Here is a 52,986-nt window from a genome sequence, read left to right as displayed (position 1 = left end):
GGCGGGGGGCCGGCCCGGGGGGGGCGGCCCCCCGGCCCCCCGCGCCCCGCGCCCCCCCCCCCGCGGGCGCTCCGGGCTGGGGGCCCGCGGGGGGGCGGGGGGCGCCCCCGGGGGCGCGCCGGCCGGCCCGCACGGCCCACCGAGGTGGACCTCGGCGCACGCCGGATCCGCGGTGGTGGCGGGCGTCCGGGGCGGCGGCACCGAGCCTCAGGGCACCGGCCGGGCCCGCAGCACGCGGGCCGGATCCTGGCCCCCGCCGGTCACCAGGACCCGGACCTCGCCGCCGCTGCTGATCTCCGCCCGGACGATGCCGGTGGCGTCCTCGTAGACGGGGTGCCCGCCCGGTCCCGCCGCGTTGGTGCGGGTCATCCGGACGACGTCCTGCCCGACCCCGTCCGCGGCCGCGAAGACCACCTCGTAGGCATCCGCGTGCCCGTGCACCGTACTCATGGCCGACCCTCCTGCCGTGACGTCCGCGGTTCGCCGGCGGCGGCCGACTTCCCACCTGCCACGCTAAGCCCGCCCGGCCGCCCTGTCCTGGCCGGGCCGCGGGCGGCCGTCCCACCGGGCTCAGCCGGCGGGGCGCACCACGAACGCCACGGCGTCCACCGGGCCGCTGCGCCGGAAGTGCAGGACGAACGGGACGAGCTCGCCCACCTCGCGGCGGGTCTTCACCGCGACCGTCAGGTCCAGGGTGGCCGGAGTCATGTGCACGACGGTGCCCGCCGGGATGTCCGCCGAGGCGACCGCGCGCGTCGCGTCGCCGGTCCCGCCGAGCTCGTGCCGGTTGAGCACGATCTGGTAGGCGGTCGGCGAGGACACCGAGACCAGCTGGTCGTCGGATCCACCGGTGTTGGCGATCCGGAAGACGGCCGTGGTGCGCTCCTCGCCGGCGTGCGGGAGGAAGACCTGTCCGACACCGACGTCGATCCGGGCCGGGCTGCCGGCTGCTCCCGTCCTGGTCCAGGCCGTCAGCGCCACCAGCATCACCAGACACGCCGTCACGGGAACCAGGGCGGCGAACAGCCTGTCGCGTATACCCCGGCGGCCGGAGCCGCCGCGTTCCGCGACCGCCTTCACCGCGCGGGCCGCGGCCCGGCGCACCGTCCGCCTCACCGTCCCGTTCACCGTCCCGTTCACCTTCCGCAGCAGGTCGTTGATCAACGGGAAACCCTTCCGACGGGGGCGCCCGGCCGGCGCGGCGCGGGCTGCCAGGTGCGCAGGCGCAGGCTGTTGGCCACGACGAGGACCGAGCTGGCGGACATGGCGGCGGCGGCCGGCATCGGGGCCAGCAGCCCCACCGCCGCCAAGGGGACGGTCACCGCGTTGTAGCCGAACGCCCAGACGAGGTTGAGGCGGATCGTCGCCAGCGTGCGGCGGGCGAGGCGGACCGCGTCGGCGACCGCCTCGACGTCGCCCCGTACGAGGGTCACGTCGGCGGCCCCGATGGCCACGTCCGTGCCGCTGCCCATCGCGATGCCGAGATCCGCCTCCGCCAGGGCCGCGGCGTCGTTGACCCCGTCCCCGATCACGGCTACCCGGCGGCCCCCGCTCCGCAACTCCCGCACCAGCGCCGCCTTGCCCTCCGGAGTGCAGTGGGCGTGCACCCGTGCAATGCCGAGATCGCGAGCGACGGCCCGGGCGGTGGCCTCCCGGTCGCCGGTGGCCAGGACCGGCTCCACGCCGAGGTGCCGCAGCCGGTCCACCGCCCGGTAGCTGCCGGGCCGCAGGACGTCGCCCAGCGCGATAAGCGCCTCGTCGAAGCCGTCCACCCGGACCAGGACCGGGGTGAGCGCGGCAGCCTCCGCATCGGCCAGTGCCTGCGCCAGCGAGGCGGGCAGGCCGCCGCCCGGAGTGCGCACCTCCACCCGGCGGCCCTCCACGATCCCCGTCACGCCGCTGCCGGGCACGGCCAGGAAACCGACGACTTCCGGGAGCGGACCCCGGTCCGTGGCGCGCTGCGCGTAGCAGGCGATCGCGCGGCCCAGCGGGTGCTCGGAGCCCTGCTCCACCGCCCCGGCCAGCCGGAGGACCGCCTCCCTGCCGATCCCACCGGCGGTCTCCGTCACCCGTACGACGGACATGTGCCCCGTGGTCAGCGTGCCGGTCTTGTCCAGGACGATCACGTCGACGTGCCGCAGGGCCTCCAGGGACCGCGGCCCCTTGACCAGGATGCCGAGCCGGGCGCCCCGGCCGGTGGCGGCCATCAGGGCCGTCGGGGTGGCCAGGCCGAGGGCGCACGGGCAGGCCACGACGAGGATCGCGACGGCCGCGGTGACGGCCGCCTGGGGATCTGCTCCGGCGCCGAGCCAGAAGCCCAGCACGGTCACCGCCAGGGACAGCACCGCCGGGACGAAGACGCCCGCCACCCGGTCGGCCAGGCGCTGTGCCCGGGCCTTGCCCGCCTGTGCCTCGGTGACCAGGCGCGTGATCCGGGCCAGCCGGGTGTCGGCGCCGACCGCCGTGGCCTCGACGAGGAGCAGTCCGCCCATGTTGACGGCGCCACCCACCACCGGACGTCCCGGGCCGACCTCTACCGGGTCGCTCTCCCCGGTGATCAGTGACAGGTCCAGGGCCGAACGGCCGGACACCACGACGCCGTCGGTGGCGACCCGCTCCCCGGGCCGGACGACGAAGCCCTGCCCCGGCACCAGCTCCGCTATGGGCAGCAGGCGCTCCCCGCCCTCCTCGCGCACGGTGACGTCCTTGGCGGCCAGCCCGGCGAGGGAGCGCAGCGCCGCACCCGTGCCGCGCCGGGCACGCGCCTCCAGATGGCGGCCGGTCAGTACGAAGAGGGGAACGGCCACGGCCGCTTCGAGGTAGAGGTGCGCGACCTCCGCTCCGGCCGACGGGAGCAGGCTGAACGGCATGCGCATGCCCGGATCGCCCGCCCCGCCGAGGAACAGCGCGTACAGGGACCAGGCGAAGGAGGCGATGACGCCGAGCGAGACGAGGGTGTCCATGGTGGCCGCCGCGTGCCGCAGTCCGCGGGCCGCCCTCAGGTGGAACGGCCAGGCGCTCCAGACGGCCACGGGGGCGGCCAGTACGAGGCACAGCCACTGCCAGTTGCGGAACTGCAAGGCGGGCACCATCGACAGCACGAGGACGGGCAGGCAGAGCAAGGCGGTGATCAGCAGGCGTTCGCGGTCCTTGCGGGCCTCCTCGCGCGTTGGACCTGCCGGATCGTCCGGATCTTCCGGGCCGGCCGCACCGGCGGAGCCCGAGGGGCGGGCCGTACCGCCCGGGGCGCCTGGGCCGGTCCCGGCCCGGGGCACGGGCGGCGGTATCCACTCCGGCTCGTAGCCCGCCTTCTCGACCGCGGCCATGAGATCCTCGGCCGTGACGCCCGCCGGGTGGTGGACGCGGGCCCGGCCGGTGGCCAGGTTCACCGAGGCCGTCACCCCCTCGATGCGGGACAGGCGCTTCTCCACCCGGTTCACGCACGCCGCGCAGGTCATGCCGCGGATGACCAGGTCGGTGGTCACCCCGGCGACCGTGCCGCCTTCCGCCGTCATCGCCCGCCGCCGTGCACGCCGGCCGCGCCGCCGCTCATGCCGTCCATGCCGCCCGGCGCGGCGGGGTCGGCGTCGCCGACGGTGCTGCGCATGCCGGGCGCCACCGGACCGGCCGCCGCCCCGATCCCGTACGCGAGGGCGAACAGCGCGAGGAGCAGCACCGCGAAGCCGGTCAGCGCCGGGGGAGGGCCCCACCGCTGCGTGGACGCGGGCGCCTGCACTGCGGACTGCTGTTCTTCGGTCATCGACATTCCCTGATCCGAGGATTCGCTCTCGGGGACGACGCCCCGCCGGTTCCGGTCAGGTGGTCGGTTGCGGCCCCCGCCCGGTTCCGGCGGATCTCCCATCGGTCGCCCACCCCCTCCGTCGGATCAGTCCTTCTCGCGGATCACGGGGTAGGGGATGAAGGTGCTGCTGTTCTCGTCGACCGCCAGGGCGCGGCCGAGCGGAGGGACGGCCCGCTGGGGGCAGTCGAGCCGTTCGCACAGGCGGCAGCCCATGCCGATGGGCGTGGCGGCGGAGACGTTGCCGAGGTCGAGGCCGTCGGAGTACACCAGCCGGGAGGCGTGCCGGATCTCGCAGCCGAGGCCGATCGCGAAGGTCTTGCCGGGTTCGCCCCAGCCGCCGCGGTGGCGGGTCACGGAACGCGCGGTCCACAGGTACCGCTGCCCGTCCGGCATGGCGGCGATCTGGACGTGGATGCGACCGGGCGCGGCGAAGGCCTCGTAGACGTTCCACAGTGGGCAGGTACCGCCCGCACGGGAGAAGTGGAATCCGGTGGCGGACTGCCGCTTGGACATGTTCCCGGCCCGGTCGACCCGTACGAACGAGAAGGGCACCCCGCGCAGCCTGGGGCGTTGCAGGGTGCTGAGGCGGTGGCAGACAGTCTCGTAGCCGAGGCCGAAGTGGTCGGTGAGCCGGTCGATGTCGTACCGGAACTCCTCGGCTGCCGCGTGGAAGGCGCCGTACGGGAGGATCAGCGCGGCTGCGAAGTAGTTCGCGATGCCGATCCGGGCCAGGCCGTGCGCGGGGGAGCCGGGCGGGAAGTCCTCGGCAGCCAGCCGGTCCAGCTCGGCTCCCTGCTCCACCAGCGCGAGCTGGGTGGCCATCCGGAACGCCTGCTGGCCAGGCCGCAGTCGGCCGGACAGGCGCAGGACCCGCGCGCCCGCGTCGAAGTGGTGGAGGCGGTCGGAGCCGGCCGTCAGCCGGATCCCGTGCCGGCCGGAGAGCCGGTCCGCCAGCACGCGCAGCACGTCCCCGCGCTCGATGCCGATCTCCTGCGCCAGCGCTTCGGCGGCCGTGTCGGTGTCGTGCAGGTAGTTCTGCCGCCGGTAGAAGAAATCGCGGATCTCCTCGTGGGGCGAGCGTGGCGCGACGCCCCCCGCCCCGTCCCTGCCGTCCGCCGTCTCCGAGAGCCGTTCCGCGAGCAGCTGGCTGCGCCGGCCCAGGTCCACCAGCACGGACGCGACGGCCGGCATCCGCTGGGCCAGCTCGGCCAGGTCGGACGGGGACACCCGGGCCTGCGCGACCTCTCCGGCGAGCGCCTCGCGCAGGTCGGCCACGAGCCGGCTGGTGTCACGCTCGGAGAAGAAGCCGGGATCGACGCCGAATGCCTCGGTCAGCCGGAGCAGTACCGGGACGGTCAGCGGGCGGGAGTCGTGCTCCATCTGGTTGAGGTAGCTGGGCGAGATGCCGAGGACCCGGGCCAGTTCCGCCTGGCTCATCCGGCGTTCCTCGCGCAGCCGCCGCAGGCGCGCCCCCGCGTAGGTCTTGCTCACCCACACCCCCTCCTCGGGCCCTTCGGCCGGGCTCCGGGGCATGCGCGACCACGCCTCCCCCGAACCTTCGCAAGCATGGCAGAAACCGGCGGGAAGATGCGCAGAACTTGGCAGACAGCACTCCTTGTTGACACTCGGTGCCAGTGTCAGAGTCGTCCTGCGGACCGCCGGACCCCGGCGGCCGAGACGGGCGGTCGGGGCGTGAATCGCTCCCTGATGTCGGATATTCCGGCAGTCCGGCTCGGCCGCCCGGCGCATTGCTCAGCTCCGTCCATGGTGGGGTCCGGCGGCCGCGACCCAAGGTTCGGGCACACAGTGCCAATGCCTTGCCGCGCTCGGCGACAGCATTGGCAGCCCCAGCGACTCACGGAGACGGTGACGGTCATGGCAGAGGCGAACACGACCACGGCAGCGGCGCAGCGGCTGGCGCAGCGCTGGGCCACGGACCCGCGATGGGCGGGCATCGAGCGCACTTACACGGCCGAGGACGTGGTGCGGCTCTCCGGCAGCGTGCGGGAGGAACACACCCTGGCCCGGCGCGGCGCCGAGCGCCTGTGGAGGCAGCTTCACGAGCTGGACTACGTCCACGCCCTCGGTGCGCTGACCGGAGGGCAGGCCGTGCAGCAGGTCCGTGCGGGCCTCCGGGCGATCTACCTCTCCGGCTGGCAGGTGGCCGCCGACGCCAACCAGGCCGGCCACACCTACCCCGACCAGAGCCTGTACCCCGTCAACTCCGTCCCGCAGGTGGTGCGCCGCATCAACAACGCCCTCCTGCGCGCCGACCAGATCGCCACCGCCGAGGGAGGCGCCGACGCGACGGACTGGCTGGCGCCGATCGTCGCGGACGCCGAAGCCGGTTTCGGCGGCCCGCTCAACGCCTTCGAGCTGACCAGGGCGATGATCGCGGCGGGCGCGGCCGGCATCCACTACGAGGACCAGCTCGCCTCCGAGAAGAAGTGCGGCCACCTCGGTGGCAAGGTCCTCGTCCCGACCTCGCAGCACGTCCGCACCCTCAACGCGGCCCGGCTCGCCGCCGACATCGCGGACACTCCGACCTTGATCATCGCCCGTACGGACGCGCTGGCCGCGAATCTGCTGACGAGCGACGTCGACGAGCGGGACGCACGGTTCAGCACCGGCGAGCGCACCGCCGAGGGCTTCTACCGCATACGCAACGGCATGGCTCCCGTCATCGCACGCGGTCTCGCCTACGCCCCGTACGCCGACCTCATCTGGGTGGAGACCGGCACCCCGGACCTGGCCCAGGCCCGTGAGTTCGCCGAGGCCCTCCATGCGGAGTTCCCCGGGAAGATGCTGGCCTACAACTGCTCGCCCTCCTTCAACTGGAAGGCCACCCTCGACGACGACCAGATCGCCAAGTTCCAGCGCGAACTCGGCTCCATGGGCTACAAGTTCCAGTTCATCACCCTGGCCGGCTTCCACTCCCTCAACCACGGCATGTTCGACCTGGCCCGGGGCTACGCCGAGCACGGCATGACGGCCTACGTGGACCTCCAGGAGCGCGAGTTCGCCGCCCAGCGGCACGGGTTCACCGCGGTCAGGCACCAGCGCGAGGTCGGCACCGGCTATTTCGACCTGGTCTCCACCGCCGTCAACCCGGACTCCTCCACCACCGCGCTCGCCGGCTCGACCGAGGAGGAGCAGTTCCACTGATCCGTCTCCCCGGCTCCCCGGTCCTCTCCTCCACCTTCCCGCTCCGCCCACCCACTCCCGTCCCGCCTCCGTCAGGAGACCGCATGTCCACCACCGCGACCACGCCCCGGGACCCGGCCCGCGCGGCACCGGCCGAACGTCACGACGCGTTCCCCGCGCACGTCAGCGGCGTCCCGCCGCACTGCGATGCGAGCCCGCGCGGCCACCGGGCCGCGGCCCCGCAGGGGCCGGCCGAGGACGCCGCGGGCGCCGCCCCGATCCGCCGCGTCGGCATCGTCGGCGGCGGGCGGATGGGCGCCGGAATCGCCGAGGTCTGCGCCCGCGCGGGACTCGACACCGTCGTCTACGAGGTCGACGCCGGCGCGGCCCTGGCCGCGCGCGAACGGGTCGCCATGTCCCTCGAACGCGCCGTCCAGCGCGGAAAGCTGGACCGGATCTCCGCCGAAGACGCCCTCGCCGGGCTGGTCTTCGCCGGTAGCCTCGACGAACTCGCCGACCGGCAGCTGGTCGTCGAGGCCGTCACGGAGAACACCGCGATCAAGACGGAGACCTTCGCGGCCCTCGACAAGATCGTGGAGGATCCTGCGGCGATCCTCGCCACCAACACCTCCTCCCTGCCGGTCATGCGCCTGGGCATGGCCACGGGCCGCGCCGACCGGGTCGTGGGACTGCACTTCTTCAACCCCGTCCCCGTGCTCCCCCTCGTGGAGGTCGTCTCCTCGCTCCACACCTCCCGGGAGACCGTCGGGGCCGTGGAGGCCTTCGCCCGTGACGTCCTGGGCAGGACGGTCGTCCACTCCACCGACCGGGCCGGCTTCGTCGTCAACGCCCTCCTCGTCCCGTACCTGCTCTCGGCGATCCGCATGACCGAGTCCGGCTTCGCCACCGCGACCGATGTGGACACGGGCATGGAACTGGGCTGCGCCCACCCGATGGGGCCGCTCAGGCTCGCCGACCTGATCGGCCTGGACACCGTCGCCGCCATCGCCGAATCGCTCTACGACGAGTTCAAGGAACCCCTCTACGCCCCGCCCCCGCTCCTGTCGCGGATGGTGCAGGCGGGCCTCCTGGGCCGCAAGAGCGGCCGCGGGTTCCACACGTACGACCAGGGCCGATGAGGGACCCTGGTCCGCCGCCGGGCTGAGGGGCCCGGCGGCGCGCGGTGAGCGGGGTGCGGTGGAGTGGTGTCCGCCGCACCCCACGGCGCTGCTCTCGCCGTACGCGCGCGGCGGCCTTCCGGAACCCGGGCAGTGGTGCCGGGCGACGGCCTTCCACGGTGTCGCCGCGCCCCGGCCGGTGCGTCGGTGCGTCGGAGGAGCCGGTGCTCAGGGGCGCCCGGTCAGGTATCCGCCCATCGAGGTGAAGTACCGGCCGGCCGGCAGCTCGCGCCCGTCCTCGGTCCGCACCCGGGTGATGGCCAGCCCGTGGTTGCGGCCGGAGCGGGCGTCGGCGCCCGCGACGATCACCACGCCGTCGCCCTCGCGGTAGAAGACGCGGCCGGGCGTGCCGCCGTAGCGGCCCTGCGACACGAAGGCGGCCAGGACCTCGATTCGCCTGCCCCGGTGGAAGGTGAAGGCGCTCGGGTAGGGCTCGGACTGGGCCCGTACCAGACGGTCCAGTTCCTCCGCGGACCAGGTCCAGTCGATGCGGCTGTCCTCGACGGACCGCTTGTGGAAGAAGCTGGCCTGCGACCGGTCCTGGCGCACGAACTCCCGCTGCCCGGAGGCGATGAGGCCGAGGGCGCCGACCGTGACCGGCGCGATGAGGTCGACGGTCCGGTGGAAGAGGTCGGTGGCGGTGTCCTTCGGCCCCACCGGGACGGCCTCCTGCCGCACGATGTCGCCGGCGTCGAGTTCGTCGTTCATCATGTGCGCCGTGACGCCGACTTCGGTTTCACCGTTGATCAGCGCCCAGATCAGGGGCGAGAAGCCGGCGTACTTCGGCAGCAGCGAGTCGTGGACGTTCAGGGTGCCGTGGCGGGGGAGGCCGAAGACGCGCGGGGGCAGCCAGGTCCGCCAGTTGTTGGCCACGATGATGTCCGGGCTCGCCGCCTCCAGACGCGTGAACAGCTCGTCGTCGTCGGGGCGGTCGCGGAGCAGGACGGGGACGTGGTGCTCCGCGGCGAGGTCGGCGACGGAGTCGCTCCAGATCCTCTCGTAGGCGTGCTCGCTCCGGGGGTGCGTCACGGCCAGGACCACGTCGTGCTCGGAGTCCAGGAGGGCTTGCAGGGTGCGGTGCCCCCAGGTCTGGTAACCGAACATGACGACCCGCATGGTTCCTCCTCGGCGCAGGCGGTTGGCCACGTCGAGTAAAGCAAGGCTTGCCTAAGCGTGCAATGGCCCTAGTGCGCAAGGGAGTTGAAGGTCGCTCGGAAGGGTGACCGTCCGCTCCGCCTATCGACAGCGTCCCGGAAATGAGCTTAGCCTTGCCTAAGTCTCATGGTCGTGACGTCGTCGGCGTGCCCGAGTTCCGCGTCCGCCGGGGTCCGGCCCGCGGCCGCGCGTCCCCACGGCTCGGTGGCCGTCCTCGCAAGATGGGAGTGACATGGCACAGGTTCGTCCTGGCGAATCCCCGGTGGTCCACGACCTCGTTGGAATCGGCTTCGGGCCGTCCAACGTGGCCATGGCCATCGCGGTCAGCGAGCACAACGCACGCGTCGGCGGACGGGAGGCGGTCCACGCTCGCTTCTTCGAGCAGCAGCCACGCTTCGGCTGGCACCGCGGGATGCTCATCGACGACGCGACCATGCAGGTGAGCTTCCTCAAGGACCTGGTGACGCTGCGGAACCCGGCGAGCGAGTTCAGCTTCCTGTGCTACCTCAAGAGCAGGGGACGGTTGGTCGACTTCATCAACCACAAGAACCTCTTCCCGCTGCGTGTGGAGTTCCACGACTACTTCGAGTGGGCCGCGGACAAGGTCGACGGTCTGGTCTCCTACGGACATGAGGTCGTCGGCGTCACGCCCGTCGCCCGTGACGGAGCGGTGGAGCACCTCGACGTCACGGTCCGCTCCGGGGAGGGACTTGCCCTCCACCGGGCCCGCAACATCGTGCTGGGCACCGGTCTGCGCCCCTTCATGCCGGACGGTGTCGAACGCACCGAGCGCGTCTGGCACAACTCGGATCTGCTGACGAAGGTCGACGGCTTGGACGGCGGCGCCCCCTCCCGATTCATCGTCGTCGGCGCAGGGCAGAGTGCCGCCGAGAACGTCGCCTACCTGCACCGCCGTTTTCCGGAGGCCGAGGTCTGCGCCGTCTTCTCCCGCTACGGGTACAGCCCCGCCGACGACAGCGGCTTCGCCAACCGGATCTTCGACCCGGATGCCGTGGGCGAGTTCTTCGCCGCGCCGGAGGACGTCAAGCACCGGCTCATGGACTACCACGGCAACACCAACTACTCCGTGGTGGACATCGACCTGATCGACGACCTGTACCGGCGGATGTACCGGGAGAAGGTGCTGGGCACCGAGCGCCTCCGCTTCCTCAACGTCTCCCGGCTGGCGGCCCTCCGGGAGACCTCGGCGGGCGTTCGCGTGACCGTGCGGTCCCTCGTCACCGGTGAAGAGACCCCGCTGGACGCCGACGTCGTGGTCTTCGCGACCGGGTACCGTCCCGCAGACCCCCTCGGCCTGCTCGGTGAAGCCGCCGGGCGGTGCCTGCGTGACGGCGAGGGGCGCGTCCGGGTCCGGCGCGACTACCGCATCGCGACGGACCCCGCACTGCGCTGCGGGATCTACGTGCAGGGCGGGACGGAGCACACCCACGGCATCACCTCGTCCCTGCTGTCCAACACCGCCGTCCGGGTGGGCGAGATCCTCGACTCGCTCCTCGGGCGCGGTCCGCAATCCGCTTCCGGCCAGGCCCGTACGGTCTCCGGGGCGCCGGCGGTGCGGCTGCCCGCCGACCGGCGCCGATTCCACTGACTCCAGTCCACCGGCGGACGGAAGGGATGGGGTAGGGCGACATGGGCGTGATGGCACTGGAACGTCCCCTGTCCACGGGCACGACACAGGCGCGCAGGCGGAGGGTCGCCGGCTCGGTCACGCTCGCGGTGATCCTGCTGATCGCGATGGCCGTGTCACTGGGCGTCGGTGCGCGCGGGCTCAGTCCCTCCGAGGTCTGGTACGGACTGTCGGCCGGGCCGAGCGCCGACCACCGGCTGACCGAGATCCAGCTCATCGTGCGGACGGTACGGCTCCCGCGCACGGTGCTCGCCACCGCGGCCGGAGTGGCCCTGGGGGTGGGCGGGGCGCTCATCCAGGGCTACACGCGCAACCCGATCGCCGACACCGGCCTGCTGGGCGTGAACGCGGGTGCCTCGTTCGCCGTGGTCTCGGTGATCGCCGTCCTCGGCTTCGCGAACCCTTTCCAGTACGTCTGGTTCGCCTTCGCCGGGGCCGTGGTCGCGGGCGTCCTGGTGTTCGGGCTGGCCGGCATCGGCCGAGGGGCCGGCAACCCGCTGACCCTCGCACTGGCCGGACAGGGGGTCACCGTGTTCCTCGCCGCGATGACGACGGCGGTCGCGCTGTCCGACAAGGCGTCACTGAACGCGCTGCGCTTCTGGAACGCGGGCTCGGTGGCCGGCGTCGGATTCGGCGTCATCAGGCCGGTGACCGCCTTCATCGGGGCCGGGCTGGTGCTGGCAGCGGCCACGCTGCCCGCCCTCAACCTGCTCAACCTGGGCGACGACGTGGCGCGGGGCCTGGGCGTCAACACCGCCCTCCACCGGACCCTCGGCATCATCGCCATCACCCTGCTGGCGGGGGCCGCGACGGCGGCGTGCGGCTCCATCGCGTTCCTCGGGCTCATGGTGGCCCACCTGGCCCGCTACCTGACCGGGCCGGACTACCGCTGGCTCGTGCCGTACGCGGGTCTCCTCGGTGCCGTCGTCCTGCTGGTCTGCGACATGGCCGGACGACTGCTGGTGCGGCCGGGCGAGCTGGACGCCGGTGTCGTCGTGGCGCTCCTCGGCGCCCCCTTCTTCGCGGTCCTGGTGTGGCGCGGGAAGTTCACGGGCGCATGACCGGGCCCGGCATGGACGTCGCCGACCCGCACCGGCCGCGGGAGAAGCCTCCGCTGGCACCGGGTGTGCGGCTCGGCGGGATGTCGTTCGTCTGGCGGCCCTGGCTGGTCTGCGTCACACTCCTGCTGGCGGCGGCGACCTTCCTCGCCTGCTGCGTGTCCATCGGCGTCGGGGACTTCCCCATCGCGCTGCCCCGGGTGATCTCCACGGTCCTGGGCCGGGGCGAGCCGGTCGACGAATTCGTGATCATGGACCTTCGGATGCCCCGGGCCCTGGCCGGCTGCGTCGTGGGAGTCGCCCTGGGCGTGTCGGGGGCGATCACCCAGTCCATCGCGCGCAACCCGCTGGCCAGCCCCGACATCCTCGGGATCACCTGGGGCGCCGGCGCGGTCGCGGTGTTCCTGGTCACGGTGTCGGGCGGGAGCGCCACGGCCGTCGTCAACTCCGTGGGGCTGTCCGGTGCAGCTCTCGCGGGTGGTCTGGGCACGGGGCTCCTCGTGTACGTGCTGGCCTGGCGGCGCGGGATCGACGGCTTCCGGCTCGTCCTCATCGGCCTGTCCGTGAGCGCGGTGATGGAGGCCGTCACGACCTGGCTGCTGGTGACCGCCGACATCAGAGACGTGGCCCGGGCGCAGGCCTGGTTGATCGGTTCCCTGGACAGCCGTTCCTGGGATGACGTGCGGGTGGCGCTCTGGTGCACGCTCGCGCTGGTGGCCGTCGTGGCGTCGGCCTCGTTCCAGTTCAAGCCGCTGCATCTCGGCGACGACGTGGCCACGGGCCTGGGCGTCCGCCGTACGCTCGTGCGGGCCGTCCTGCTGCTGTGCGCGGTGCTGCTGGCCGGGGTCGCGGTGAGCGCGGCCGGGCCCGTCTCCTTCGTCGCGCTGGTGGCACCGCAGGTGGCGATGCGCCTGACGAGGTGTCCGACACCGCCGATGGCGGCCTCCGGGCTGACCGGGGCCCTGCTGCTGACCGGCGCGGACCTGGTCGCGCGTACGGCGCTGCCGATCACCCTGCCGGTCGGGGTGGTCACCGCCGCGATCGGCGGTCCCTTCCTCGTGTACCTCCTGGTACGGGCCAATCTTCGTTGATCGACACATGTTCGGGCAGGCACGGACCGAGGGGGAGGCGTGGCCGAGGAACACGGCGCCGGGGGCGCGGCCGGGAGCGCGGCCAGGGGTGCGGCCGAGGGCGCGGACACCGCGCGGCTGGTGGCCAGGGGAGTGACGGTCGGGTATGGGGGCCGGGTCGTCATCGACGACCTCGACGTGGCCGTCCCGCCCCGGGTGATCACCACGATCATCGGGGCCAACGGGTGCGGCAAATCGACCCTGTTGCGGACCCTGGCGCGGCTGCTCAGGCCTACCCGGGGGGTCGTCGTCCTGGACGGCGACGACATCGCGCGGCTCCGGACCAGGGACGTGGCCAGGAAGCTCGGCCTGCTGCCGCAGGCCCCGGTGGCGCCGGAGGGGCTCACCGTGGCCGACCTGGTCGCCAGGGGCCGGCATCCGCACCAGAGCTGGCTGCGGCAGTGGTCGTCGGACGACGCCGACGTGGTGGAGCGCGCGCTCGCCATGACGGGGGTGTCCGATCTGGCAGACCGCCCGGTCGATTCCCTGTCCGGAGGCCAGCGCCAGCGGGTGTGGATCTCCATGACGCTGGCCCAGGGCACCGACCTGCTGCTGCTCGACGAGCCGACCACCTACCTGGACCTGGCGCACGCCGTCGACGTGCTCGATCTGGTGGACGACCTCCACGAGTCCGGATGCACGGTCGTCCTGGTGCTGCACGACCTGAATCTGGCCGTCCGTTACAGCGACCACCTCGTCGTGATGAAGGCGGGAACGATCCTGGCGCAGGGCCACCCGCGTGAGGTGATCACCGCCGGTCTGCTCCGGGAGGCCTTCGGACTGCGGGCCAGGGTGATCGACGACCCGGTGGGGGGCGGGCCCCTCGTCGTGCCGATCGGCCGCACCCATGTGACGCCGGATCAGGCGGACAAAGATTCGGTTCAAGTAAGGCTAGGCTAGCCTCACTTGAGGGCGATATCGTGTGCCTGCCCTCGGGCCGGGGTGCCATGGACAGCACGAAAGCAAGGGATTGCGGATGCTTCTCCATCGAACGACTCGTACCAGTCCCCGGGCACGGGCCGCCGCGGCCGTGTCCGCCGCGGCGCTCGGAGCCGGCCTCCTGGCCGGCTGCGGATCCGGCCCGGCGGACCCGGCCGCACGGAGCGGCCCTGACACCCCGGCCACCGAAGCCGGCACCTTCCCGGTCACCGTGGAGCACGCCTTCGGATCCACGCGGATCGACAGGGCCCCGAAGCGCGTCGTCTCCGTCGGCTACACCGACGACCAGGCCGTCCTCGCCCTCGGGATCAAGCCGGTGGGCATGGTCGACCAGTACCCCAACCCGCCCGGCACGAGTCCCGACCTCAACACCCAGTGGCCCTGGACGAAGGCCAAGTGGGGCGACACCCGCCCCGATGTCGTCATGAACAACGGCGACGCCGGCCCGAACTACGAGAAGATCGCCGCACTGCGGCCGGATCTGATCATCGCCGTCTACTCCGAGATCGACCGGGCCTCCTACGAGAAGCTCACCAGGATCGCACCGACGGTGGGCCGGACCAGGGCCGAGAAGGAGCCCTTCAGCGCCCCCTGGCAGGACAACGCCGTCCACATCGCCAAGGCCCTCGGCCAGGAGGCCAGGGGAACCGAACTGGTCAAGGGCATCCAGGACAAGCTCGACGCGGCCAGGAAGGCGCACCCGGAGTTCGCGCACCAGACCGCCGTCGCACTGTCCTGGTACAAGGACTCGGTCGCCCCCTTCACCACCACCGACGTGCGCGGCCGACTCGTGACGGGCATCGGCTACCAGGGCCAGGCCGAGATCGACAAGATCGCCGACGGCAGGTTCTACACCACGCTCTCCCCGGAGCGCATGGACCTCGTCGACGTCGACCGGATCTTCGTCATCGCCGACCGGGCGGACCAGGAAGCGCTGAAGAAGTCCGAGCTCTTCACCCACCTGAACGCGGTCCGCAACGGCCGGGTCTCCTACCTCCTGGACAGCGAGGGCCCGGCCGTCGGCGCGGCCATGTCCCAGGGCACCCTGCTCTCCCTGCCCTACGCGATCGACGAACTCGTCACCTCGGCCGGCTGACGGTGAGCGCCCCGGACACCTTCGCCGCCCCGGTCGCCCTGCGCACCACGACCGGACGGGAGGCCGCCCGCTGGGTGGCCGCACACTGCCGCGAGGTGCCCTGGCTGACGGCCGCCACCGTCCTGACGACAGTGGCCGGGGCGGCGCTCCAGGTGCTCCCGCTGCTGCTGCTCGGCCGGGTCGTCGACGGGGTGGTCGCGGGCGGACCGCGCTCGGTCTTGGTCACCACGGGCGCGCTGATGGCAGCCGCCGCGCTCCTCGGCGCCGCCGCCACCGGCCTGTCCACCCACCTGGTCGGGCGGCTCGGCGCGGGTCTCCTCGCCCGCCTGCGGGAAGGCGCCGTCCGGGCGGTGCTGGGGATGCCGAGCGCCCGGATCGAACAGGTCGGCCGGGGCGACGTGCTGTCCCGCGTCGGCGACGACGTCGCCGTCCTGTCCCGGGGCATCCGCACGGCCGTCCCCACCGTGTTCTCGGCGGGCGTACTGGTCGTCATCGCCACGCTCGGCATGTTCGGCCTCGACTGGCGGCTCGGTCTGGCCGGAGCCGGGGCGCTGCCCGCGTACGCGCTGGCCCTGCGCTGGTACCTGCCCCGCTCCGCCCCGCTCTACCGGCGGCAGCGGGCGGTCCAGGCGGACCGCGCACAGGCGCTCATCAGCGGGCTGAACGGGATCGACACGGTCCGCGCCTACCGCCTGGAGGACGCCTTCCGGGAGAAGGTCACCACCGAGTCGTGGCGGGTCCGCGAGCTCGGCATCGAGGTCTTCCGGCTCTTCGGCCGGTTCGTCGGCCGGGAGAACCGTGCCGAGTACATCGGACTCGTCCTCATCATCGTGACCGGGTACGCCCTGCTGGAGGCCGGGGCCGCGACCCTCGGCGAGGTGTCGGCCGCCCCGCTGCTCTTCCACCGGCTCTTCACCCCGCTGGGATCCATCATGTTCACCTTCGACGAGGCGCAGAAGTCGGGCGCGAGCTTGACCCGGCTGGTCGGGGTGCTCGGGGAGGACGCCGAGGACCGGCTCGTCGGCGTCCCGGCCGACGCCCCGGCGGCCGACGCGGCGTATCCGGTCACCGTGAAGGGCCTGACCTTCGGCTACCCCGGCTCCGAGCAGCCCGTCCTGCGCGACGTCGACCTGGCCATCCCGGCCGGCGGTTCCCTCGCCCTCGTGGGGGCGACGGGCGCCGGCAAGTCGACCCTGGCCGCGCTGGTCGCCGGCATCGGGACCCCACAGGCCGGATCAGTGTGCATCGGCGGGACCGACCTCGCCGGCCTCGACGAGGCCGGCGCGCGCGCCCTGGTGAGCATCCTGACGCAGGAGACGCACGTGTTCTGCGGCCCGCTCGCCGACGACCTGCGGCTCGCCGCACCGGAGGCGACCGACCACGAACTGGCGGACGCCCTGCGCACGGTCGGCGCCGACGGCTGGGTGGACGCCCTGCCCGACGGCCCGAACACCCCGGTCGGGGAGGGCGGCGAACGCCTGGACGCCACCAAAGTCGCCCAGATCGCGCTCGCCCGGCTGGTCCTGGCCCGCTCGCCCGTGGTGGTGCTCGACGAGTCCACCGCCGAGGCCGGCAGCGAAGGAGCGGCCGGGTTGGAGCGGGCCGTGCTCGCCGCGTGCGCCGGCCGCACCACGCTGCTCGTCGCGCACCGGCTGACACAGGCCATGGCGGCGGACCGGATCGCCGTCCTCGACGCGGGCCGCGTCGTGGAGCACGGCACACACGAGGAACTGGTGGCCCTGGGCGGCCGGTACGCGCACCTGTGGCGTGCCTGGCGCGAGGGAAGCCGGAACACGGCCTGGGCCCGGCCCACCCGGTCCGGGTGGGCCGACCCGCGGACACCGAAGGAGCGTTGAGTCGTCGATGAAGGAACCGATCGCTCGTCTCGTACGGCTGTCCCCCACGCGCCTGGCCGCAGTACGCCGCAGAGCGGGCGACTACTGCGACCGGACCATCGCCTCGGCGTGCTCGGTCGGGCTGGCCTACTGGGCGACGGGCCGCAGCCCCGACGGCGTGGAACTCACGCCCTCCACCGCCTTCACCGACGTCCTCGGATGGGTCGACGGCGGCGGCCCCGGCGCGCCCGGCTGGGAGGTCGGCGCGGACGCCCGCAGCATCACCCTCCCGCAAGGCGTCCCGCCGGCCGAGGCACAGCTCGCCCTCGACGACCTGGCCGACTTCCCCGACCGGCCCCTCGGCACCATCGCCCCCTCCAGCGCGGCGGCGCGCATCGAGACCCTGGCCGAGTGGAACGACACCGGCGCGGACCGGACCCGCCCGACCGTCGTGCAACTGTTCCTGGAGCAGGCCCGCTCCCGCCCCGACGCCGTCGCCGTCGTCGACGAGCACCGGAGCCTGACGTACCGCCGGGTCGCCGAGCTCTCCGGACAGTTGGCCCATCACCTCCTCGACCGCGGCGTCACAGCCGAACAGGTCGTCGGCATCTCGCTGGCGCGCTCCGCGGACATGGTCGTCGGGCTCCTCGGCGTGCTCCGGGCGGGCGCCGCATTCGTACCGCTCGACCCGCAGTGGCCCGCCGCGCGCAGGGCCGCCGTCATCGAGGACGCGGGTGTCGTGCTCCAGCTCAACGGTTCGGGCGAGCACGATCCGGGCGAACCCGCCGTCGTGGCCGTGGGCCTCGGCGACTGGCGCCACGGGTGCCACCCCGTCGGGGATCCGGGCGTCACCACACCCGGGGACGCCCTCGCCTACGTGATCTTCACCTCCGGTTCCACCGGCCGGCCCAAGGGAGCGATGATCCGGCACGAGGCGATCAGCGAGCGCCTGCTGTGGCAGGCCGGGGAGGTCCTCGGCCTCGGCCGCGACGACGCGGCGCTGTTCAAGGCACCCCTGTCCTTCGACATCTCCATCAACGAGATCTTCCTGCCGCTGGTGTCCGGCGGCCGGCTGGTCGTCCTGCGGCCCGGCGGCGAACGCGACCCGCACCACCTGCTCGGTGTGGTCGCCGACCAGCGCGTGACCTTCACCTACCTGGTGCCGTCGATGCTGGACGTGCTGCTGGAGATCACGGGCGACTCCGGCCGGCTCGACAGCCTCCGGCACGTCTGGTGCGGCGGCGAGGTCCTGACCCCGGAACTGTACGAACGCTTCCGCACCCGACTCGACATACCCATGTACCACGGCTACGGCCCGGCCGAGACGACGATCGGTGTCTCCCACGTCATCTACCGGGGTGCCGCGGAACGCCTCTCCACGTCCATCGGCCGGGCCAACCCCAACACCCAGCTCTACGTCCTCGACGGCGAACTGCGCCCGGTCCCGGTCGGCGTCGGCGGCGAACTGTACGTCGGCGGCTTCCTCCTGGGCCGCGGATACGCCGGCGCCCCCGGCCTGACGGCCTCCCGGTTCGTCGCCAACCCCTTCGCCCGGGACGGCTCACGGCTGTACCGGACCGGTGACCTGGCCCGGTACGCGCCGGACGGATCGCTGGACTTCCTCGGCCGGGCCGACCACCAGATCAAGATCCGCGGCATGCGGCTGGAGATCGAGGACGTCGAGGCCGGCCTCGCGGAACATCCGCGGGTGCGCCATAGCTGCGTCGTCGCGCAGCGGAACGCCGCCGGCGGCACCCGCCTCGTCGGCTACGTGATCCCGGCCGCGGGCTGCGAGGACCTGCGGGCGGAGGAGGTCCGGGACTGGGCCACCGAGCACATGGTGGAGCACATGGTGCCCGCCCGCGTCGTCGTCATGGAGGAGTTCCCGCTCACCGCCAACGGCAAGCTCGACCGGGGCGCGCTGCCGGAGCCCGGCGAAGGCCCGGCCCCGCTCGCTCCGCCCGTCACCGAGAACGAGCGCCTGGTCTGCGCGGCGGTCGCGACGCTCCTGCGGCTCGACCGGGTCGGCGTCGACCAGGACTTCTTCCGGCTCGGCGGCGACAGCCTGCTCGCCATCTCGCTGCTCGGCACACTGCGCGGGGCGGGCCTGCACGTCACACCGCGGCAGATCTTCACCCACAGCGTGATCGGGGCGCTGGCCGCGGTGGCGAGCCCCGTCGAGGCTGCCGCCGAGGACCACGACGACGTCGCGACCGGCTCCGTGACGGGCTCGCCCATCGTGCGCTGGCTCGGCGAGACCACCGACGCGGTCGACGGCTTCGTGCAGTCCGTCGTGCTGAACACCCCCGCGGACCTGACCGCCCTCGCCCTCGACACGGTCCTCTCCGCCGTCGTGCAACGCCACGACATGCTGCGGGCCCGACTGGTCCGCGGCGACCGCTGGGGCTTCGACGTCCCGGCCCCCGCGAACCGGGACGCCGCGGGGTGGCAGGAGAGCGACCAGCCGCTCGACGCGTGCGTCGCGCTCGCCACCGGGGCGCTGGACCCGGCGGGCGGCGTCATGCTGCGCGCCGTGTGGCGCCGTGCCGCCCGGCAACTCGTCCTCGTCGCCCACCACGTCGTGGTCGACGGCGTGTCGTGGCGGATCCTGATGGAGGACCTCGCCACCGCGTGGCGGCAGTACGCGTCCGGCGAACCGATCGAACTGCTACCGGTGGGCACCTCGTTCCGGCGCTGGACCCAATTGTTGGAGCGCGCCGCCTTCGACGAGGACCGCGCCCACTTCGGGCGCGCCCTGCCGGGGCCGGACGCACCCGTGGGCCGGCGCGCGCTCCGCGCGGACGACACCGTCGCCCGGGAGCGCACGACGACCGTCTCGGTCGGCCCCGAGGCCACGGCCGCCCTGCTCGGCGACATCCCCGCGCGATTTCACACGGGCGTCAACGACGTGCTGCTGACCGCGCTCGCGATCACGCTCGCCCGGTGGCGCCGAGACCTGGGCCAGGACCAGACCTTCGCCCACGTCGAACTGGAGGGGCACGGCCGCGAGTCCCGGTTCGTCGCGGACGAAGCCGGCTTCGAACCGGAACTGGCCCGGACCGTGGGCTGGTTCACCACCCTCTACCCGGTCACCGTCGACCCGGGCACGGCGGCCGATCCCGGCGACCCCGGCTACCTGACGGCCGCCCTCAAGGCCGTCAAGGAAGACCTCGCCCGCGTCCCGCGCGGCGGCCTCTCCCACGGCGTCCTGCGCCATCTGTCCGGCGCCCGGTTCGACACACCGGCACCCCAGGTGCTCTTCAACTACCTCGGCCGCCTCGACTCAGGATCAGCAGGGGACTGGGAACCGTGCGGAGCCACCCGTCAGTTGGGGGAGACCCGGGACCCGGCGATGCGGCTCCCGCGCGCCCTGGAGTTCAACGCAGCCGCCGAACCGGGCCCGACCGGCGCCCACGAACTCGTCACCACCCTCTCCTGGCCGCAGGGACTGCTCACCGACGAGGACGGCGCGGCCATCGGCGGGTACTTCCAGCAGGCCCTGGCCGCGATCGCGGCGCTCGGCACGGGCGGCCACTCGCCCGGCGACTTCCCCCTGGCCGCCCTCACCCAGGCCGACGTCGACGAACTGGACGGCCCCGCCCTGCGCGACGTCCTGCCCCTGACGCCGCTCCAGGAAGGCCTGTACTTCCACTCCGTTTTCGACGACGACTCCGCGGGCCGCTACGTCGAGCAGCAACTGCTGACCCTGGAGGGCGAGGCGGACGCCGACCGGCTCGCTGCCGCGGCCACCCGCCTGCTCGCCCTCTTCCCCAACCTCGCCGCCCGCTTCACACCCCTCGCCGACGGCCGCGTGGTTTGCGTGCTCGACGGCGGCCTGCAGGCCCCGTTCACCGTCCTGGACCGGCCCGGCATCACCGACGGGGAGATCCGCGAACACGCCGAACGGGACCGCCGCGCCGGATTCGACCTCGCCACCGGCCCCCTCATGCGTTACACGCTGATCCGGGCCGGAGCCGGCCGGACCATCCTGGTCCAGACCGTGCACCACATCATTGCCGACGGCTGGTCGGTGCCGCCGATGCTCCGCGCGCTGCTCGCCGAATACCACGCACCGGGCACCGTGCACCCCGTCGGCGCCTTCACCGACTACCTGCGCCGGCTCGCCGCGCGCGACGACGGCGAGAGCGACCGGGTATGGCGCGAACAGCTCGCCGATCTGCCCGGCCCCTCGCTGGTCGCCGACGGACACCTGCCGTCGGACCGGTTCGCCGACACGGCCGTGGACGCGGACGACGGTCTCGACGAGGCGGTCCGCTCGGCCGGCGTGCCGCTGAGCGTTGCCGTGCACTGCGCCTGGGCGGTGACCCTCGGCGGCCTCCTGCACGGCCGGGACGTCGTCTTCGGGTCCACGGTGTCGGGGCGCGACGCGGACGTCCCCGGTATCGAGAACATGGTCGGCCTCTTCATCAACACCGTTCCCGTCCGCGCCCGATGGACCGCCGCCACCACCGCCCGCGAGCTGCTCGCCTCGGTCCGCGAGCACCAGGGCGCCGTCCTGCACCACCAGCACGTCTCACTCGCCCGCATCAGCCGCCACGTCGGTGCAGGCCCGCTGTTCGACACCCTGGTGGTCTTCGACATCGAGGCCGACACCGCCGCCCTACGGGTGCCCGGGTGCCCGCTGTCCATCACCGGCGTGGTGAACGAGGGCGCCCCGCACTATCCGCTGACCCTCGTGGTGGAGCGGGCGCCCGACGGCCGGACCCGCTTCAACCTGATCCACGACGGCGCGCTCCTGCGGGAGGAGGGCGCCCGCGCGATCCTGTCCGACTTCACCCACACCCTCACCGGCCTCCTCACCCGTCCGGACGCCCCGGTCGACGGCCCGGCACCCGGCCGCACCCGGCACCCGGCCCTCGTCGCGCGGGCCGCGGCGACCACACTGGACGCCCTCTTCGACGCCGCCGTCCGCCGGAACCCGGACGCCACGGCCGTCACCCAGTGCGCCCTCGACGGCGGCACCCGCTCGCTGACCTACGGCGCACTGTCCTCCGCACGCGACGCACTGGCCGCCACCCTGCGCGCCGCCGGCGTCGGACCGGGGGAGCGCGTCGCCGTCGCCGTCCCGCGCTCCGTGGAGCAGGTCGCCGCCTTGGTGGCCGTCGTCACCGCGGGCGGCGCCTACGTACCCCTGGACCTGGCCCACCCGGACGTCCGGCTGGAGTACGTCCTCGCCGACACCGCTCCACGGGTGGTCCTCGCCGCCCCGGGGCAACGGGACCGCCTGGCCCGGCTGGTGGCCCGGGCGGGACTCGCCGCCCGCGTGCTCGTCCAGGGGGAGCCGCTGCCGCAGGACCCCGCGGCACCCGCCGCACCGGCACCCCCTCCCGGCCCGCACGATCCCGCGTACGTCATCCACACCTCCGGCTCCACCGGCCGGCCCAAGGGCGTCGTGGTCCCGCACTCCAGCGTGGTGGCCCTGCTCGCCAACACCCGCCCCGCCATGGATTTCGGGCCTCGCGACGTGTGGGTGCAGTTCCACTCCTATTCCTTCGACTTCGCGGTCTGGGAGCTGTGGGGCGCCCTGGCGCACGGCGGTGAGCTGCTGGTGCCCGACTACGCGCTGACCCGCTCCCCGGTCGACTTCCACCGGCTGGTGCGCGAACGCGCCGTCACCGTGCTCAACCAGACCCCCTCCGCCTTCTACCAGTTCATCGAGGCCGACCGGCACTCCGGTGAGCCGCTGCCCGCACTGCGCCGCATCGTCCTCGGGGGCGAGGCGCTGGACCTCGGGCGGCTGCTGGGCTGGGTCGAACGGCACGGCACCGCCTCGCCCGAGCTGGTCAACATGTACGGCATCACCGAGACCACCGTGCACGTCACCCACCGGGCCCTGACCGACCGGGACTTCGAGCGCGGCGGCCGAGCCGTCCCGATCGGCTGCCCGATCCCCGGCCTGACCGTCCGTCTCCTCGACGACCGGCTCCGGCCGGTGCCGCCGGGCCGGGTCGGCGCCGTCTACGTCGCGGGCGGCCAGCTCTCGCTGGGCTATCTGGGCCGCCCCGGTCTCACCGCGGGCCGGTTCGTGGCCGACCCGTTCGCGGGCGACGGCTCCCGCATGTACCACACGGGCGATCTCGCCCGCCGCACCCTCGACGGGGACCTGGAGTTCACCGGCCGTGCCGACGACCAGGTCCAGCTCAAGGGCTTCCGGATCGAGCCGGCCGAGGTGGAGGCCGTGATCAGGGAACTCGACGGCGTCGTCGACGCGGTCGTCACCGTCGCCGACAGCGGTGACCATCTCGTCGCGCACGTTGTCGGCCGGCCGCCGGGCGACCTCCCCGGTCTGCTGGCCCCGAGGCTGCCCGCGCACATGGTGCCCGCGAGGGTGCTGCCCGTCGACGCCCTGCCGTTGACGGCCAACGGCAAGTTGGACCGCAGGGCCCTCACCGAGCGGGCGGCCCGGGCCGAACGGGCCCACGCCGCCCACGCCGCCGACGCGGCGCGCAAGGCGCCCGCGACGGGCGCCGACACCGCACTCGCGGTCCTCGTCGGCATCTTCACCGACACGCTGCCCGGCACCGCCGCGGACGCCGACTGCGACTTCTTCCGCGCCGGCGGTGACAGCATCCTCGCCATCACCGTCGTCAACCGGGCCCGGGCCCGCGGCCTCACGATCGCACCGCGGGACGTGTTCCTGCTCAGGACCCCGCGCGCTCTCGCCGCACACCTGGCGGCGGCCACCCCGCACGGCGCGGCACCGCTACCCCCCACCGGGCCCGCCGCTCCCGAGGACGGCCCGCTGACCGTGACCCCGATCGTCCTGCGCCAGCGTAGTCTGGGCGGCTCGCTCGCCCGTTTCGCCCAGGCCAGGGCGGTGACGGCCGCCGAGGGCGCCGGACTCACCGACGTCGAGCGCGCCGCGAACGCCGTCGTGGCCGCCCACCCGGCCCTGCGGCTGCGCCTGCGCGTCGAGCACGGCGTCTGGTCCCTGCGCATCGGACCACCCCGCCGGGTGACCGTCGTCCGCGCGGACACCACCGACCCGTCGGCCGCGGCCGACGAGGCCGCCGGACGTCTCGATCCCGAGACGGGGGAAGTCGTCGCGTTCGCTTGGCTGGAGGCGACCCGCACCCTCGTGGTCGCCGTGCACCACCTCGCCGTCGACACGGTGTCCTGGCTGATCCTGCTGGACGACCTGGACGCGGCCCTGCGCGGAGCCCCCGTGCCGCCGGCGACCACGTCGTACGCCGCGTACGCGCGAGCGCTGGCCGACCCGTCGGCCCACCCGGACCACGACGGCCTCGGGCACTGGATCGGCACGCTCCGGGCGCCCGCGCTGCTGCCCGCCGTCCGGGCGACGCGCGACACGACCGTCGTGCTCCCGCCCGGCATCGGCGACCTCGTCACCCGCACCGCGCCCGCTGCGCTCGGCGTGGGCCTCACCGAGCTGCTGTGCGGGGCGCTGCGCACCGCACTGACCCGCATCCAGCCCGTACCCACCGACCTCGCGGTCGACCTGGAGCGGCACGGCCGGGACCCGGTACTGCCCCATCACGACTACACCCGCACCGTCGGCTGGTTCACCTCCGTCGCACCCGTACGCCTCTCCGCGCACACCGATCCCGTGGCGGCGGCCCGCGAGATCGCCGCACGGCGCCCGGACGAGCGCGCCCACCGCGCCTACGGCCGGCTCCGCCACCTCGACCCGCAGACGGCCCCCCTGCTGGACACCCACCCACAGGTGCTGTTCAACTACCTCGGCCGGGGCGCCGAGTCACAGGCCCTGCACATCACCGGCGGCGACCGGAGCACCCCCTACGCCGTCGAGGTCAACGCCTGGACGGACGCGGCCACCGGGAGCCTGCACGCCGCCTTCACCCTCGCCGAGGGCGTCCCCGACGCAATCACCGGGTACTGGCGGGACGCACTGGAACGCATCGCGCAGGCCGCCACGACCGCAGAGCGCACCGCGCCGGTCACCCCGCTCCAGCGCGGCCTGTTCTTCCAGGCCCAGCTGGCCGGACCGGCCGGACAGTACGTCGCGCAGAGCTGGTTCACCTTCGACCGGCGCCTGGACACCGGCGCCCTGGCCGAGGCGATGGCCTGGGTGCTCGCACGCCACCCGGCGGTGGGCGCCGGTTTCGCCACCGACGAGGACGGCAGCGCCGTGCAGGTCCTTGCGGCCGGGCGCCGCCTCGGCGTCCGCACGGTGGACCTCACGACGGACGCCGAGGTCGAGGACCTGCTCACCCGCGACCGCGCCGCCGGATTCGACACGGGCCGGCCGCCGCTGATCCGGCTCACCGTGGTACGCCGCCCCGACGGTCGCGACGGCCTGCTGCTCAGCTACCACCTGTTGCTGTGGGACGGCTGGTCCCGGGAGATCGTGCTCCGCGACCTCTTCGCCGCCTACGAAGCCGCCGTCGGGGGCGGGCTGACGGCACCCGCCCCGGCCTCCCCGAGCTTCGAGGACCACGCCCGGGCGCTCGCCGCCCGGGACTCCGCGCCGGCGCAGCTGTTCTGGGCACGGCACCTGACCGGCCTGTCCGGCCCGACGCTGCTGGCCGGACCGGCCCCGGCCCCTGCAGACGGCCCGCCGCGTACCCTCGTGCACACGCTCGGCGCGGATCGCTCCCAGCTGCTGCGGGACGCGGCCCGCGGCCACGGGGTCACCCTGAACTCCCTGCTGACCGGCGCCTTCGGCCTCCTGCTGGGCGCCCGGACGGGCCGTGGCGACGCCGTGTTCGGCGTGACCGTCTCCGGCCGGGAGGGAGAGGGCCGGTCCGGCATCGTCGGCGTCCTGCTCAACACCGTGCCCCTGTGGACACGGCCGCGGCCGGACGACACCGTCGCCGCCTACCTCGCGGCCGTGCAGGCGTCCCGGGTCGAGGCGATGGAGCACGAGCACATCGGGCTGGGGGAGATCCAGCGGGCCGCCGGACACGACACGCTCTTCGACAACCTGTTCGTGCTCCAGAACTTCCTGGACCTGGAAGCCCTCGCCGAGATGAACGCCCGCCACGGCATCACCGCCGTACGCGCCGACGACTCCACGCACTACCCGTTCACCTGGGTGGTCACCCCCGGTGAACGCATCGCGGTCAAACTGGAGTACCGCCACCACGACACCCCGGCGGCCCGGCAGCTCCTGGACGACTACCTGCGCCTGCTCGACGACCTCGCCCGGAGCAGGGGACCGGTGGGCGCCCTGCGCGGCCCCGGGCCGTGGCCGGTGCCGGCGGAGCGCACCGACATCGGCACGGACACCGTCGTCGACCGGTTCGACCGGGCGGCGGACCGCGCCCCCGACCGGACCGCCCTCGTCGCCCGCGGACACGTCATGACCTTCGCCGACCTCCGCGACCGCAGCCGTGCCGTCGCGGGCGTACTCGCCGCCCGCGGCATCGGCCCCGAGGCGACCGTGGGCCTCGCCGTGCCGCGCTCCACCGACGCGATCGTGGCACTGTTCGCCGTATTGCGCACCGGCGCCGCGTACGTGCCGCTGGAGCTGGACCACCCGGACGAGCGGATCGCCGCGATCGTCGCGGACGCCCGCCCGGAGGTGATCCTCACCGTCGCCGCGGTGTCACCCCGGTTGGACCGGCTGTCCGGCGAACTGATCGAGCTGGACCGGCCCCTGCCCGAGACCGAGCCCTTCACGACCTTCACCCCCGACGACCCGCACCGGCTGCGGCACGCCGCCTACACCATCTACACCTCCGGATCGACCGGCAGGCCCAAGGGCGTGGTGACTGCATACGCGGGCCTGACCAACATGCTGATCAACCACCAGCGCCGCATCTTCGAGCCGGTGCTGGCGGAGCACGGCCACCGGGTCTTCCGGATCGCGCACACCGTGTCCTTCGCCTTCGACATGTCCTGGGAGGAACTGCTGTGGCTCGCTGACGGACACGAGGTGCACGTCTGCGACGAGGAACTGCGGCGCGACGCCCCCCGGCTGGCCGAGTACTGCGCCGACCACGGCATCGACGTCGTCAACGTGACCCCGACCTACGCCCTGCAACTGGTGGCCGAGGGAATGCTCGACGACCCCGACCGGCGGCCCGCCCTCGTCCTGCTGGGCGGCGAAGCCGTCACGCCCGCTCTGTGGCGCCGGCTCGCCGAGACCGAGGGCACCGCCGGCTACAACCTGTATGGCCCGACCGAGTACACCATCAACACCCTCGGCGTCGGCACCTTCGAGTGCGCGGACCCGGTGGTGGGCGTGGCTGTCGACAACACCGACGCGTACGTCCTGGACCCGTGGCTGCGCCCGCTGCCGGACGGGGTTCCCGGCGAGCTGTACGTGGCGGGCATCGGCATCGCGCGCGGCTACCTCGGGCAGGCCGCCCTGACCGCGCACCGGTTCGTCGCCTGCCCGTTCGGCGCGCCCGGCGAGCGCATGTACCGCACCGGAGACCTGGTGGTGCGCCGGTCCGACGGCAACCTGGCGTACCTGGGCCGCACCGACCGGCAGGTCAAGATCCGCGGGCACCGCGTCGAACCGGGTGAGGTGGAGGCCGCGTTCGCGGCGCACCCGCGGGTCCGGTTCGCCGCCGCGGTCGCCCAGTCCGATCCGCAGGTCGACGGCGCCCACCGGCTGGCGGCCTACCTCGTACTGGACGGCGACGCCGACCTCGCGACGGTGGCCGCCGAAGTGGCCCCCGCCCTGCCGGACTTCCTGCGCCCGACGCACTACGCCCAAGTCGACGCCATCCCGCTGACGGTGAACGGCAAGGCCGACACCGGGGCGCTGCCGGAGGCCAGTCCGCTGGGAACGCTGACCACGGCGGGCGAGCGCCGCCCCCGGACCGGGACGGAGACGGCCGTCTGCGCGCTCTTCGCCGAGGCGCTGGACCTGGAGGACGACGAGGTGAGCGCGGTCGGCGACTTCGTGGCCCTCGGCGGGCACTCGATGCTGGCGGTCCGGCTGATCGGGCTGCTCCGCCGGGAGTACGGTCCAGTGATCACGATCCGTGACCTGTTCACCCTGCGCACCCCGGAAGCGATTGCCCGCCACCTCGATGACGATTCCTGACCCGCAGCGGCCCCGCTCGGGGTCCGACATCCTGCGCATCGCGCTGCGCCGCAACGTCGGCGCCATGGCCCGGGGCACCGTCCTCATGGGCCTCTACCAGGCCGGCGAGACCGCCTTCCCCATCGCCCTCGGCCTGATCGTCGAGCACACGATGCGGGACCGCGGCCCCGGAGCACTGGTCCTGTCGATCGCCGCACTGGCGGTGATCATCACGACGGTGTCGCTGTCGTGGCGCTTCGGCATGCGCATCCTGCAGAAGGCCAACACCACGGAGGCGCACCGCTGGCGGGTGCGGGTCGCGGACTGCGGCCTCCAGCCCGTGGCCGGGGACGCCGGCCTCAGGTCCGGCGAGGTGCTCACGATCGCCACCGAGGACGCCGACCAGACCGCCGACATCATCGAGGTCGTGCCCCTGCTGATCAGCTCGCTGGTCGCGGTGCTCGTCGCCGCCGTCGCGTTGGGGCTCGCCGATCCCGGGCTCGGGCTCCTGGTGATCGTCGGCACCGTGACGATCCTGTCGGTCCTGTCGGTGATGTCCCGGCGGATCGGCTGCAGTACCCGCGAGCAGCAGGCCCGGGTGGCCCGGGCGGGGGCGAAGGTCGCCGACCTGATCACGGGCCTGCGCCCGCTGCACGGCTTCGGCGGCAACCATGCGGCCTTCCGCTCGTACCGGAAGGTCAGCGCCGAGGCGAAGCACCAGGCGGTCACGGTGGCCGGGGTGAACGGCGTGTACGCGGGCACGGCCGCGGCCCTCAACGCCGCCCTGGCCGTCGCCGTGACCCTGACGGCCGGCGGGCTGGCCTTCGACGGCCGCATCACCCTCGGCGAGCTCGTGATGGCAGTGGGGCTGGCACAGTTCATCATGGAGCCGCTCAGGATGTTCTCGGACATGCCCAAGTACGTGATGACGGCGCGGGCGTCGGCCGAACGCATGGCGCTGGTGCTGACCGCGCCCCCGGTTGCGGTACCGGGGGCGCGGCGCCCGGCCGCCGACGGCGGCCTGGAGGTCGACGGCATCCGTCACGGGGCCCTGCACGGCCTGACGTTCCGCGTCCCGGCGGGCGCGTTCGTGGCGATCGCCGCCTACCAGCCGCGCGCCGCCGCAGATCTCGCCGACGTCCTGGCCGTCAGGGTCCCGCCCCGTGCCTACGAGGGCACGGTGCGGCTCGGCGGCCAAGAGCTCGCCGGGCTGTCGGTGGAGGCGGTCCGCGAGCACCTGCTGGTGAACCCGTACGACGCGGAGATTTTCGCGGGGACGCTCCGGACGAACATCGACCCGTCCGGTCGCAGCCGGACGGTCCCGGAGGCCGTCGAGGCCTCGGTACTGACCGACGTCGTCGCCCTGCACCGCGAGGGGCTCGACCACGCCGTGCGTGACCGCGGCGCCAACCTCTCCGGCGGGCAGCGCCAGCGGCTGTCCTTGGCCCGGGCGCTGGCCGCCGACACCGACGTCCTCGTCCTCCATGACCCGACGACGGCGGTCGACGCGGTCACCGAGCAGCTCATCGCGCGCAACATCGCGCGGCTGCGCCGGGGCCGGACCACCCTCGTGATCACGAGCAGCCCGGCCCTCCTGGACGCCGCCGACCGGGTCCTGGTCCTGGACGACGGCCGCGTCACGGCCGAGGACACCCACCGCAACCTCCTCGCCACCGACCGGGACTACTGCCGGGCGGTGGCCCGATGACGGAGGGCCGGACGACCGGCGGGCCGCCGGGGCGCCGAGCCGTCAGACGGGCCGGACGGTCGGGGCGCGGATGCCGCCGGGTACCTCCGGGCACCTCTGGGCACTATGACCAACGGTCAGGTACGGCGCGGGCGAACGGAGTCGACGTCCGCCGGATCGTGGTGGTGACCCAGCGCCCACGCGACGTCCCGGACCAGGGCGTGCCGCCAGGAGGCGCGGTCATGGACCGAGGGGGACCGCGACACGCGCACGGTCGCACCGGCGCGGGCGGTCAGGCCCTCCACCAGTGCGCAGTGGGGAAGCATCCGCGTCTCGTGTTCCCCGACGTCGAAGGCGACGCGCAGTCCCGACAGGTCCACGCGCTCGCGCAGGCGCGCCGCTACCGCGCCGCCGAGCGGGCCGGACAGGGGGTCCGGCAGGGCCTCGGCGCCGGGCGCCCACCACAGCGACGGGGACTGGCAGGCGATCCGGGACACCAGGTCCGGGAACTCCAGCGCCGCGTACATCGCGCTCAGCCCGCCGAGGCTCTGTCCGGCGACCACCAGGCCGTCCGGGCGGACGGGCAGGCCCGTCTGCGCGACCAGCGGCAGCAACTCGTCCCGTACCGCCTCCCACAATGCCGGCCGACATCCGAACTCGGCCTCCCGGTCCCTGGTCGGCAGGAAGACGAGGGTGACGGGCGGCATCGCGCCGGCCGTGACCGCCGCGTCGAACGCCGCCATGGCGGGATGCAGGTAGAGCCAGTCGTCCCCGTCGAGCAGCAGCACCACCGGTCCGCCGCCGCCCGCCGGGTGGACCCGTACGGTGCGCCGCCCGCCCAGGCGGGTGCTCGTCCAGCGGACCCGGGTCCGCGGAAGCGGCAGCACCTGGCCGGCGCCGGGGCCGAGGACGGGCCAGTACGGCTGGGCCGGTGCGTCCGGGGTCGCGGCGATGGACCGCTCGCCGCCCGCCCCGATCGGGTTGAGCGGGTCGGCGAAAGCCGCGCCGTCCGAGAGGAACCGGTAGGTGACCCGCAGCCGCGCGGGCATGGGGACCTCCGCGTACCAGCAGTCCGTCTCGCCCCACCGGTCCAGCGCCACCGGCTCCGACCGGCTCTCGAAGCCGATGCTCGCCGGGCAGCCGCGCCACAGGAACAGGGTCGTCCATCCGCCGTCCCGCGCAGGGACGGACGCGGGGGCCCCCGCCGCGGCCCAGAACGCCTCGCAACCCGGTTCGCCCGGCAGTCCGTAGGCGGCGAAGACGTCCTCGGTCCGGCGCATGCGGGCCTCCTTGTGGGCGGCAAGGGGAGGGGCTAGGCTCCACGCAATGAGGTGAGCCTAACCTAATCTTGACGTTCCGGGGAGGCGATGGCCGTGAGCACCAATCCCTTCGACGACGCCGAGGGTCGATTCCTCGTCCTGGTCAACGACGAGGGCCAGCATTCGCTCTGGCCGTCCTTCGCCGACGTGCCCGGCGGGTGGACGGTCGCCCTCGGCGAGGACACCCGAGAGGCGTGCCTGGACTTCGTCGAGGCGAACTGGACCGATCTGCGCCCCCGTTCCCTCGCCCGCTCGATGGACGCCTGACCTCCCCCCGCCTCCGGCATGCCGGAGGCGCCGACCGACCACGTTCCGGGGGCACCACATCATGCTCTGCGCCAGGCTGACCAACGCCCGCTTTCTCACCATGGACCCGGACCGCCCGCTCGCCCGCGAGCTCGGCATCTGGCGGGGCCGCATCGTCGGCCTGGACGAGGCCGTGGCCTCCCTGCCCGCCCGCGAGGTGATCGACCTCCAAGGCGCCACGGTGCTCCCCGGGTTCATCGACTCCCACGTGCACCTGCCCTGGACCGGATTCCGGCAGAACGCCCCCGACATGACGGGCTGCACGCGGATCGATGACGCCCTCGCCGTCGTGGCCGGGGCGGTCGCGGCCAGGAACTCGCCCGGATCCTGGGTGAGCGTCGTCGGCTACGACCAGCGGGCCCTGGGCCGCCACCTGACCGCCGCCGAGCTCGACCAGGTCAGTCAGGGGCACAAGCTGTACGTGTTGCACGACTCGGGGCACGGCTGCGTCGTCAACACCGCCGTCCTGGACCTGCTCGCCGCGGACGTCCCGCACGAGAACGGATTCCTCGTGGAGGCCGCCATGGGGGCCGCCCGCGCGCTGCGGCTTCCGTACTCCCAGGAGGAGCTGGCCGAGTCCATCGGGCGCGCGGCCCGCACCTGTCTGGCCGAGGGCGTCACCGCCTGCGCCGAGGCGGGCATCGGCGGTGCCCTCTTCGGGCACACCCCGGTCGAACTGGGCGCCTACCAACTCGCCAGGGACAAGGGACTGTTGCCGCTGCGGGTTCAGCTGATGGTCTCCGCCGACGTGCTGCGGCCGGTCGGTGCGCACGAAGCCGACGGCATCCCCAGGGCCCTCGACCTCGGCCTGCGCACCGGCTTCGGCGACGACTGGCTGTCCGTGGGGGCCCTCAAGATCTTCACTGACGGCGGGATGATGGCCCGTACCGCCGCCCTGAGCGCCCCGTACGAGGGCATGGGGCACGCGGGCGGGCTGCAGGACGATCCCGAGGTCCTCGCACGGTCCATCGTCGACGGCCACCTCGCCGGCTGGCAGCTCGCCGTGCACGCCATCGGCGACCGCGCGGCCGACGTGGCGCTGGACGCCCTGGAGCACGCCCAGCGCCTGCGACCCAGGCCCGACGCCCGGCATCGCATCGAGCACGCCGGCCTGATCCGCCCCGACCAGCTCCCGCGCTTCGCCCGGCTGGGGCTCAGCGCGGTGGTCCAGCCCCACTTCCTGCGCTGCTTCGGCGACGACTACGCGGCGATCATGGGCGAGGAGCGGGCGCCGTGGCTGTACCGCGGCCGGGGCTTCCTCGACCACGGCATCCCGCTGGTCGGCAGCTCCGACCGCCCGGTGGCGGACGGCTCCCCGCTGCGCGGCGTCCAGTTCATGGTGGAGCGTGCCTCCGGGTCGGGACGTCTGATCGGCCCGGGCGAGGGCATCACCGTCGACGAGGCCCTGTACGCCTACACGGTCGCCGGAGCCCGCGCCTGCCGCTGGGAGGACAGTGCGGGCAGCCTCGCTCCTGGCAAGCGCGCCGACCTGGTGGTGCTGGGGGACGACCCGCGGCACGTCGACGTGTCGCGGATCGGAGGCATCGAGGTGGTGGCCACGTACGTCGACGGCCGGGAGGCCGGCGAGCCGAGGCCGTGACGGGGCCGTGACGGGGCCGGTGGGCCGAGGGCGCGTCAGCAGGGGCGGACCGGCTGGTGGTTGTGGACGAAGCGGGCCGAGACCCAGCCCTTGGAGCCCTGGAGGCGGTACCACACGGGGTTGCCGTCCACCCACCCGCCGCGCGTCTGGCAGTTGAGGAGCACGCGCTGACCCGGGCGCAGCGACTTGACGATGCCCGAGTACACCGTCGGCTTCTGGCGCACGTGGAGCGGTGCGTCCGAGACCACCTCGCCGACCGGATACGCGGCCCGGGGCGCGGCCGAGTCGGGCTCAGCGGCGGTCTGCTGCTGGGCGGCCCAGCTCACGCCGCCCAACGGGCCGAGCGCCAGGCCCGCCACCAGTGCGCACAACACTACGGACTTCTTCATCTCCGGCCCCGTTCTTCGGCGCTGTCGCTTGGGGCATGCCACAACGGACCGCGGCCGGCCGAGGGTGCCCGGTACGACTATCCGCGTGGGGCCGGGCCCGTCCGGGCCGACACGTCCGCCGTTCCCTCCAATGGCCCGCACTGCTGTTTCGGATGCGGGCGGGGGAGCAGACGAGCCATGGCAGCCGGTGTCGCCGGTGCCGTTCCGGCCGGACCGATCCTCTCCCGTCCCGGCCGCCCGCCGCCCCTTTGCAGAGACGAGTCGTCATGGACCACCGGCCCCGCCGCCCCGAGCAGGAACTGACCTGGACGACCGGGATCCACCAGGTCCGGAACCGGTTGCGGTTCCCCCTCCGCGCCACGTTCCACTGGTCCGCCCGTGCCCCGCTGGACGTCGAGCTCACCTTCCACCCGGTCGGCGCCGATCCCGTGGCCTGGGTGATCGGCCGTGACCTCCTGGCCAGGGGGCTGCGCACCCTGGCGGGGACGGGGGAGGTGCGGATCCGGCCGACCGCCGGGCCCGACCGCGGGGCACACGTCCTGCTGCGGCTGGGGACGGCGCCGCCGTACGCCCTCTTCGTGCTGAACCGGGCGGGGCTCGCGTCCTGGCTGGAGAGGACGTGGGCGGCCGTCCCGGCCGGCGCGGAGGCGGATCGCCTGGACTGGGAGTTCTTCGAGGGACTGCTCGCGGACCGTTAGACCGGGGTCACCGCTGGGGCAGGACCCCGTCGTGGTCGGGTGCGCCGTCCGCGGAGCCGGTGGCGGGCGGCGGGTCCGGCGGCCCCGCGAGGAAGGCCAGGAGGCCGGAGATCTCGCGGCCCGCCTCCGCCGGGTGGCGGAAGCGCGCACCGGGGGCGATGGCGTAGCGGTTGCGGCGGCCGTCCCGCGTGCGGGTGAGGTACCCGTCCGTCTCCAGATCGGTGACGATGGCCTGCACGGTCCGCTCGGTGAGGTCGCAGCCCGCCGCGATGTCGCGCAGCCGGACACCCGGGTCGCGCGCGATGGCGATCAGGACCCGGGCGTGGTTCGTCAGGAAGGTCCAGTGGTTCCGGCGGGACCCCGTGTGCTCGTTCTCCACCCCGACATTCTTGAGTGGAGACTCGCGAAAAGCAAATCCCGAAAAGTCTTTCCGGTATAACTTGACGTGTGTACGAGCGCCCGGCAGGGTGCAGGGGAGCGGAAGGGGACTTCCGCACCGACCGAGCAACGAGCGAGCAATCGCACAACGCGCCGCAAGCACCTGTGCCCAAGGAGCGAAGACGATGACCACCACGGCCACGACCGAGGCCACGACCGGGGCCACGGCCCCGACCACGCCCCCCACCGCGGCCGCCGCCCCCGACGGCGGCGCCGTGGCCGGACCCGCGCTCAGCGGGCTGCCCGACGTGCCCTGTCCGCGGGAGCTGTCGACCTGCGACGCCCGGCAGCTGACCCGGGTGTTCTTCGAGCGCCTGCGCAGCCTCGAAGAGGGCACCCGCGAGTACCAGTACGTGCGCGGCACGCTGATCGAGATGAACATCTCACTGGTGAACTTCGCCGCACGGCCGTTCCGCGACCGCCCCGGCGGCCCCGAGAACGAGGACATCGTCCAGGTGGGCATCATCGGCCTGATCAAGGCCATCGACCGGTACGACCCCGAGCGCAACATCCAGTTCACCACGCTCGCCATGCCGTACATCACAGGTGAGATCAAGCGCCATTTCCGCGACACCACCTGGGCCGTACGGGTCCCGCGCCGGCTCCAGGAGCAGCGCCTGGTGCTGGCCAGGGCCACCGAGGAACTGACCTCGGAGACGGACCGCGCCCCCACTCCCGGGGAACTCGCCACCCACCTGGGCCTCACCGAGGACGAGGTCCGGGAGGGCCTGCTCGCCGCCAACGGCTACTCCACCCAGTCCCTCGACGCGCCCCAGCAGTCCGACACCGGCCGCACCGGGGCCGCCGCGGGCGGACAGCCCGCCCGCTCCCTGGCCGAGACCGTCGGCGGCCCCGACCCCGCCCTGGAGGCCGTCGAGGACCGGCAGGCCCTGGCACCCCTGCTCGCCGGCCTGGACGAGCGCAGTACCCGCATCCTGGAGCTGCGCTTCGGCCAGGAGATGACCCAGGCGGAGATCGGCGAGGAGGTCGGCCTCTCCCAGATGCACGTCTCCCGTCTGCTCGCCCGCACGCTGGAGAGCCTGCGCGAGGAGATGCTGCACGACTGACCCGCGGTCCGAGGACCCGGGGGCCGGGCCGGATGTTGCGTCGAGCCCGGCCGCCCCCAACCGTTCCCGAAACCGGACACCGGGGAGTCATGAACAGTTTCCTGCGACTGCTGGCCGTCCTGGGCGGCTCCGTCGTGCTCACCCTCGTACTGAGCCGCCTCACCGACATGCTGTTGCGGCGGGCCGACGCCCGCCACCCCGAGACACCGCTGTGGAACATGCTGCGCCGCTGCGGGCCCTCGGTTCGCGTGCTGCTCTTCACGGCGGTGCTGCGCGGGTCCTACCGCCAGATCGCGTGGCAGCCGCTGCGGGACCACGAGACCGCCGTGGGGCGGACCCTGACGCTCGTCCTGATCGGTGCGGGCGCCTGGTGCGTCGTCGGTGTGGCCTCGGCCGTCGTCGAATCCTCCTACGCCCGCTACGCGTTGGGCACCCGCGACCCCTCGCGGGTGCGCCGGGTCCGTACCCAGGTGACGCTCATCAGAAGGATCGTCACCGCCGTCGTCGCCGTGGTCGCGGCGGCCGCGATGCTGCTCACCTTCCCCGCCTTCCGGGCCGTGGGCACGTCCGTACTGGCATCGGCCGGCCTCATCGGCATCGTCGCGGGCGTCGCGGCACAGTCCACCCTCGGCAACGTCTTCGCCGGATTCCAGATCGCGTTCGGCGACATGGTGCGGATCGGCGACACGGTCGTCGTCGACGGTGAATGGGGCGTGGTGGAGGAGGTGACACTCACCCTGATCGCCGTGCGGACCTGGGACGAGCGCCGCATCACCATGCCCGTCTCGTACTTCACCTCGCGGCCCTTCGAGAACTGGTCGCGCGGCGGCATCCAGATGACCGGCACGGTCTTCCTGCACTGCGACCACACCGCCCCCGTCGCCCTCATGCGCGAGCAGTTGAAGGAGATCCTGGACAGCTGCGAGGCGTGGGACGGCCGTGGCTGGGGCCTCTCCGTCACCGACACCACGCCCACCACCATCGTGGTACGGGCGATCGTCACCGCCAAGGACCCGGACCGGCTGTGGACCGCCCGCTGCGAGGTACGGGAGCGACTGGTCGCCTGGCTCGCCGAGAAGCACCCCTACGCCCTGCCCCGGGTCGTCACCGCCGCCGCCGTGCCGTCGCCGCGCACCGAGTCCGGCATGCGGGCCGGCGCGGCAGCGGCCGCCGACGTCAGGCCGCCAGCGGGGTGAACGGGTACAGCCCATCCTCACCCGTCCGCACTACGCCGTAACTGCTCTCCGGGACCTCGTTCCACGCGCCGGGCAGGTCGCCGAGCGGCTCGGACACCACCAGTCGGGTCTCGTCGGAGGCCTCCTGCAGGAAGAGGATGTCGGGGTGCAGCCTGCGCAGCGTGTCCACCCGGCTGCTGTAGAACAGCGACCGGGAGGCGCCCTGGCTGGAGTAGCGGAAGGCCCACACGGCCGTTCCGTCCGTGACGGCCACGGTCATCTGCATCGGGAACTCCACGCCGTGCTCGCGGCCGACGCGCTCGACCACGCCCACCATCCTGGCGACCGCGGCCGGAGGGTCCTCTTCCAGGCCGTGGGTGAGCGCCAGGTAGAACATCAGCTCGGAGTCCGTCGTGCCCTCGATCTCCCCGTACAGCGCCGGGTCGACGAGCATGGCCAGGTCCCGCCGCATGGCGTGGAAGCCGGCGATGGCCCCGTTGTGCATCCACATCCAGCGGCCGTACCGGAACGGGTGACAGTTCGTCTGCTGCACCGCCGTACCCGTCGAGGCCCGGATGTGGGCGAAGAACACGGGGGAGGTGACGTGGTCGGCGAGTTCCCGCAGATTGCGGTTGTTCCAGGCGGGACCGACGTCCTTCATGAGGGCGGGCGTTCCGTCGCCGCCGCCGTCCGGATACCAGCCGACACCGAAGCCGTCGCCGTTGGTCGTCTCCACACCCAGCTTCGAGTGGAGGCTCTGGTCGATCAGGGAGTGGGCGGGTTTGTACAGGATGGTGTCGAGCAGCACGGGGGTTCCCGAATACGCCAGCCACCGGCACATGTGCGATCACCTGACTCGTCCGCCCCGTCCGGTCGGCCCTGCCGCGGGCCGGCCGGGGCCGTAACCGCCCGCTGGGCGCCCCGCCGCCCAGGCCATTCTCCCGCCGCCCGGCGGGCGCCGCACGCGGGACGGCCGCCCGCCGGGCGGTGCGGCGGCTACCAGCCGAAGCGGCGGTCGACCACGGCCGCGAACTCCTCGAAGCTCAGCACCCGGTCGCCGTTCTGGTCCGCCGCGTCGAACAGCGCCGAGGACGCCTCGGTGTCGCCCACACCCCAGAAGGGGATCGCCCCCTGTGCGGCGAGGGTCGGTCCCTTGGAGCGCAGCGCACCGATCACCTCGGCCCGTGTCAGGGTGCCGTCCTGGTCGAGGTCGAGGGCGTCGAACAGCCGCCGGGCCTTCTCACTCATCAGATGTCCTCTCCGCAGTGCACGCGCCGTCCGGGCCGGCGGGTCCTGCAGGAGAGGACGTGGCGGGCGCCCGGGAGGTTGCCTCCGCCGCGGCTCCGGCCGGGAACCTTCCGCGGAATCACGTGGAGCTCGCAGACGACCGGGGCGCGGGTGATCAGCCGTCCAGCCGCAGCACCAACTCGTCGATCTCCGCTCCCCGGGCGTTCGCGAAACCCCGGTCCTCGCCGACGACCTTGAAACCGCACTTCTCCAGGACACGCACCGATCCGACGTTGTCCGCCGCAGCCCTGGCCAGGAGCGGGCGTTCGGGAACCTCGGTGAGCAGCGCCCGCAGCGCCGCGGTAGCGATGCCGCGCCCCCAGTGGGGGCGATCGATGAAGTACGTGACCTCCCGCTCGCCCGGATCGCCGTACACGGCCGCGTGCCCGACCACGGCGCCGTCCACCAGTACCGTGCGGCTGACGATCTGAGGCGAGGCGAGGACGCGCCTCCAGTGTGCGTCGAAGTGCGCCCGGTCCGTCGGGTCCTGCGCGGTGAAGGCCGCCATCCGATGCGACTCGGGATCGCTCATGTGCCGGAAGAACGCGGGCAGATCGCCGGGGCGCACAGGACGCAGGGAGACATCCGTCGAAGCCATGGGTCCGACCCTAGCGGCCTGGGGGCATGGGCGGGAGCGGGCCGTGTGGTCCCGCGCCGACGAACGGCGGTCGGGCCGCCCGGGCCACCGCCGGCGCCGTGCCGGGAGGCCCGGGATTCCCCGGGATTCCCCGCCCTGCGGGCGCTCCGGCGGCCGCGTGGCCACCCTGTGCCTCGGTGCCTCGGTGCCTCGGTGCCTCGGTGCCTCGGTGGCTCAGTAGCGCAGGGCCGCGCCAGTCTGCGCGGTCACCGTGCCGGACAGCTTGTGGGTGCTGCGGGCCGTGCCCTCCCCGGTGTCCTTGCCGGCCACGTCGGAGACCGTCACCACCACCGTGTCGACGAGGTTGCCGCTTGCGTCCTTGAACTCCACCTGCACGGCAAAGGACTTCGCGCCGTCGTCGGTGTTGCGCACGGTGACCGGCACCGTCGTGTATCCGTCCGCGTCGGTCGACACGGTGCCCAGGGACACCTGGTCCTTGGCGTCGGCCCCGTTCTTGACCTCGGCGAGCTTGTCCTTCGCGACGGCGGCCGCGGACTCGGCGGCCTTCGCCGCCTCCGAGGCGGCCGAGGAGACGGCCTCGCCCGCCGACCTCACCGCGGACGCGGCACTGGAGACGGCGCCGGACGGGCTGCCGTCGCCGCCCGAGCATCCCGCGGCGCCGAGCACCGCCGCAGCCAGCACCATCCCTGCCGCCCCACGCGCCCACACGACCGTCGCCACCACGCCTCCAAGAGTGTTCCGGGGCCTTCCAGTCAACGGCCCGGCGGCCCGGATGCCCACCTGACGGGGCATCCGGGTGAGGGTCGCGGGGGCCGAGCGGCGGGCCGCGGGGTGTCCCGAGGCCCGCCGGTGCTCGCGGACCTTCGGTGGCAGGGCGGCCGGTCCCGGCCGGGATCGGTTCCCCTTCCGGCGCCGACCGTCAGGATCCTCAGCCTCGGTTGCCTCCCGCGGGAGCGAGCGGAGCGCCGTCGACAGGGTCGAGGGAGGCGGCAGCCCTCCGCGGTGCGTACCGGGAGACCGCCACACCGGCCAGGCACAGTACGCCGCCGAGGAGCGTCAGCCAGGCCGGTACCTCGGCCAGCAGGGCCCAGCTGAGCAGGACGACGAGGGCCGGGACGGCGTACGTGGTCGCCCCCAGTCGGCCGGCGGGCATACGGGCCAGGGCATAGGTCCAGGTGGTGAAGGCGAGGGCGGTGGGGACCACACCCAAATAGATCATGTTCAGGGTGGCGGAGGCCGGCGCCCGGGGGAGTTCGTCGAGCAGCTGCCCGGTGAAGGGCAGACAGGCCGCCGTCCCCGTCATGCAGCCGTACGCGGTGATCTGGAGGGGTGTGCCGAAGGAGAGGGCCGGCTTCTGGGCGACGACCCCGCTGGCGTACGCCACCGCCGCGAGCAGGCAGAGGGCGACACCGAGGACCGAGGTGGAGCCGCCGCCGGACGACATGGACAGGCCCACGACGACCGCTCCGGCGAAGGACACGGCCATGCCCGCGAGCAGCCGCGGCGGCAGCGCCTCGCCGAGCAGGCGGGCCGCCAGCAGAGCCATGAGGATGGGCCCGGTGTTCACGAGCAGGGCGGCGGTCCCGGCATCGACCAGGCGCTCGCCCCAGTTCAGCGCGACGGTGTAGCCGCAGAACCACACGATGCCGGAGATCAGGATCCCGCGCCGGGCCTCGCGGGGCGGAAGGCCCTGGCGGCGGATCAGCAGCAGGGCGCCGAGCACCAGCGAGGCGGCCAGCAGTCGGCCGAGGGCGAGGGCGCCCGGGGAGTAGGCGGCGCCCGCGCTGCGGATGGAGACGAAGGCGGAGGCCCAGGCGAACACCGTGAAGGTGACGGCGCCAGCCGTGAGGACGCCGGGCGGGATCGGAGTCGAGCGGAAGGACATGCCGCCACTCTAGGGGCGCAACATTTCGGCGTCGACCGAAATGTAAGGGTCGAGGCGGGGCGAGGGTCGGTGTACCGGATCCGGTCTACGCCCATGCCTGCCGGGTGATCCCCAACAGGTCGCCGAACGCCCGCTCACCCGCCGCGGTGACCTCCAGCGCGCGCCCCCCGCCCGGCGGCCGCACCACCCAGCCCTCCTCCAGCGACCGTGCGCACAGCCGCGCTCCCGCCAGACCGCCCAGATGGCGGCGCCGCTCCGTCCAGTCCAGGCAGGAACTCGCCGTCCGCCTGCGTCCCTCGCCGGCCAGCCGGATCCCCGCCCCGGCGCACCACAGGCGGCCGGCCTCGGTCAGCTCGAACACGCCGTCCGTGCGCAGCAGTCCGCGCTCCTCCATCGCGTCGGTCACCGCCATGCCCAGCCGGCCGGCGAAGTGGTCGTAGCAGGTTCGGGCCCGGGCCAGCGGATCCGGTGCGCCCACCACCGGCGCGGCGTGCGCGGCGTCCCGGTCCGGGACCGCGTGGGCGGCCAGCCCGTCGAGCAACCGAGCGGTCGCGGAGTCGGCGACCCGTACGTAGATGTGGCGGCCCTGCCGCTCGGTCACGCAGATCCCGGCTTCCAACAGCCGGGCCAGGTGGCCGGAGACGGTGGAGGGCGCCACCCCCGTGATCCGGGCCAGCTCGCCGGCGGTCCAGGCGCGCCCCTCCAGCAGCGTCAGGCAGATGGCGGCGCGCGTCTCGTCGGCGAGGGCGGCGGCGAAGGCCGCCACGCGGGCCGCGGGGGCGGGCGCGTCCGGGGGGAACCCGGGATGCAGCTCGTTCATGCACCCAGGATGCCCCACGATTTCGGCAGCCAGCGAACACTTCGCCGCAGCACGCCTCAGTGGCCGGCCGCGGCCTTCACCAGGGCGACGGCCAGGCCGATCGTGGCGTCGAGCCCGCCGGCCAGCACAGCGAGCGGCGCGCTGCCGCCCATGCGGACGCCGCCGTACCAGCCCCAGCCGAAGAGGGAGGCGACGCTCACGCCTGCCGAGGCATACAGGGCGGTCTGCAGGGCCATCACCCCCAGGGCGGAGGCGGCGATCAGGATGAGCGGACCGACGGCGGACAGCAGGAGGGGGCTGCTGACCCAGAGCATGTGCCGCAACTCCCCGCCGGTGGCGAGCCGGCCGTGGACCACGCGGTGCGCCTGCTGGTCGGAGACGAGGGTCGCGAGCCACAGCCCGATGGCGGCGGTCAGCACCGTGGCCGCGGTCCCGGCGGTGTCGGCGTGCTCCGACACCGCCAGACCGATCACCACGGAGATCATGGTGATGGTCGCGTACAGCCGCTCCTTCAGCCGGGCGGCGGCGGCCGCCGCCGCCTCGGCGGGTGATCCGGCGGCTGCGGCATCGGCGTGGTCCATGGCGTCAGCCTAGGACGCCGGACCCGGGGGCGCGCGTGAGCGCCCGTGCCCGGGCGTGCCCCCTGCCGCGACGGGACTCCACGGGCCACACTGGAGGCCGCGGGGCGCAACGCCCCCGTCACGAGGAGGCGGTGACATGGTGTCGGAGGACCCGGTGGACCGGCCCGCACCGTCGGTACCGCCCGAGGTGTGGCAGACGTACGGACCGGCTGACCTCAGCGCCGTTCCGGTGTTCGCCGGCGGGTTCATCAACTTCGGCTACTGGCGGTCCGTCGACCTCGGAGGGCCGCTGTCGCAGGACGACCGGATCCGCAGCGAACGGGACCTCTACCGGCACGTACTCGACGCGGTCGCCCCCGGCGGCGGCCGCGCCGTGGAGATCGGCTGCGGCCTCGGCCTCGGCTGCGCCCTCGCCCTCGACGAGTACGGACCCGCCGCGGTGACCGGGGTGGACATCCACCCCCAGCAGCTCCGCCGGGCCCGCGACGCCAACTCCCCGCTCCTCGCCGCGCGGCCGCAGCGGCTGCGCTTCGTCCTCGGAGCGGCCGAGGACCTGCCCCTGGGCGACGCGGAGTTCGACTGCCTGTACAGCGTCGAAGCGGTGCAGCACTTCCCGGACCTGACCGCCTTCGCCCACGAGGCGGCGCGCGTCCTGCGTCCCGGAGGACGGGTCGCGGTGGCCGGCTTCTTCAGCGTCGACGGCGCGCCCGCGCCCGAGGAGCGGCTCGCGGGGCTGCTGGAGACCTTCGCCAGCGGACTCGACATCGCGCGGCCCGTCTCCCACCTCGCCCGGGCCCTCGCCGGAGCCGGTTTCGCCGACGTCCGCACCGATTCGATCGGCCCGCAGGTCTGGCCCGGCTGGGACCGTTGGCTCGCCCGCCTCTGGGCCCCCGGCACCTGGCCGCGCAATTTCATGACTGCCTGGGAACAGCGGATCCTGGACTACTACCTGATCACCGCCGCCCGTCCCGGCCGCGGTCGGGCGCACCCGACGTCGAGTGGGTGACCGCGGGCGGCGGTGAGGTCACCGCCACCGGCGGCGTGTGAGCGGCCCCGGGCGCCTCTAGAGCGGCGGGGGACAGGTGAGGATCACCCACAGGGCCGCGATCGACCACGCGCAGGCGGCCGCCCCCAGCACCCGCAGGCGGCGGATCCGCCCCGGCGGGACCGGCTCCGCCCGTGGCGCGACGCGCACCGCGGGCGACGCCGTCTTCGGCGGCACCGTCTCGCGGGGGACCGTCTCGCGGGGCACCGCCTTCGGGCGGACCGGCGCGGCCGGCCGGCGGTCCACGCCCCCGGGCACCTCGATGGCGGAGTGCTGGGCCAGCCCCGCCAGGAACCGCCGGTACGCCTCACGCCGGCCTCCCCTCGGCGACGTGCGCCCGCATTCCCATGACCGCACCGTCGCCGGGGTCACCCCGAACGCCACCCCGACCTGGCGGGTCGTCAGCCCCCACTGCTCACGGAGCCGGCGCCGCTCACCGGGCTCGGGAAGCCCCGATGTGCGCCGCGCGGGGGCCCTGTCCGCAGGGCGGGAGATCTGACGAGGAAGAAACTGATCGACTGTCATACAGGTCTGACAATCAACTCATCCCGCCCGTGATGCGCTGCTCCGCCGATTCATCCGAACGGCCGCTCCCGATGCCGGTGGAACGCCGCGAGGCATCCGGGACGAACACCTCGCGGCGCATCGGGCCGGCCGGTTCGCCCGCGATCACCCACCCGGGCCGGGCGGACTGGCGAGGTTCGGGCCGCTCACGCCTTCACGCTCTCCCGGGCCACCGGCAGGGGGTGGTGGCGCGAGATGTTCTTGGTCAGCAGCCTGGTGGACTCGCCGACGCCGATCTCCTCGCCGCCGTCGGCCGCGGGCAGCCGCCCGTCGGCGAGCCGCAGTTCGGCGAGGGCGGTGTCCATCGCCTTGTGCGCGGCGAACAGGCACGGGGTGCTGTAGATGGCCATGTCGACACCGAGGTCGGTCAGTTCGGTGAGCGAGAGCCGCGGCGACTTTCCTCCGGCGATCTGGTTGAACAGCAGCGGCTTGCCGCCGACGGCCCCGCGGATCCGCTCGATCCATTCCACGCTGCGCACCCCGTCGACGAGGACGACGTCCGCGTCGGTCGCCGCCAGGGCCTGGGCGCGGTGGATGATGTCGGCTTCCTCCGTCGCGTCGGTCCGCGCGACGACGACCAGGTCCTTGCGGGTCGCCAGGACCATCTCCAGCTTCTCCAGGTACTCGGTGAGCGGGAGCACCTGCTTGCCGTCGGCGTGACCGCAGCGGCGGGGACGCTTCTGGTCCTCCAGGATGATGCCGGAGGCGCCCATCCGCTCCAGGCCTTCCACGACATGGCAGGCCACTTCGGGGTCGACGTACCCGTCGTCGATGTCGACGAGCAGGTGGTGACGGGGGAAGGCGCCGCGCAGTCGCTGGACGAAGGCCACCATGTCGGGCCAGGCGATGAACCCGATGTCGGGGAGCCCGTAGTAGGAGGCGGCGAACCCGAACCCCGAGACGAACATCCCGTCGTAGTGCGCGGCCGCCACCGAGGCGGAGTACATGTCGTACACCCCGATGAGCGGTGTGGTGCCCGGCTTCGCGATCTGTTCCCGCAGCTTGTTCCCGTAAGTCATGGTTCGGTTCCTCCGAGGAGCGCATCGGCACAGGGGAGGGCGGAGAGCCGCGCCACCAGGACTCTTTACCCAAAACGGATACTTCCTTGGGGAAGAGCGGAACTTTCGCGGATGAAGCCTTTACTCACTCCGTTGGCCCAGCCGGTTCACCACAGCACCGTCATTCGGTCTGCCGGCCCGGGACGGCTGCCGGGCCCGGCCGTGCGGCCCCGGCCCGGTCAGAGGGGGACTCAGAGGGGGAGGAAGAGCTCCGCCCGCGCGTCGTCGAGGACGAAGCCGTTGTCGAGGCGGACCCGGACCGTCCGTCGGGGCCCGTGCTCCCGGTGGGCGGTCCACGCCGGTTCGAGGGAGGCCACCTGCTCCTCCAGCTGCCGCCTGCTCGCCGGGGGCATCTGGTGGCCGAAGTCGTTCAGGAGTGCCGTGAGCCGCTCGTACTCGCGCACCTCGTGGCTCTGCTCCCGATCCCGGGGCGGGTCCACCCGTTCGACGATGCCCTGGGCACCCGACCCGAGGAAGAGCGCGCCGGCGACCGCGTCCCCGTCCGCGGGGTGGCCCTCGGCCGTCACGACCGTCCCGGCCAGCCTGAGGTCTGCCGCCAGCCGGACCCGCCGGCCTTCCTGGAGGGTCATCGGTCGTCACTTCTCCGGTGGGGACTCGTGGTGGATGGCCAACGTATCGGTGGCCGTTCCAGTTTCCCACCCAGTCTCCCACCCCGTCGGCCGCCATCGATCGTGCACGTACGCTCACCGAAGCCCCGACGAGCCGCCGCACGTGCCGGGGCCGGGACCACCCGGGATCACCCCGGCGCGGACGACCGGTCCGTGCGCGCGGGCGGCGGGGGCAGGGCCCAGCGGATCGCCCGGGTCACGGCGTGCCCGCCCGCACGGGCCGCCGCGCCGGGCACCCGTTCCGCCGCGGAACCCGAACCGGCGGTGACGGCCGCCCTCGCCCAGGACGGCAGCAGGTCCACGGCCGCCGCCGCGAGCAGCGCGTACGGCAGCCGGGCGGCCCCCGGCAGCGGCGGATCGGCCAGCAGGAAGCGGGCGGTGTCCCGGGACGCGTCCGTCGGCCTCAGGCAGGGCCGGTACCGCGCCATCCGCAGGGCGAGTTCCCGAACGTCCTGCGGCGGCCGGTCCGCGCCCAGCGCCCGAGCGACCCGCGCCGTGTCGGCGAGGTACCCGTCGCAGCCCGCCGGATCCAAGGGATGCTTGCCATAACGCTGGTGGGCTGTCAGGAAGCAGTACGCCTCGGCGGTGTGCACCCAGCCCAGCAGCTCCGGGTCGTCCGCCCGGTACGCCACACCGTCGGGCGTCCGGCCCCGGACGCGTGCGTGCACCGCCCGGACACGGTCCACCGCCGCCTCGGCGTCGGCACTGGTGCCGAAGGTGGTGACCGCCAGGAAGGTGCTGGTCCGGTGCAGGCGCCCCCAAGGATCGCCCCGGTATCCGGAGTGGGCCGCGACCGCGGCCATCGCGACCGGGTGCAGGGACTGGAGCAGCAGCGCGGCGAGACCGCCGACGAACATCGACGCGTCCGCGTGGACCCGCCGCACGGGCCGGTCCGGTGCGAACCAGCGGGGTCCGGGCGTCTGGTGGATGCGCCGCCGGTTGCGGGCTCCGTCGGGACCGGCGACGCGCAGGAACACCGCCTCGCCGGCACGCTGCCTGATCCGCCGGACGGCCATCGTGGGGCTCGCCATGTCCCCCAGTATGCGCTCGGCGCCGCTGCGCGGTCCCATGGATGCATGGACGGTTGAGAGGTGCTGGGACGGGCAGGTGCCCCATGGACGAGGAGGTACGTCATGGCTGCCGAGGACGCGCCCGTACCGGAAGCCGCCGCCGGCACCGAGTACCGCGTGGTGCGGGTGACCGGAGACATGGACCTGGAGCACGCGGGCGAGCTGCGGGAAACGCTCGCAGCCGCCCTGTCACAGGCACCGGAAGGCGCCGAGGTCATCGTGGACCTGCGGAATTCCTCCTTCTGCGACTCCGCGGGCCTCAACACGCTGCTGGAGGCCCGGCGGCAGGCCGTCCAGAGCGGACACGTCCTGCGTTTGGCGGCGCCCAGCCACCAACTGCTGCGACTGCTCGAACTCACCGGTTCGAGCGGCTCGTTCCCCCTGGACGCTTCCGTGCCCGGCTGAGCGCACCGGGGACCGGTGCGCCCCTGCCGGCGGCACGCCGGTCCCGACCGATCGGAGAACGCGATGAGCACCGCCGACGAAGCCTACGGCGACGACGTCTACCAGCCGCAGGAGACCGACGAGTCCGCCGAGGCGCAGCCCGACCTGGAGAACACCCTCGACGAACCGGGCCTCGACGACACCCTCGACACCGCGTACGTGCCGCTGGACCGCCCGCTGGCAGTCGACGAGAGGGGCACCACCGCCGCCGAAGCCCGCACGGGGGAGACGCTGGAGCAGCGCCTGGCGCGGGAGCAGCCGGAGGTCTCCGACGGGGACGAGATCTCCGATGAAGCCGGTGATGCCCTGCTGGGCGGAGCGGACCGGGCGGGCCGCCTTGCCGTGGTGGACGACTCGGCACCGCGGCGGCACATCTCCGTCCTGGCCCGTGACGTAGGAATCGACGGCGGCGCGGCATCGGCCGAGGAAGCGGCGGTCCACGTGGTCGACGAGCCGCCCTCCGAGGACCTAGACGTCTGAGCGCGCGGCCCGCAGTCGGCGGAGCTCCCCGCGGTGGGCGCCGCGACCCGATCGAGCCGGGCGCGCTCACGGGGCCGGGTCACAGCCCTGCTGGGCCGGTGCCCACAGGGCGGTCAGCCGTCCCGCGCCGGGGGCCAGCCCCGCCCAGCCGCCCTCCAGGTCCACCACCACGACGCCCGCGGTCGGGAAACCGTCCCGCAACTGCTCCAGGAGTTCCTCCGGGCCGCTCCCGCACAGGGCCGTGGCCAGCTCGTGGATGCCGGTGTTGTGGCCGACCAGGGCCAGGCAGCCGAGCCCGGCGCCACGCTCCGCCAGTACGGTGACCAGCGCGTTCGGTGCCGCGTCGTAGAGCCTGTCGTCATAGACGGCGTCCGGCGGGTCCGCAAGGGCGGGGACCAGCAGCTGCCACGTCTGGCGCGTCCTGCGCGACGGCGAGCACAGCGCCAGGTCCGGCTTGTAGCCGTGCTCCGCCAGCCAGCGGCCCGTCCGGGGCGCGTCGGCCCTGCCGCGCTCGCCCAGGCCGCGCTCGAAGTCCTCGGCGGGATCACCCTTCGGCACGGCCTTGGCATGGCGTACCAGCAGCAGTCGGCTCCCGGTCGTGCCCGGCCCGGTGTCCGAGGACATGGCGCCCTCCCTTCGGCTGGTCCGCGTACGGGACCACGCGTACGCGCGTACAGGGCCATGGTGCGGTCGGCCCGGTGCGCGCGCACCCGCACCGCGGCCCGGCGGACTACCCTGCGCAGGATGGAACGCGCAGACGTACTCAGGCGGGTGATCGGCATCCTGACCGAGGCCCAGGACATCCGCCGGGCCGCCGAAGCCGGCGAGGACCCCGACGGCCACGCCGCGGCGGCCGGCGTGGCCACACAGCTCCTGAACGAAATGCTGCCGTCGATCAGCGTGCCCGCCGACGCCACGCCGCAACAGGTGGCGACCCTGGTGGCCGAGGCACTCGGCCCGGCCCTGCACACCATGGTCTCCGGATTCAGTCTGGCGTTCACCAGTCTCGCGATCGCCCACGACGGCGGGCGGACGGACGTCTCCTCGATCGAGGTACTCCAGGAACTCGCCCTGGAGGTGGAGGCCGGAACCTACGACGAAGGCCCGTGAGAGCCGACCCGTCGGCGCCGGCCCGTCGGCGCCGCGTCCGGCCGCGCGGCGGACGCCGTCAGCCGGTGTCCTCGTCGTGCGGCCGGGACATCTTGCTCTCCTGCCGCCTGCGCAGCTCCTCCGGGGTCTTGCCGGCGACCGGCTTGCTGGCCTCGGGGTGCACCGGGTCCGGGCCGGGGTGTTCCTGCGCGTGCTCCCCACGGCCTCCGGCCTGCTGCTGACCCCTGTCCTCCGTGTCCTTCATGGCTGTCGCTCCCTCACACCTTCGCTCGACGCGGACATCGGACTTTCCCCATCTACCCCACGCGTCACCCACGACACGGACGGACTCGTCCGTTCCGGCGCGAGTCCTCCGGCGCGGCCTGGGAAGATGCGCAGTCATGTCGGAAACGATCAGCAGCATCGCCACCCGTGTCGCACGGCGCCGCCGCGAGCCGGTCGCCGTCCAGGCCCTGCGCTCCACCGCCGCGGCCGTCATCAGCTACGTCGTGGCCCTCCGCCTGAGCAGCGAGCCGAACCCGCTGACCGCCCCGCTGACGGCCCTGCTGGTCGTCCAGGTCACGCTCTACTCCACGTTGACCACCAGCATCCGCCGGGTCAACTCGGTGGTCGTCGGCGTCCTGATCGCCATCGGCTTCAGCGCGCTGGTCGGTCTCACCTGGTGGAGTCTGGGCCTGCTGATCTTGGCCTCGCTGGTGGTGGGCCACCTGGTGCGGGTCGACGAGTTCGTCCCCGAGGTCGCGATCAGCGCCATGCTCGTCCTCGGCGTCACCCAGGTGGCGGACACCGCCTGGGACCGGGTGCTGGAAACCGTCATCGGCGCGGTGGTCGGGCTGCTCGTCAACCTCCTGCTGGCGCCTCCCCTCTGGATCGGGCCGGCGGGCACCGCGATCACCGATCTGGCCGGGCGCATGAGCCGCCTGCTGCACCACCTCGGCGAGGAGCCCACGGGCCCGGGCAGGGTCGAACAGGCCGCGGCCCGGCTGCACGAGGCGCGCCGCCTCGACAACGACATCGCGCAGGTCGACGCCGCCCTGCGGCAGGCGGAGGACAGCCTCCGGCTCAATCCGCGGGTCAAGGAGGGCCTGCTCTTCCGGCTGGTGCTGCGGACCGGCCTGGACACCCTGGAGATCTGCGCGGTGGTGCTCCGCGTGGCCTGCCGGACGGTGACCGACCTCGCCAAGGTCCGCCCGGACGGCCCGCTCTTCGAGCCGGGGACCGCCGCCGCGCTGCGCGAGGTGCTGCGCCACACCGCGACCGCCGTCGAGAGCTTCGCCCAGCTGATCACCGCCCAGGTGAGTGCCAACGCGGAGGAGGCCGAGGCCCGCCTGACCGGGGAGCTGGCGGTGGCCCGCGCACACCGCGACCGGCTCGCGGACCATCTGCTGGCCTCGGCGCGTGCAGACCCCGGGCACTGGCAGTTGCGCGGAGCGCTGCTCACCGAGATCGACCGGGTTCTCGACGAGCTGGGCGTGGAGAAGCGCTCGCAGCGCCTGCTGGAGGAACTCGACCGGCACACCCGCAGTCGGCGCACCGGACCGCTGCGCAGCCGGCCGCGGGCTTGGACCCGCGGGCGCGGCCGGGCGGAGCGGCCCGGGTGACGGGGGGCGTGCGATGCGCGAAGGTGGGGGCATGGTGCACGTACTGGGCAGCAGGATCCTGCTGCGACCCACGGACCCCGAACGTTCCCGTGCGTTCTACGGTGAGACCCTCGGCCTCGCCGTGTACCGCGAGTTCGGCACGGGACCGGAGCGCGGCACGGTCTACTTCCTCGGCGACGGCTTCCTCGAGGTGTCGGGACGGGCCGACGCGCCACCCGCGCCCGGCCTGCGGCTGTGGCTCCAAGTCGCCGACGCGCAGACGGCGTACGAGGAACTGAGCAGCCGCGGTGCCGAGGTGGTGCGGCCTCCCCTGCGCGAGCCGTGGGGACTGATCGAAATGTGGATCGCGGACCCCGACGGCGTGCGGATCGCGGTCGTGGAGGTCCCGGAGGACCATCCACTGCGCCACCGCCCCTGAGCGCGGGGCCAGGAGGCCCGGCGTCAGTAGTAGTGCTTGCGGCCTCCCACGGCGTGCCCGACCGCACCCAGCAGCCAGAGCACCAAGCCGACGACGACGAGGATCACGCCGATCGTCCAGAGGATCGATATCCCCGTGACGAAGCCGATGATCAGCAGGATGACGCCCAGAACGATCATGACTACCTCCTGGTTCCCGGAGAACCGGTACGCAGGGCGTCTACCACGGTTGCGTGACCTTATGCCTGTTTCGCCCCATGCGTCGACGCTGCGTCGGAGGGCGGGTTGATCCGTGGCGGCGGCCCTCACGGCACCTCGCTGCCCGGCGTGGTGCGGGGCGCGCCGCAGGCCTCCTTCGCGCAGGGGCGGCCGCCCCGCGTCGGCGGCCGGCGGGCCGGCTGCGAACTCGGTGCGGGTGGAGCCCGGTTCGCCGCCCCGGTGTTCCACGGGGCCGCCTGGCAGTGCGCCTCGTTTGCGTGTCACGCCACACATCTGGCCACAGCAGGGGAAGGGTGGTCAGCTGTCCCGGAGGAGGCGTGCCGCGAGTGCGGGGGACAGGCGGTGAAGGGCTACCAGGGCGCGGATCTTACCCACGTGGACGACGGAGCGGTTGCGGTCGAGGCCCTCCAGTAGTTCCCTGGCGGCGTGTTCCGGGCTGATCTTGCCGCTGCCCCGGCCGGCCGTCATGGCTGTGTCCACCAGGGGCAGCATCGCCTCCACCACGCGGATACCGCGTTCGTCGTCGGCGAGCTGGTAGCGCAGGGCGGTGGTGTAGCTGCGCAGTGCGGCCTTGGTGGCGCAGTACAGGGGCGCGCTGCGCTTGGGCGTCAGGGCCAGGGCCGAGGTGATGTTCACGATGGTGCTGCCGGGCAGCATCAGTGGCAGGACCAGTGCGGTGAGCTTGACCGGGCCGGTGAGATTCGTGCCGATTTCCGTGTCCGCGTCGCGGAGCACGTCGTCGCGGTCATGCTCGGCGACTCGGTATCCGAACTGCACGGCCGCGTTGTTGACCAGCAGTCGGATGCCTCCTCGTGCGTGCAGCTCTGCCGCCAGGGAGGCGATGTCACTCTCCACCGTGAGGTCGCACCGCAGGGCTTCGATACCCGGTCTGGCGTTGGCTGCTGCCACGCGGGTCCGGTCCCGCCCACAGACGACGACCTGCTCACCATGATGTGCGAGCCGGCGCGCCAGGGCCAGTCCCACGCCCGCGGTGCCGCCAGTGATCACAGTCAGTCCTGCCGGCACGGCTGAACCTCCTTCGTCGATTTACATTACGAAGCAGTACTGTAATCTATTCCTCCGCGGTTCTCCGCGGTTCGGTGAGATCCCGTGAAGGAGAAGAAGCGTCGTGACGTACATCGTGATGAACATGCTGCGGTTCCAGCCCGCCTGGCTCCGGCTGGAGCGTGCGGAACGCGCCGCCGTCTGGGAGACGGTCAAGGCGCTGGCCGACGGCGCCGAGGGGATCAGGCTGCGCTGGTTCGACGCGGAGGCGTTCTGTGCCGAGTACAGCGACATCCTGTTCGTGGAGACCGAGGACCTCTCTGCCTACTACATGTTCTGGGAAGGGGTCCGGGACACCGACCTGTTCTCCGTGCCGTATGTGGAGGTGAGGCAGGTCGCGATGGGGATCGAGGAAGGATTCGCCGCGTACGACAGGTCCGTCGCCGCCCGCGGGCCGGTGGTGGCCGGTGGTTGAGAGGACGTCCGCGCCGGGCCGCCCGCGCAGCAGCGAAGCCTCGGGACGCATCCTGCGAGCGACTGTCGAACTGCTGGCGGAGGGTGGGGCGGCGGGCGTGTCGGTCGACGCGGTGGCCGCCCGCGCGGGCGTCTCCCGGCCCACGGTCTACCGACGGTGGAAGGATCGTACGGAGCTGATCGCGGCTGCGGTCCGGGAGGCTTTCGCCCAGGCCAACCCCGAAGCCCCCGACACCGCCGATCCCCTGGCGGATCTCGTGACCGTGCTGTCCAACACGATCCGGCTTCTCACCGGCACACCTCTGGGGCGGGTCATTACCGGACTGGTCAGTGAACTGCCCAGATCGCCGGAGCTCGCCGCCGCTCTGCGCGAGGTGGAGCGGGAGCGGCGAGAGATCCTGCACGAGGTGCTGCGACGCGCCGAGGAACAGGGGCGGCTGCGCGTGACGGGCGTGGGCCTGGCCATCGAGGTCTTGCTCGGTCCGATCTACCTCAGACTGCTCGTTACCGGCGACCCCGTCCCGTCCGATCTCGCCGCGGAACTCGCCGCGCTCGTGGTCGCTCCCAGCGATTCCGGACCACTGCCCGAAAAGGCCGCAAGAGATCGAGAGTGACGGCCGCGAACCGTGGCAAACGCGCACCGAGCCCCGGAATCGCGCATCCTCAGCCGACATCGCGCATCGACTATCGGATTCTAGGCGGGGCTCGCCGCACCAGCGCCAGGCCCGGAAGAACAGCTGGATGCGCGGCCGCCTGCCGGCCGGTTCGCGACGTGACCAGGGGGACGAATTCGACGGCAGGGTCGATGACGCGTCCGGCCTCCTCCCGCAACTCCCGGTGGACGGTGTCCACTCTGCCGTCGAGCCCGGACTCCAGCAGCCTGGCGCGCAGCGCGGGGTCCACCTGGTCGAAGGGGAGCCACTCGCCCCCCGGCGCTCCTGCGGTGTGCGGGTTCGGGGCCACGTCCTCGTCGGCGACGTGGAACACCATCCGGAAGTCCTAGAAGATCACTGAAAATCTGGGGTTCTGGCCTCGCGGGTGCTGACGCGGGGCC

General features: G+C 73.4%; 48 protein-coding genes. 24 read left to right on the top strand and 24 right to left on the bottom strand.

The genetic code is table 11. From position 1 onward, the window contains the following. Positions 1-207: 207 nt before the first annotated feature. From ACFW2G_RS12475 to ACFW2G_RS12455, 5 genes are all read right to left on the bottom strand, one after another. Positions 208-450 (bottom strand): DUF6296 family protein, encoded by a 243-nt coding sequence (locus tag ACFW2G_RS12475; RefSeq protein WP_037917032.1) that lies wholly within the window; start codon positions 448-450, stop codon positions 208-210. Positions 451-570: 120 nt separating this feature from the next. Continuing rightward, on the bottom strand, positions 571-1,164 hold the full coding sequence (locus ACFW2G_RS12470; RefSeq protein ID WP_384581689.1) for a copper chaperone PCu(A)C: 594 nt from the start codon (positions 1,162-1,164) through the stop codon (positions 571-573). Then, positions 1,161-3,515: a heavy metal translocating P-type ATPase gene (locus tag ACFW2G_RS12465; RefSeq protein ID WP_384449211.1), complete on the bottom strand. Its 2,355-nt coding sequence runs from the start codon at positions 3,513-3,515 to the stop codon at positions 1,161-1,163. The genes ACFW2G_RS12470 and ACFW2G_RS12465 overlap by 4 nt, the downstream gene beginning before the upstream one ends. Beyond that, positions 3,512-3,760, bottom strand: a complete 249-nt coding sequence (locus ACFW2G_RS12460) for a hypothetical protein (RefSeq protein WP_384449214.1) — start codon at positions 3,758-3,760, stop codon at positions 3,512-3,514. The genes ACFW2G_RS12465 and ACFW2G_RS12460 overlap by 4 nt, the downstream gene beginning before the upstream one ends. 126 nt (positions 3,761-3,886) lie before the next feature. Next, positions 3,887-5,293, bottom strand: coding sequence for a short-chain fatty acyl-CoA regulator family protein (locus ACFW2G_RS12455; protein ID WP_384581691.1), 1,407 nt, complete (start codon positions 5,291-5,293; stop codon positions 3,887-3,889). A 384-nt stretch (positions 5,294-5,677) separates the two neighbouring features. Between ACFW2G_RS12455 and aceA the strand changes: the two genes are divergently transcribed. Then, the gene (aceA, locus tag ACFW2G_RS12450; protein WP_037917040.1) at positions 5,678-6,967 is read left to right on the top strand and encodes an isocitrate lyase; all 1,290 of its coding nucleotides are present in this window, start codon (positions 5,678-5,680) and stop codon (positions 6,965-6,967) included. Between the two features lie 83 nt (positions 6,968-7,050). Continuing rightward, complete coding sequence (locus tag ACFW2G_RS12445) at positions 7,051-8,085, top strand: 3-hydroxybutyryl-CoA dehydrogenase (RefSeq protein ID WP_384581693.1); 1,035 nt, start codon at positions 7,051-7,053, stop codon at positions 8,083-8,085. 207 nt (positions 8,086-8,292) lie between these two features. On the opposite strand, the gene ACFW2G_RS12440 is transcribed toward ACFW2G_RS12445, so the two are convergent. After that, positions 8,293-9,240 (bottom strand): methionyl-tRNA formyltransferase, encoded by a 948-nt coding sequence (locus ACFW2G_RS12440; RefSeq protein ID WP_384449220.1) that lies wholly within the window; start codon positions 9,238-9,240, stop codon positions 8,293-8,295. A 271-nt stretch (positions 9,241-9,511) separates the two neighbouring features. Between ACFW2G_RS12440 and ACFW2G_RS12435 the strand changes: the two genes are divergently transcribed. From ACFW2G_RS12435 to ACFW2G_RS12400, 8 genes are all read left to right on the top strand, one after another. Further along, positions 9,512-10,888 (top strand): lysine N(6)-hydroxylase/L-ornithine N(5)-oxygenase family protein, encoded by a 1,377-nt coding sequence (locus ACFW2G_RS12435; RefSeq protein WP_052030121.1) that lies wholly within the window; start codon positions 9,512-9,514, stop codon positions 10,886-10,888. Positions 10,889-10,929: 41 nt separating this feature from the next. After that, complete coding sequence (locus tag ACFW2G_RS12430) at positions 10,930-11,988, top strand: FecCD family ABC transporter permease (RefSeq protein ID WP_384449225.1); 1,059 nt, start codon at positions 10,930-10,932, stop codon at positions 11,986-11,988. Next, entirely contained in the window at positions 11,985-13,076 is a 1,092-nt protein-coding gene (locus ACFW2G_RS12425) for a FecCD family ABC transporter permease (RefSeq protein WP_384449228.1), read from the top strand. Before ACFW2G_RS12430 ends, ACFW2G_RS12425 begins: the two co-directional genes overlap by 4 nt. A 117-nt stretch (positions 13,077-13,193) precedes the next feature. Beyond that, positions 13,194-14,015 carry an ABC transporter ATP-binding protein gene (locus tag ACFW2G_RS12420; protein WP_384449306.1) on the top strand — a complete coding sequence of 274 codons (822 nt, stop codon included), beginning with the start codon at positions 13,194-13,196 and terminating at the stop codon, positions 14,013-14,015. Between the two features lie 76 nt (positions 14,016-14,091). Beyond that, entirely contained in the window at positions 14,092-15,150 is a 1,059-nt protein-coding gene (locus ACFW2G_RS12415) for an iron-siderophore ABC transporter substrate-binding protein (protein ID WP_384449231.1), read from the top strand. A gap of 2 nt (positions 15,151-15,152) precedes the next feature. Then, positions 15,153-17,006, top strand: coding sequence for an ABC transporter ATP-binding protein (locus tag ACFW2G_RS12410; protein ID WP_384581695.1), 1,854 nt, complete (start codon positions 15,153-15,155; stop codon positions 17,004-17,006). Between the two features lie 7 nt (positions 17,007-17,013). Then, on the top strand, positions 17,014-27,987 hold the full coding sequence (locus tag ACFW2G_RS12405; RefSeq protein WP_384581697.1) for an amino acid adenylation domain-containing protein: 10,974 nt from the start codon (positions 17,014-17,016) through the stop codon (positions 27,985-27,987). Continuing rightward, positions 27,974-29,674, top strand: coding sequence for an ABC transporter ATP-binding protein (locus ACFW2G_RS12400; RefSeq protein ID WP_384449241.1), 1,701 nt, complete (start codon positions 27,974-27,976; stop codon positions 29,672-29,674). The genes ACFW2G_RS12405 and ACFW2G_RS12400 overlap by 14 nt, the downstream gene beginning before the upstream one ends. A gap of 116 nt (positions 29,675-29,790) precedes the next feature. Here the strand turns inward: ACFW2G_RS12400 and ACFW2G_RS12395 are convergent, their stop codons facing one another. Continuing rightward, positions 29,791-30,933 carry an alpha/beta fold hydrolase gene (locus ACFW2G_RS12395; RefSeq protein ID WP_384581699.1) on the bottom strand — a complete coding sequence of 381 codons (1,143 nt, stop codon included), beginning with the start codon at positions 30,931-30,933 and terminating at the stop codon, positions 29,791-29,793. Positions 30,934-31,026: 93 nt separating this feature from the next. Here ACFW2G_RS12395 and ACFW2G_RS12390 point away from each other — a divergent pair, with 93 nt between their 5' ends. Together ACFW2G_RS12390 and ACFW2G_RS12385 are read left to right on the top strand one after the other, a co-directional pair. Continuing rightward, a complete protein-coding gene (locus ACFW2G_RS12390; protein WP_037918340.1) occupies positions 31,027-31,239 on the top strand; it encodes an MbtH family protein in 213 nt (70 codons plus the stop codon). 61 nt (positions 31,240-31,300) lie between these two features. Next, positions 31,301-32,878 carry an amidohydrolase gene (locus tag ACFW2G_RS12385; protein WP_384581701.1) on the top strand — a complete coding sequence of 526 codons (1,578 nt, stop codon included), beginning with the start codon at positions 31,301-31,303 and terminating at the stop codon, positions 32,876-32,878. Between the two features lie 35 nt (positions 32,879-32,913). Here ACFW2G_RS12385 and ACFW2G_RS12380 read toward each other — a convergent pair whose 3' ends face one another. After that, entirely contained in the window at positions 32,914-33,267 is a 354-nt protein-coding gene (locus tag ACFW2G_RS12380; RefSeq protein WP_384449250.1) for an SH3 domain-containing protein, read from the bottom strand. A gap of 266 nt (positions 33,268-33,533) precedes the next feature. Here ACFW2G_RS12380 and ACFW2G_RS12375 point away from each other — a divergent pair, with 266 nt between their 5' ends. Continuing rightward, positions 33,534-33,965 carry an SsgA family sporulation/cell division regulator gene (locus ACFW2G_RS12375; protein WP_384449253.1) on the top strand — a complete coding sequence of 144 codons (432 nt, stop codon included), beginning with the start codon at positions 33,534-33,536 and terminating at the stop codon, positions 33,963-33,965. A gap of 7 nt (positions 33,966-33,972) precedes the next feature. Here the strand turns inward: ACFW2G_RS12375 and ACFW2G_RS12370 are convergent, their stop codons facing one another. Continuing rightward, positions 33,973-34,344: a helix-turn-helix domain-containing protein gene (locus ACFW2G_RS12370; protein WP_037917051.1), complete on the bottom strand. Its 372-nt coding sequence runs from the start codon at positions 34,342-34,344 to the stop codon at positions 33,973-33,975. 184 nt (positions 34,345-34,528) lie between these two features. Here ACFW2G_RS12370 and ACFW2G_RS12365 point away from each other — a divergent pair, with 184 nt between their 5' ends. Further along, a complete protein-coding gene (locus ACFW2G_RS12365) occupies positions 34,529-35,470 on the top strand; it encodes a SigB/SigF/SigG family RNA polymerase sigma factor (protein ID WP_078555930.1) in 942 nt (313 codons plus the stop codon). An 89-nt stretch (positions 35,471-35,559) separates the two neighbouring features. Beyond that, on the top strand, positions 35,560-36,666 hold the full coding sequence (locus ACFW2G_RS12360) for a mechanosensitive ion channel family protein (protein WP_078555932.1): 1,107 nt from the start codon (positions 35,560-35,562) through the stop codon (positions 36,664-36,666). Here ACFW2G_RS12360 and ACFW2G_RS12355 read toward each other — a convergent pair. From ACFW2G_RS12355 to ACFW2G_RS12325, 7 genes are all read right to left on the bottom strand, one after another. Then, positions 36,647-37,486 carry a class II glutamine amidotransferase gene (locus ACFW2G_RS12355; protein WP_037917053.1) on the bottom strand — a complete coding sequence of 280 codons (840 nt, stop codon included), beginning with the start codon at positions 37,484-37,486 and terminating at the stop codon, positions 36,647-36,649. The two genes, ACFW2G_RS12360 and ACFW2G_RS12355, sit on opposite strands and share 20 nt — an antisense overlap. Before the next feature lie 155 nt (positions 37,487-37,641). Continuing rightward, complete coding sequence (locus tag ACFW2G_RS12350) at positions 37,642-37,944, bottom strand: EF-hand domain-containing protein (RefSeq protein WP_370466667.1); 303 nt, start codon at positions 37,942-37,944, stop codon at positions 37,642-37,644. 103 nt (positions 37,945-38,047) lie between these two features. Beyond that, complete coding sequence (locus ACFW2G_RS12345; RefSeq protein WP_384449258.1) at positions 38,048-38,530, bottom strand: GNAT family N-acetyltransferase; 483 nt, start codon at positions 38,528-38,530, stop codon at positions 38,048-38,050. Positions 38,531-38,743: 213 nt separating this feature from the next. Further along, complete coding sequence (locus tag ACFW2G_RS12340) at positions 38,744-39,253, bottom strand: hypothetical protein (RefSeq protein ID WP_236647478.1); 510 nt, start codon at positions 39,251-39,253, stop codon at positions 38,744-38,746. A gap of 205 nt (positions 39,254-39,458) precedes the next feature. After that, positions 39,459-40,415, bottom strand: coding sequence for a DMT family transporter (locus tag ACFW2G_RS12335; protein WP_384449261.1), 957 nt, complete (start codon positions 40,413-40,415; stop codon positions 39,459-39,461). Positions 40,416-40,500: 85 nt separating this feature from the next. Beyond that, entirely contained in the window at positions 40,501-41,235 is a 735-nt protein-coding gene (locus ACFW2G_RS12330; protein ID WP_384581703.1) for an ArsR/SmtB family transcription factor, read from the bottom strand. Between the two features lie 56 nt (positions 41,236-41,291). After that, positions 41,292-41,816 (bottom strand): hypothetical protein, encoded by a 525-nt coding sequence (locus tag ACFW2G_RS12325; protein WP_384449266.1) that lies wholly within the window; start codon positions 41,814-41,816, stop codon positions 41,292-41,294. 136 nt (positions 41,817-41,952) lie between these two features. Between ACFW2G_RS12325 and ACFW2G_RS12320 the strand changes: the two genes are divergently transcribed. Together ACFW2G_RS12320 and ACFW2G_RS12315 are read left to right on the top strand one after the other, a co-directional pair. Next, the gene (locus ACFW2G_RS12320) at positions 41,953-42,822 is read left to right on the top strand and encodes a class I SAM-dependent methyltransferase (RefSeq protein WP_384449269.1); all 870 of its coding nucleotides are present in this window, start codon (positions 41,953-41,955) and stop codon (positions 42,820-42,822) included. 76 nt (positions 42,823-42,898) lie between these two features. Then, the gene (locus tag ACFW2G_RS12315; protein WP_157840177.1) at positions 42,899-43,360 is read left to right on the top strand and encodes a hypothetical protein; all 462 of its coding nucleotides are present in this window, start codon (positions 42,899-42,901) and stop codon (positions 43,358-43,360) included. A 211-nt stretch (positions 43,361-43,571) separates the two neighbouring features. On the opposite strand, the gene ACFW2G_RS12310 is transcribed toward ACFW2G_RS12315, so the two are convergent. From ACFW2G_RS12310 to ACFW2G_RS12300, 3 genes are all read right to left on the bottom strand, one after another. Further along, on the bottom strand, positions 43,572-44,444 hold the full coding sequence (locus tag ACFW2G_RS12310; protein WP_037917064.1) for an oxaloacetate decarboxylase: 873 nt from the start codon (positions 44,442-44,444) through the stop codon (positions 43,572-43,574). Between the two features lie 230 nt (positions 44,445-44,674). Next, positions 44,675-45,073 carry a hypothetical protein gene (locus ACFW2G_RS12305; protein WP_384449274.1) on the bottom strand — a complete coding sequence of 133 codons (399 nt, stop codon included), beginning with the start codon at positions 45,071-45,073 and terminating at the stop codon, positions 44,675-44,677. A 167-nt stretch (positions 45,074-45,240) separates the two neighbouring features. Further along, on the bottom strand, positions 45,241-46,143 hold the full coding sequence (locus tag ACFW2G_RS12300) for an oxygenase MpaB family protein (protein ID WP_384449277.1): 903 nt from the start codon (positions 46,141-46,143) through the stop codon (positions 45,241-45,243). Between the two features lie 102 nt (positions 46,144-46,245). Between ACFW2G_RS12300 and ACFW2G_RS12295 the strand changes: the two genes are divergently transcribed. Together ACFW2G_RS12295 and ACFW2G_RS12290 are read left to right on the top strand one after the other, a co-directional pair. Continuing rightward, complete coding sequence (locus ACFW2G_RS12295; RefSeq protein WP_052030127.1) at positions 46,246-46,587, top strand: STAS domain-containing protein; 342 nt, start codon at positions 46,246-46,248, stop codon at positions 46,585-46,587. Positions 46,588-46,650: 63 nt separating this feature from the next. Then, positions 46,651-47,106, top strand: a complete 456-nt coding sequence (locus ACFW2G_RS12290; RefSeq protein ID WP_037917071.1) for a DUF5709 domain-containing protein — start codon at positions 46,651-46,653, stop codon at positions 47,104-47,106. Between the two features lie 66 nt (positions 47,107-47,172). On the opposite strand, the gene ACFW2G_RS12285 is transcribed toward ACFW2G_RS12290, so the two are convergent. Further along, positions 47,173-47,730: a SixA phosphatase family protein gene (locus ACFW2G_RS12285; protein ID WP_384581705.1), complete on the bottom strand. Its 558-nt coding sequence runs from the start codon at positions 47,728-47,730 to the stop codon at positions 47,173-47,175. 120 nt (positions 47,731-47,850) lie between these two features. Between ACFW2G_RS12285 and ACFW2G_RS12280 the strand changes: the two genes are divergently transcribed. Next, on the top strand, positions 47,851-48,216 hold the full coding sequence (locus tag ACFW2G_RS12280; protein WP_037918362.1) for a hypothetical protein: 366 nt from the start codon (positions 47,851-47,853) through the stop codon (positions 48,214-48,216). 58 nt (positions 48,217-48,274) lie between these two features. Here ACFW2G_RS12280 and ACFW2G_RS12275 read toward each other — a convergent pair whose 3' ends face one another. Next, entirely contained in the window at positions 48,275-48,460 is a 186-nt protein-coding gene (locus tag ACFW2G_RS12275; protein WP_384449285.1) for a hypothetical protein, read from the bottom strand. A gap of 136 nt (positions 48,461-48,596) precedes the next feature. Between ACFW2G_RS12275 and ACFW2G_RS12270 the strand changes: the two genes are divergently transcribed. Then, the gene (locus tag ACFW2G_RS12270) at positions 48,597-49,817 is read left to right on the top strand and encodes an aromatic acid exporter family protein (RefSeq protein WP_384449287.1); all 1,221 of its coding nucleotides are present in this window, start codon (positions 48,597-48,599) and stop codon (positions 49,815-49,817) included. A gap of 31 nt (positions 49,818-49,848) precedes the next feature. Then, positions 49,849-50,235, top strand: a complete 387-nt coding sequence (locus tag ACFW2G_RS12265; protein ID WP_384581707.1) for a VOC family protein — start codon at positions 49,849-49,851, stop codon at positions 50,233-50,235. Between the two features lie 23 nt (positions 50,236-50,258). Here the strand turns inward: ACFW2G_RS12265 and ACFW2G_RS12260 are convergent, their stop codons facing one another. Together ACFW2G_RS12260 and ACFW2G_RS12255 are read right to left on the bottom strand one after the other, a co-directional pair. Next, positions 50,259-50,414 carry a DUF6131 family protein gene (locus ACFW2G_RS12260; protein ID WP_172671261.1) on the bottom strand — a complete coding sequence of 52 codons (156 nt, stop codon included), beginning with the start codon at positions 50,412-50,414 and terminating at the stop codon, positions 50,259-50,261. A gap of 336 nt (positions 50,415-50,750) precedes the next feature. After that, a complete protein-coding gene (locus ACFW2G_RS12255) occupies positions 50,751-51,479 on the bottom strand; it encodes an SDR family oxidoreductase (RefSeq protein ID WP_384581709.1) in 729 nt (242 codons plus the stop codon). Between the two features lie 103 nt (positions 51,480-51,582). Between ACFW2G_RS12255 and ACFW2G_RS12250 the strand changes: the two genes are divergently transcribed. Both ACFW2G_RS12250 and ACFW2G_RS12245 read left to right on the top strand, forming a co-directional pair. Further along, positions 51,583-51,933 (top strand): darcynin family protein, encoded by a 351-nt coding sequence (locus ACFW2G_RS12250; RefSeq protein ID WP_384449294.1) that lies wholly within the window; start codon positions 51,583-51,585, stop codon positions 51,931-51,933. Next, positions 51,926-52,546: a TetR/AcrR family transcriptional regulator gene (locus ACFW2G_RS12245; RefSeq protein WP_384581711.1), complete on the top strand. Its 621-nt coding sequence runs from the start codon at positions 51,926-51,928 to the stop codon at positions 52,544-52,546. The genes ACFW2G_RS12250 and ACFW2G_RS12245 overlap by 8 nt, the downstream gene beginning before the upstream one ends. A gap of 70 nt (positions 52,547-52,616) precedes the next feature. Here the strand turns inward: ACFW2G_RS12245 and ACFW2G_RS12240 are convergent, their stop codons facing one another. Beyond that, a complete protein-coding gene (locus tag ACFW2G_RS12240) occupies positions 52,617-52,922 on the bottom strand; it encodes a hypothetical protein (RefSeq protein ID WP_384581713.1) in 306 nt (101 codons plus the stop codon). Between the last annotated feature and the right edge of the window lie 64 nt (positions 52,923-52,986).

Source organism: Streptomyces sp. NPDC058880, from assembly GCF_042742535.1.
In the GTDB taxonomy this organism is placed as follows: Bacteria; Actinomycetota; Actinomycetes; order Streptomycetales; family Streptomycetaceae; genus Streptomyces.
Note: the sequence above shows the minus strand (reverse complement) of the source record. Positions and strands in the feature narration are given on the sequence as shown.

Excerpts from the sequence above, each read along its gene's own strand:
- ACFW2G_RS12475 (WP_037917032.1), bottom strand. The coding sequence starts at position 450 with ATGAGTACGGTGCACGGGCACGCGGATGCCTACGAGGTGGTCTTCGCG.
- ACFW2G_RS12465 (WP_384449211.1), bottom strand. The coding sequence starts at position 3,515 with ATGACGGCGGAAGGCGGCACGGTCGCCGGGGTGACCACCGACCTGGTC.
- ACFW2G_RS12460 (WP_384449214.1), bottom strand. The coding sequence starts at position 3,760 with ATGACCGAAGAACAGCAGTCCGCAGTGCAGGCGCCCGCGTCCACGCAG.
- aceA (WP_037917040.1), top strand. The coding sequence starts at position 5,678 with ATGGCAGAGGCGAACACGACCACGGCAGCGGCGCAGCGGCTGGCGCAG.
- ACFW2G_RS12445 (WP_384581693.1), top strand. The coding sequence starts at position 7,051 with ATGTCCACCACCGCGACCACGCCCCGGGACCCGGCCCGCGCGGCACCG.
- ACFW2G_RS12440 (WP_384449220.1), bottom strand. The coding sequence starts at position 9,240 with ATGCGGGTCGTCATGTTCGGTTACCAGACCTGGGGGCACCGCACCCTG.
- ACFW2G_RS12435 (WP_052030121.1), top strand. The coding sequence starts at position 9,512 with ATGGCACAGGTTCGTCCTGGCGAATCCCCGGTGGTCCACGACCTCGTT.
- ACFW2G_RS12430 (WP_384449225.1), top strand. The coding sequence starts at position 10,930 with ATGGGCGTGATGGCACTGGAACGTCCCCTGTCCACGGGCACGACACAG.
- ACFW2G_RS12425 (WP_384449228.1), top strand. The coding sequence starts at position 11,985 with ATGACCGGGCCCGGCATGGACGTCGCCGACCCGCACCGGCCGCGGGAG.
- ACFW2G_RS12415 (WP_384449231.1), top strand. The coding sequence starts at position 14,092 with ATGCTTCTCCATCGAACGACTCGTACCAGTCCCCGGGCACGGGCCGCC.
- ACFW2G_RS12405 (WP_384581697.1), top strand. The coding sequence starts at position 17,014 with ATGAAGGAACCGATCGCTCGTCTCGTACGGCTGTCCCCCACGCGCCTG.
- ACFW2G_RS12400 (WP_384449241.1), top strand. The coding sequence starts at position 27,974 with ATGACGATTCCTGACCCGCAGCGGCCCCGCTCGGGGTCCGACATCCTG.
- ACFW2G_RS12395 (WP_384581699.1), bottom strand. The coding sequence starts at position 30,933 with ATGCGCCGGACCGAGGACGTCTTCGCCGCCTACGGACTGCCGGGCGAA.
- ACFW2G_RS12385 (WP_384581701.1), top strand. The coding sequence starts at position 31,301 with ATGCTCTGCGCCAGGCTGACCAACGCCCGCTTTCTCACCATGGACCCG.
- ACFW2G_RS12380 (WP_384449250.1), bottom strand. The coding sequence starts at position 33,267 with ATGAAGAAGTCCGTAGTGTTGTGCGCACTGGTGGCGGGCCTGGCGCTC.
- ACFW2G_RS12375 (WP_384449253.1), top strand. The coding sequence starts at position 33,534 with ATGGACCACCGGCCCCGCCGCCCCGAGCAGGAACTGACCTGGACGACC.
- ACFW2G_RS12365 (WP_078555930.1), top strand. The coding sequence starts at position 34,529 with ATGACCACCACGGCCACGACCGAGGCCACGACCGGGGCCACGGCCCCG.
- ACFW2G_RS12360 (WP_078555932.1), top strand. The coding sequence starts at position 35,560 with ATGAACAGTTTCCTGCGACTGCTGGCCGTCCTGGGCGGCTCCGTCGTG.
- ACFW2G_RS12355 (WP_037917053.1), bottom strand. The coding sequence starts at position 37,486 with ATGTGCCGGTGGCTGGCGTATTCGGGAACCCCCGTGCTGCTCGACACC.
- ACFW2G_RS12345 (WP_384449258.1), bottom strand. The coding sequence starts at position 38,530 with ATGGCTTCGACGGATGTCTCCCTGCGTCCTGTGCGCCCCGGCGATCTG.
- ACFW2G_RS12335 (WP_384449261.1), bottom strand. The coding sequence starts at position 40,415 with ATGTCCTTCCGCTCGACTCCGATCCCGCCCGGCGTCCTCACGGCTGGC.
- ACFW2G_RS12330 (WP_384581703.1), bottom strand. The coding sequence starts at position 41,235 with ATGAACGAGCTGCATCCCGGGTTCCCCCCGGACGCGCCCGCCCCCGCG.
- ACFW2G_RS12325 (WP_384449266.1), bottom strand. The coding sequence starts at position 41,816 with ATGGACCACGCCGATGCCGCAGCCGCCGGATCACCCGCCGAGGCGGCG.
- ACFW2G_RS12320 (WP_384449269.1), top strand. The coding sequence starts at position 41,953 with ATGGTGTCGGAGGACCCGGTGGACCGGCCCGCACCGTCGGTACCGCCC.
- ACFW2G_RS12310 (WP_037917064.1), bottom strand. The coding sequence starts at position 44,444 with ATGACTTACGGGAACAAGCTGCGGGAACAGATCGCGAAGCCGGGCACC.
- ACFW2G_RS12305 (WP_384449274.1), bottom strand. The coding sequence starts at position 45,073 with ATGACCCTCCAGGAAGGCCGGCGGGTCCGGCTGGCGGCAGACCTCAGG.
- ACFW2G_RS12300 (WP_384449277.1), bottom strand. The coding sequence starts at position 46,143 with ATGGCGAGCCCCACGATGGCCGTCCGGCGGATCAGGCAGCGTGCCGGC.
- ACFW2G_RS12295 (WP_052030127.1), top strand. The coding sequence starts at position 46,246 with ATGGCTGCCGAGGACGCGCCCGTACCGGAAGCCGCCGCCGGCACCGAG.
- ACFW2G_RS12290 (WP_037917071.1), top strand. The coding sequence starts at position 46,651 with ATGAGCACCGCCGACGAAGCCTACGGCGACGACGTCTACCAGCCGCAG.
- ACFW2G_RS12285 (WP_384581705.1), bottom strand. The coding sequence starts at position 47,730 with ATGTCCTCGGACACCGGGCCGGGCACGACCGGGAGCCGACTGCTGCTG.
- ACFW2G_RS12280 (WP_037918362.1), top strand. The coding sequence starts at position 47,851 with ATGGAACGCGCAGACGTACTCAGGCGGGTGATCGGCATCCTGACCGAG.
- ACFW2G_RS12275 (WP_384449285.1), bottom strand. The coding sequence starts at position 48,460 with ATGAAGGACACGGAGGACAGGGGTCAGCAGCAGGCCGGAGGCCGTGGG.
- ACFW2G_RS12270 (WP_384449287.1), top strand. The coding sequence starts at position 48,597 with ATGTCGGAAACGATCAGCAGCATCGCCACCCGTGTCGCACGGCGCCGC.
- ACFW2G_RS12265 (WP_384581707.1), top strand. The coding sequence starts at position 49,849 with ATGGTGCACGTACTGGGCAGCAGGATCCTGCTGCGACCCACGGACCCC.
- ACFW2G_RS12260 (WP_172671261.1), bottom strand. The coding sequence starts at position 50,414 with ATGATCGTTCTGGGCGTCATCCTGCTGATCATCGGCTTCGTCACGGGG.
- ACFW2G_RS12240 (WP_384581713.1), bottom strand. The coding sequence starts at position 52,922 with ATGGTGTTCCACGTCGCCGACGAGGACGTGGCCCCGAACCCGCACACC.